44 protein-coding genes and 2 pseudogenes (1 of these 46 running past the window's edge) are annotated in these 57,671 nt (G+C 33.9%); 6 read left to right on the forward strand and 40 right to left on the reverse strand.

Annotated elements, in window-relative coordinates:
* Positions 1–214 precede the first annotated feature (214 nt).
* The 22 genes from ABD935_RS01605 to ABD935_RS01710 form a co-directional block, all read right to left on the reverse strand.
* Positions 215–1,858, reverse strand: coding sequence for a sulfatase-like hydrolase/transferase (locus ABD935_RS01605; RefSeq protein ID WP_345189780.1), 1,644 nt, complete (start codon positions 1,856–1,858; stop codon positions 215–217).
* A gap of 66 nt (positions 1,859–1,924) precedes the next feature.
* The gene (locus ABD935_RS01610) at positions 1,925–2,641 is read right to left on the reverse strand and encodes a 3-ketoacyl-ACP reductase (RefSeq protein ID WP_345189781.1); all 717 of its coding nucleotides are present in this window, start codon (positions 2,639–2,641) and stop codon (positions 1,925–1,927) included.
* 13 nt (positions 2,642–2,654) lie between these two features.
* Positions 2,655–4,181 carry a Dabb family protein gene (locus ABD935_RS01615; RefSeq protein ID WP_345189782.1) on the reverse strand — a complete coding sequence of 509 codons (1,527 nt, stop codon included), beginning with the start codon at positions 4,179–4,181 and terminating at the stop codon, positions 2,655–2,657.
* Between the two features lie 17 nt (positions 4,182–4,198).
* Positions 4,199–4,684, reverse strand: a complete 486-nt coding sequence (locus tag ABD935_RS01620) for a GlcG/HbpS family heme-binding protein (protein WP_345189783.1) — start codon at positions 4,682–4,684, stop codon at positions 4,199–4,201.
* Between the two features lie 67 nt (positions 4,685–4,751).
* Positions 4,752–5,333 (reverse strand): Crp/Fnr family transcriptional regulator, encoded by a 582-nt coding sequence (locus tag ABD935_RS01625; RefSeq protein WP_345189784.1) that lies wholly within the window; start codon positions 5,331–5,333, stop codon positions 4,752–4,754.
* A gap of 42 nt (positions 5,334–5,375) precedes the next feature.
* Complete coding sequence (locus ABD935_RS01630) at positions 5,376–7,199, reverse strand: arylsulfatase (protein WP_345189785.1); 1,824 nt, start codon at positions 7,197–7,199, stop codon at positions 5,376–5,378.
* A gap of 324 nt (positions 7,200–7,523) precedes the next feature.
* A complete protein-coding gene (locus tag ABD935_RS01635) occupies positions 7,524–8,393 on the reverse strand; it encodes a hypothetical protein (RefSeq protein ID WP_345189786.1) in 870 nt (289 codons plus the stop codon).
* Positions 8,394–8,424: 31 nt separating this feature from the next.
* Entirely contained in the window at positions 8,425–9,123 is a 699-nt protein-coding gene (locus ABD935_RS01640; protein ID WP_345189787.1) for a hypothetical protein, read from the reverse strand.
* A gap of 63 nt (positions 9,124–9,186) precedes the next feature.
* Positions 9,187–10,584: a glycoside hydrolase family 30 protein gene (locus tag ABD935_RS01645; protein WP_345189788.1), complete on the reverse strand. Its 1,398-nt coding sequence runs from the start codon at positions 10,582–10,584 to the stop codon at positions 9,187–9,189.
* The gene (locus ABD935_RS01650; protein WP_345189789.1) at positions 10,584–13,460 is read right to left on the reverse strand and encodes a glycoside hydrolase family 2 protein; all 2,877 of its coding nucleotides are present in this window, start codon (positions 13,458–13,460) and stop codon (positions 10,584–10,586) included. The genes ABD935_RS01645 and ABD935_RS01650 overlap by 1 nt, the downstream gene beginning before the upstream one ends.
* Positions 13,461–13,609: 149 nt before the next feature.
* A complete protein-coding gene (locus ABD935_RS01655; RefSeq protein WP_425550187.1) occupies positions 13,610–15,136 on the reverse strand; it encodes a sulfatase-like hydrolase/transferase in 1,527 nt (508 codons plus the stop codon).
* Between the two features lie 57 nt (positions 15,137–15,193).
* On the reverse strand, positions 15,194–16,588 hold the full coding sequence (locus ABD935_RS01660) for a sulfatase-like hydrolase/transferase (RefSeq protein WP_345189791.1): 1,395 nt from the start codon (positions 16,586–16,588) through the stop codon (positions 15,194–15,196).
* A gap of 35 nt (positions 16,589–16,623) precedes the next feature.
* The gene (locus ABD935_RS01665) at positions 16,624–16,971 is read right to left on the reverse strand and encodes an L-rhamnose mutarotase (RefSeq protein ID WP_345189792.1); all 348 of its coding nucleotides are present in this window, start codon (positions 16,969–16,971) and stop codon (positions 16,624–16,626) included.
* An 8-nt stretch (positions 16,972–16,979) separates the two neighbouring features.
* Entirely contained in the window at positions 16,980–18,299 is a 1,320-nt protein-coding gene (fucP, locus tag ABD935_RS01670) for an L-fucose:H+ symporter permease (protein ID WP_345189793.1), read from the reverse strand.
* Between the two features lie 77 nt (positions 18,300–18,376).
* On the reverse strand, positions 18,377–18,766 hold the full coding sequence (locus ABD935_RS01675; RefSeq protein ID WP_345189794.1) for an SDR family NAD(P)-dependent oxidoreductase: 390 nt from the start codon (positions 18,764–18,766) through the stop codon (positions 18,377–18,379).
* A gap of 1 nt (position 18,767) precedes the next feature.
* Entirely contained in the window at positions 18,768–19,595 is an 828-nt protein-coding gene (locus ABD935_RS01680) for an amidohydrolase family protein (protein WP_345189795.1), read from the reverse strand.
* A 3-nt stretch (positions 19,596–19,598) separates the two neighbouring features.
* Positions 19,599–21,035, reverse strand: a complete 1,437-nt coding sequence (locus ABD935_RS01685; protein WP_345189796.1) for a tagaturonate reductase — start codon at positions 21,033–21,035, stop codon at positions 19,599–19,601.
* Between the two features lie 110 nt (positions 21,036–21,145).
* Positions 21,146–22,798, reverse strand: a complete 1,653-nt coding sequence (locus ABD935_RS01690; protein ID WP_345189797.1) for a UxaA family hydrolase — start codon at positions 22,796–22,798, stop codon at positions 21,146–21,148.
* An 8-nt stretch (positions 22,799–22,806) separates the two neighbouring features.
* Positions 22,807–23,817, reverse strand: a complete 1,011-nt coding sequence (locus ABD935_RS01695) for a zinc-binding alcohol dehydrogenase family protein (RefSeq protein ID WP_345189798.1) — start codon at positions 23,815–23,817, stop codon at positions 22,807–22,809.
* A 185-nt stretch (positions 23,818–24,002) separates the two neighbouring features.
* Positions 24,003–25,535 (reverse strand): alpha-L-fucosidase, encoded by a 1,533-nt coding sequence (locus tag ABD935_RS01700; RefSeq protein WP_345189799.1) that lies wholly within the window; start codon positions 25,533–25,535, stop codon positions 24,003–24,005.
* Positions 25,536–25,690: 155 nt separating this feature from the next.
* Positions 25,691–27,511 carry a beta-agarase gene (locus ABD935_RS01705; protein WP_345189800.1) on the reverse strand — a complete coding sequence of 607 codons (1,821 nt, stop codon included), beginning with the start codon at positions 27,509–27,511 and terminating at the stop codon, positions 25,691–25,693.
* 4 nt (positions 27,512–27,515) lie between these two features.
* Positions 27,516–28,481, reverse strand: a complete 966-nt coding sequence (locus tag ABD935_RS01710) for a hypothetical protein (protein ID WP_345189801.1) — start codon at positions 28,479–28,481, stop codon at positions 27,516–27,518.
* Positions 28,482–28,769: 288 nt separating this feature from the next.
* On the opposite strand from ABD935_RS01710, the gene ABD935_RS01715 reads away from it, so the two are divergent.
* From ABD935_RS01715 to ABD935_RS01740, 6 genes are all read left to right on the forward strand, one after another.
* Entirely contained in the window at positions 28,770–30,650 is a 1,881-nt protein-coding gene (locus ABD935_RS01715; RefSeq protein ID WP_345189802.1) for a T9SS type A sorting domain-containing protein, read from the forward strand.
* 79 nt (positions 30,651–30,729) lie between these two features.
* Positions 30,730–31,602 carry a family 16 glycosylhydrolase gene (locus tag ABD935_RS01720; RefSeq protein WP_345189803.1) on the forward strand — a complete coding sequence of 291 codons (873 nt, stop codon included), beginning with the start codon at positions 30,730–30,732 and terminating at the stop codon, positions 31,600–31,602.
* Between the two features lie 130 nt (positions 31,603–31,732).
* Positions 31,733–33,574, forward strand: a complete 1,842-nt coding sequence (locus ABD935_RS01725; RefSeq protein WP_345189804.1) for a sulfatase family protein — start codon at positions 31,733–31,735, stop codon at positions 33,572–33,574.
* Between the two features lie 27 nt (positions 33,575–33,601).
* Positions 33,602–34,492 (forward strand): family 16 glycosylhydrolase, encoded by an 891-nt coding sequence (locus ABD935_RS01730; RefSeq protein ID WP_345189805.1) that lies wholly within the window; start codon positions 33,602–33,604, stop codon positions 34,490–34,492.
* A 16-nt stretch (positions 34,493–34,508) separates the two neighbouring features.
* A complete protein-coding gene (locus ABD935_RS01735; protein WP_345189806.1) occupies positions 34,509–36,092 on the forward strand; it encodes an alpha-L-fucosidase in 1,584 nt (527 codons plus the stop codon).
* Positions 36,093–36,280: 188 nt separating this feature from the next.
* Complete coding sequence (locus ABD935_RS01740; protein WP_345189807.1) at positions 36,281–37,531, forward strand: glycoside hydrolase family 117 protein; 1,251 nt, start codon at positions 36,281–36,283, stop codon at positions 37,529–37,531.
* Between the two features lie 10 nt (positions 37,532–37,541).
* On the opposite strand, the gene ABD935_RS01745 is transcribed toward ABD935_RS01740, so the two are convergent.
* From ABD935_RS01745 to ABD935_RS01830, 18 genes and pseudogenes are all read right to left on the reverse strand, one after another.
* Positions 37,542–37,847: a family 16 glycosylhydrolase gene (locus ABD935_RS01745; RefSeq protein WP_345189808.1), complete on the reverse strand. Its 306-nt coding sequence runs from the start codon at positions 37,845–37,847 to the stop codon at positions 37,542–37,544.
* A gap of 150 nt (positions 37,848–37,997) precedes the next feature.
* Positions 37,998–38,135: a hypothetical protein gene (locus ABD935_RS01750; protein WP_345189809.1), complete on the reverse strand. Its 138-nt coding sequence runs from the start codon at positions 38,133–38,135 to the stop codon at positions 37,998–38,000.
* Positions 38,136–38,537: 402 nt separating this feature from the next.
* Positions 38,538–39,725 carry an HYR domain-containing protein gene (locus ABD935_RS01755; protein WP_345189810.1) on the reverse strand — a complete coding sequence of 396 codons (1,188 nt, stop codon included), beginning with the start codon at positions 39,723–39,725 and terminating at the stop codon, positions 38,538–38,540.
* 224 nt (positions 39,726–39,949) lie between these two features.
* Positions 39,950–41,158 (reverse strand): glycoside hydrolase family 117 protein, encoded by a 1,209-nt coding sequence (locus ABD935_RS01760; RefSeq protein WP_345189811.1) that lies wholly within the window; start codon positions 41,156–41,158, stop codon positions 39,950–39,952.
* A gap of 17 nt (positions 41,159–41,175) precedes the next feature.
* Positions 41,176–42,189, reverse strand: a complete 1,014-nt coding sequence (locus ABD935_RS01765; protein ID WP_345189812.1) for an L-rhamnose/proton symporter RhaT — start codon at positions 42,187–42,189, stop codon at positions 41,176–41,178.
* 30 nt (positions 42,190–42,219) lie between these two features.
* Positions 42,220–43,266, reverse strand: a complete 1,047-nt coding sequence (locus tag ABD935_RS01770; protein WP_345189813.1) for an aldose epimerase family protein — start codon at positions 43,264–43,266, stop codon at positions 42,220–42,222.
* A gap of 7 nt (positions 43,267–43,273) precedes the next feature.
* Positions 43,274–44,530, reverse strand: coding sequence for an Ig-like domain-containing protein (locus ABD935_RS01775; protein WP_345189814.1), 1,257 nt, complete (start codon positions 44,528–44,530; stop codon positions 43,274–43,276).
* A 25-nt stretch (positions 44,531–44,555) separates the two neighbouring features.
* Positions 44,556–45,647, reverse strand: coding sequence for a mandelate racemase/muconate lactonizing enzyme family protein (locus tag ABD935_RS01780; RefSeq protein WP_345189815.1), 1,092 nt, complete (start codon positions 45,645–45,647; stop codon positions 44,556–44,558).
* The gene (gene aldA / locus ABD935_RS01785) at positions 45,647–47,107 is read right to left on the reverse strand and encodes an aldehyde dehydrogenase (RefSeq protein ID WP_345189816.1); all 1,461 of its coding nucleotides are present in this window, start codon (positions 47,105–47,107) and stop codon (positions 45,647–45,649) included. Before aldA ends, ABD935_RS01780 begins: the two co-directional genes overlap by 1 nt.
* A gap of 196 nt (positions 47,108–47,303) precedes the next feature.
* Positions 47,304–47,756 carry a PH domain-containing protein gene (locus tag ABD935_RS01790; protein WP_345189817.1) on the reverse strand — a complete coding sequence of 151 codons (453 nt, stop codon included), beginning with the start codon at positions 47,754–47,756 and terminating at the stop codon, positions 47,304–47,306.
* A pseudogene (locus tag ABD935_RS01795) lies at positions 47,743–48,055 on the reverse strand (SDR family oxidoreductase); the annotation flags it as partial. The pseudogene ABD935_RS01795 and the gene ABD935_RS01790, both read right to left, overlap by 14 nt.
* A gap of 36 nt (positions 48,056–48,091) precedes the next feature.
* Positions 48,092–48,262 (reverse strand): annotated as a pseudogene (locus ABD935_RS01800) (alcohol dehydrogenase catalytic domain-containing protein); the annotation flags it as partial.
* Positions 48,263–48,288: 26 nt separating this feature from the next.
* Complete coding sequence (locus ABD935_RS01805) at positions 48,289–49,239, reverse strand: LamG domain-containing protein (protein WP_345189818.1); 951 nt, start codon at positions 49,237–49,239, stop codon at positions 48,289–48,291.
* 2 nt (positions 49,240–49,241) lie between these two features.
* Positions 49,242–51,785: a glycoside hydrolase family 2 TIM barrel-domain containing protein gene (locus ABD935_RS01810; protein WP_345189819.1), complete on the reverse strand. Its 2,544-nt coding sequence runs from the start codon at positions 51,783–51,785 to the stop codon at positions 49,242–49,244.
* A gap of 307 nt (positions 51,786–52,092) precedes the next feature.
* The gene (locus ABD935_RS01815; RefSeq protein WP_345189820.1) at positions 52,093–53,382 is read right to left on the reverse strand and encodes a right-handed parallel beta-helix repeat-containing protein; all 1,290 of its coding nucleotides are present in this window, start codon (positions 53,380–53,382) and stop codon (positions 52,093–52,095) included.
* Positions 53,383–53,423: 41 nt separating this feature from the next.
* On the reverse strand, positions 53,424–55,616 hold the full coding sequence (locus tag ABD935_RS01820; protein WP_345189821.1) for a glycoside hydrolase family 3 C-terminal domain-containing protein: 2,193 nt from the start codon (positions 55,614–55,616) through the stop codon (positions 53,424–53,426).
* A gap of 88 nt (positions 55,617–55,704) precedes the next feature.
* Positions 55,705–57,222, reverse strand: a complete 1,518-nt coding sequence (locus tag ABD935_RS01825) for a sulfatase family protein (RefSeq protein ID WP_345189822.1) — start codon at positions 57,220–57,222, stop codon at positions 55,705–55,707.
* Positions 57,223–57,250: 28 nt separating this feature from the next.
* Positions 57,251–57,671, reverse strand: partial view of a DUF5060 domain-containing protein gene (locus ABD935_RS01830; RefSeq protein WP_345189823.1) — the 3' end only. The gene runs 1,205 nt beyond the window's last position; 421 of the gene's 1,626 nt are visible here — the last part of the coding sequence; its start codon lies off the right edge, out of view; the stop codon is at positions 57,251–57,253.

Below are 57,671 nucleotides of genomic sequence, written 5' to 3' on the forward strand. Positions count from 1 at the left end.
GGTTTGTTTATTCTAATTTACGAATTATATCGCTGATTTACAAGTATTTGTGTGTATCTGAAAGTGCCTATTTTAAGGAATAATTTTAATACAGATAATATTATCATCTTCAACATGAACTTACTTATGTTGAAGATGCTGTTGGTAAACAATGTGCTCTCCTTGAAAGTTTAGAAAAAATTACTTGAACCATTAATCAATTCAGTACAATTATTTAATGACTCCCTTTCGGATATAAATCATTTGTGTATCTAAAAACCTCAGCTTTTCCAGTCCCTCTAGCTTGTGTTATTTCAATTTTCCATTGAGCTCTTAGTGTTTTTAAAACCTCGGTATACTCTTGGTTATTTACTAAATTATGAAGCTCTGCAGGATCATTTTTTAAATGATATAATTCTTCATAAACAGGTTGTTCATTATTTAAAGGCGCTTCAATATAATCACGATAAACAGCAATGTCTGGGTCATGCATATTGTAAAGCATCTCGTTTATAGGGATCCCTAATTCCTTGGCATATTTAATTTCTTTGGTAGCCGAGAAATTATTGTTTTTATAATATCTGATGTATTTCCATTCTTTATTTTGAACAGATTCGCAACGTGGGTTTCCAAAATGTGTAGACCATAAATTTTCAGTAAACACATAGTCTCTAACTTCTTTTTTATCGCCATTTGCCAAGTTAGATATATCTTTTCCTTGAAAACTATCAGGTTTTTTAATGCCTGCCATCTCTAACATTGTCGGTGCAATATCAATGGTTTGAACTAGCGCTTCACTTTTTTTACCTCTATTTTTCTTAGGTGTGTTTGGATTGAAAATAATAATAGGTACGTGCGTTGTTTGTTCATAACACAAAGCTTTACCACCTAAGCCTTGTTGCCCGCCAAATAAACCATGATCTGAAGTGAAAATAATGATTGTGTTTTTGTCTAGTTTTAATGCTTTTAGTTTTTCCGTAAGGTTACCAACCAATCTGTCAATACCCGTCATGGCTTGTAATTCTAGAATGTAACGCTCTTTAAGATCTTTAGGAATATCTACATAATTATAGATTGCTTGTCTGTCTTCGGCGTGTAAAAGATCTTTAGGCAGTTTGGGTATTTTTATATCTGCTTTTGCAATATAATTTTTGTGTAAAGGAATTTCTAAATCTCTATATAACGTTTTATAGATAGCATCATCAGAATCTTTTTGCTTCATGGTACGCGTACTGGCACCATGAGGTAAATTTAAATTAATGGATAGCATAAAAGGTTTATCCGATGGTCTTTCTTCTAAAAAATGCAACGCACCTTTTAGTTTTCGAGCATTTAGATCTAAAAATTCATCTACACCTTCATTTATAATTTCGGGTTGTGTAAACGCAATAGCATCGTTAAAAATGTCATGATTATCTTTTGGATAAAACCCTAAATGGCCATGACCTGCATACCAATAATCGAAACTTTTTTCCATAAGTCCACTGTTATAACCGCCTTTACCAATTGGTGCGTGGTTTTTTCCAATCCAACCTGTATAATAGCCATTATTGCGCATAACTACTGGGTACGAATTTTTCCAGGCCGTATCTGAAACACTTGTTCCTGAATTAAAATTAACACCGTGTTTACGTTCATGTTGACTTAATAGAATGGATATTCTACTTGGCGTACAAATAGCGCTAGTAACGTGAGCATTGGTAAATAAAGTTCCGTTATTGGCTAATTTATCGATATTAGGTGTTTGCACTATGGGGTTTCCTGTGCATCCTAATAAATCGTAAGATTGATCATCGGTTAAAATGAAAATGATATTTGGCCTTTGCTGAGCTTGTAAAATTCCTGAGAATATTAGAAATATTAGGGTTGTTTTTTTCATTTGTTACGTACTAAATATTTTATGGTTATTTCGAAAATCAGTCTATAAGTCTTGGTTATATCCATGTTATGGATTTGTAGACCATAGCGCGGCACTTTTAAGCATGGCCCGTCTAGGTAATTTTAAACCAGCAACTATTAATTCGGCAAAATCTTCTGGTTGTAGTACATTTTCAGAACCTTTATTTAGCATTCGTAATTCAACGGTCATATCAGTTTCTATAGTGCTTGGTGTTAAAGTGTTTACACGAATATTGTTTTTACGAACTTCTTTCATTAGTGATTCAGACATGCCAATAACAGCAAACTTTGATGCGCAATAGGCCGATATGTTTGGGTTTCCATTTAATCCTGCCGTAGAAGACACATTAATAATATCGCCTTCATTTTTATTTATTAAGTGCGGTAAAACTTCTTTGGTGACATAATACATGCCCATAACGTTGGTTTGAATAATTTCGCTCCATTGCTCAACAGGCATTTCATTGAAAGAACCAATAGCGGCAATACCTGCGTTATTCACTAGAATATCTACACCGCCTAAATTGCTAATAATATGTTTAATATTAGCCTTTACGTCTTCATAATTACCAACATTAAAAACGGCATATGTTGCTTTAACTCCAAGTGCCTCAATTTCAGAAACAGTTTCTTTTAAAACGCTTTCCGTTCTCCCAGTAATGGCTACATTAATGCCTTGTTTAGCAAAAGCAATTGCCGTAGCTTTTCCTAAACCTCTTCCACCTCCGGTTATTATGGCATTTTTGTTTTTTAAATTTTCCATTTCTTTAAAAATATTAATTGTTTTTTGTCCAATAGTCCATTACAAAAACATCGCCTATAATGGGGCTTACTTTATTAACTAATTCTAAATGCGCTTTATGAAAGAGGTAAATTTCTCTGTCGTGTTCATTATTAAACGTTATTGTAAAAGTGTGTGTAAAACCTTTGCTAGCACCTTCGGTACTATCATTTTCTCCCCATTCTATATTAGCTATTTCAGGAATTTCAATTTTTAAATCTAAAAATGCTTTAACAGCCTTATCAATTTGTGCTTTGGTGGCATCTTTTTTATATTTTAAGTTTACTATATGTTTTAAAACTTTGCCTTCTCTATTAATTTTTGGAGCTATTTTATAACTGGCTATTTTACCTAAATCGAACCTGAACGAACCTGCAATTAAGAAATTGTTATCTTCGATTTTATGAGACTTTAAACCGTAGTAGATTGAAAATCCAGTTTCTAAATAATTAATAGGAGTAAGGATACCTTCTTTATTTAACTTTAATAATTGAATGCTAGCATCGTCTCTTGTACCAATAGCTAGAATAGCTTCAGTATTATTTGTTGAGACAATTTCAATTCTTGTCTGTCCTTGTAGTTTTGTGGTTTCATCATCTATTAGAACAAAATGCGGAACCAAAGCTCCATTTTTATTCACCTTAAAAACACTAACACCATCACCATGATACACAAAGTCTGTTTTTTTAATAAAACCGCCTCGCTTATAATATTTGTGATGTCTATGTCCTACAATTACAAATTTATTATCTCCTAAAGTTACTCCTGTTACTGGGTATGCACCCGTTAAATACCTATCTGTAGTGTTATCACTTATGTTATTAATGTTTTTAAACGTACCATTTTCATAAACTCTAAAACTACTTATACCATTGTCTTGAAAACCACCGGTATATAAATACGTTTTTCCTTTTATTTTATGCACATACATACCTATAATACCATCTGTATGAATAGTTTCATCGTCTTTTATAGACTGCACATGAGTTAGCTTTCCATCGTTTTGTATTTTAAAACAACTTAATCCGGGAGTTTCCTCTAAACCACCAATAAAAAGGTATGATGCTTTTTTCATGTGGACTACCTGTAGTGTGATAGCTGTTCCTAAATGTGTTTCATCGGTGTCTTCAACTAATGCAACACGTTCTAAAGAGCCGCTGTTTAAAATTTTAAACGTTTCAATAACATTACCGTGTTTGTTAGCCACAAAAAGAAAACCTGTACCATTAATATTGTCTGCAACCATACCTCTGGCAGGTCCCTTTTTCATGTAAAGTTCATGATTGCTTAAAGGGGTAAGTATACCTTCTTTATCTAAACTGTACACATCTATATTCCCAACACCTCCAGCAAATATATAATGTGATCCATTTTTTTCATAACTTGTTACAGAAACTGTATTTTTTCCTGATATACTTTCGAAATCTTTTCTGTAAAGCATGACATCATCAGAAATCTGCGAGAAGCTTATTTGTGATAAAACTAAAAGGCCAAGAAGTAGTATGTTTTTTATAAAATTCATGTTTTTAGTTTTTTAAATTATTGTAAAATGGCATTTGTTCCAACAGTAGCAATATCATGATCTTCTTCTATAGTACCACCACTAACACCAATAGCTCCAATAATGGTTCCGTTTTCATCTTTTATTGGTACTCCTCCAGGGAATGTTATTAGGCCTCCATTAGAAAGTTCAATATTATAAACTATTCCTCCTGGTTGGCTTATCTTTCCTAAATCACCTGAAGCCATATTGAAGTAGCGTGCTGTTTTTGCCTTTTTTATAGCGATGTCTATACTACCTATAAAAGAACCGTCCATACGAATAAAAGCTTTTAAGTTTGCACCGGCATCTATGACAGCTATATTTTCTAAGACACCCAATTTTTCGGCTTTTTTTTCAGTTAAAAGCACTTTTAAAGCTTCTTCATGTGAAATATCATTTGATATTTGAGCATGTACTGTATTTGATAGTAATGTTAGTAAAAGTGCAAAAGCACAAATTTTAAAATGTTTTATTGAGTTCATTATTTTTAATAACAAAAATGGTAAACTCGTTTGATAAAACAGTTGAACAAGTTCAACTCTAAAAAAATTACTCAATTTGAAACTGTTTTTTTATTTTACTTAAAAATTCGTGTCGAATACCGAGATAACCTGCTATTTGTTTATCTGTTAGTTTTGATACGATACCTGGGTACTTTTCAATAAAATGGCTATATCTCTCTTTAGCCGTAAAGGAATGGTTATTTATTAAGCGCTTTTGCCATGAAACCAAAGCCTTTTGAGACATAATTCTGAAAAGTTTTTCAACCTTTGGCATCGTATTATATAATGCCATTTTATCTTGTTTGTCGATTAATAATACCGTACTATCCTCTAAAGCTTGAATGTTTAAATTGGAAGGTATTTGGTTCATAAAACTATCTATATCCATAAGCCACCAATCTTTAGCAGCAAAATACAAAGTGTTTTCATTCCCTTTTTTATCTATAGTAAAAATTCTAAAACAACCTTCCAATACAAATCCTTCAACCTTACATATTTCACCTTGAGTTAATAGAAATTCTTTTTTTTTAATTGATTTTGGATAAAATGATTTGCAGAATTGATCTATTTCTGTTTTGGAGAAATTTGTGTTTTTAGTTATATTTTTTATTAATAAATCGTTTATCATTAAAAGCTTAGTTCTAAAGTTTTATATTACTATGTATTCATTTTATATTTTTTTGATGTACGCATAATATACCGTGTTGTTTTGGTCTGCTTTATCTAAAAAGTTGGCTGTAAACTTAGTTTTTCCTGCTTTTAGCGAAACCGTAAATGTGGTAGATATATCAGTTTCATTTACATCCTTTTCTAATTTAAGTTGATTCTCAAACTCAATAGAAGCTTTTACAAAATTCAAGTTTTTTCCTTCCGGAATATCGTTTTCCAAACCAGGTAGTTCTTCTTTTGTAATAGCGGGCGTTGTTGCATTTATTGCTAAATTAGACTCTATTGGATATCGTCTTAAAGACACCTCGTAATTGCCGCTTTTTAGAATATCTACACTCCAGTAACCATTACCAATAACACCTTCTCTAATATAAATTTGGTTCCAAGGATAAGCTCCCAATTCTGTATGAATATCATGCGCAGTAAGTGTTATTGGATTCTCATATTCTGAGCCTAGTTTAAAGTAAACTTCCTTATCAAAATCTTTAGAAACTTGCATCCACCAGTTTTCATAAAAGGCTTTCATTTCATTTACTTTTTCAGGATGCTCTGCTGCAATATTGTTTTGCTGTCCTTGATCTGTAGAAATGTTATATAGTTCTTTTCCGTTTATCAATCTCCAATTTTCTTGCATCACGGCAGAGTTTTTCCATTTTTTAGGATGTTGAACACGTTGCGAATCTGTTACTAGCATTCTGTTTTTCAAGGTGTCTTTTCCTCTTAAAAGTGGCACTAAACTTTGTCCGTCTAACGGTTGATGTTTTTTTGGTAAAATAATGCCGCAAAGCTCTGCCAACGTGGGCATAATATCTATCTGTGCTGTTAGGGCATTAATATCTTTGGCTGTACTTATTTTTCCGTCTTTCCAATACATGAAAAACGGAACTCTATGGCCACCTTCATATTCGCTTCCTTTGGTGCCACGCATACCAGCATTAAACCCTGTAATCTTTCCTTTTTTATTATAGTAACCCGCAGAAGTACCATTATCGCTCATGAATATTAAAATGGTATTATCGGCTATTTTTAGTTCTTTAAGTTTCGCCCTTAATTTCCCGAAATTGTCATCGATATTTGTAATCATTCCATAAAAGCGTTTTTGTGTGTCTGCTAATATGGTGTCGTCTAAATCTTTGTATATTTCATAATATTCTGTGGGTACGTTGTATGGACCATGTGGTGCATTGGGCGCTAGATAGCAGAAAAAAGGTTCGTCTTTATTGGTCTGTATAAATTTTATAGCTTCATTAAAAAAGACATCTGTACAATACCCTTCGTATTTCTCTGGTTTTCCATTATGAAAATAGGTGTCGTTGAAATAGGTATTGTTCCAGAAATCTGGTGTTTGTTGTACGCCGCCACCGCCATGCATAACTGTTTCTTGAAAGCCTCTGTTTTCTGGTCTAAACGGGTAATTATCTCCCAAATGCCATTTGCCATAACCACCTGTTTTATAACCAGCTTCAGCAAACATATTGGCCATGGTTTTTTCATTCTCTCTTAATAAAGACCACCCGCCTACAGTATGCCAAACGCCAGTATTATTAGCATATCTACCAGTCATTAATCCAGATCGAGTAGGGGCACAGGTAGGTCCCACATGGAAATTGGTTAAATGGTAACTTTCTTTGTGAAATTCATCAATATTAGGTGTTTTTATGATGGTGTTTCCTAGTGCGCCAATATCACCATAGCCTTGATCGTCGGTAATTACTAAAATTACATTTGGTTTTGGAAAAACCTCAGTAATTGTTTCAGTTTGTTTTGGAGAATTGCAGCCAATTATTAAAATGTAACTTAAAAATAAATAGAGTTTAGTCTTCATAAAATTCATTTAACTACTTTTTAAAATATTCCTTTTTCATTGATGCTTTTAAGTTTTAGAGTAACAGTATTTGTAACATTCAATTTTAAAGTAGATTTCGGTTAGATTGGTTCACTTTCAGTACTATTACGACTATTGTTCTAACAATAATTTACAATATCGTTATAAGAGTTTTATATAAAACTTCCATCTACAACTACTTAACTAATATTGTCTCTCTCGCTAGCTGAAAGTATTGGGTAACTTTTTATGAAAAAATTATTGCAATTTGAATTTACTTTAGTACAGCTATAACAACTTTTGAGTGATATCTAAAAATTATAATTAGATTTTATTTCCTAAAAAAGTTTGAAATTTAGAAGGATTTCCATCTTCATCACCAGTTATTAAATAGTAAATCATTCCAGCGTCAGATATGTCTGCTCTTTTTTCATTGTGTTTTTTCATGCATTTCCAAATCCAAGCAATATCTTGGTTTTTATGATTTTTTAACCAATCCCAGACACTCCAATCATGCAAAGAACTCCAGCCTTCATTAGGATTGTTTTTGTTGTTTTGGTCTTTTATTCTTTTAAACTTTAAACGATTCCCACTAAGTTCAATAACCTGATCTATAGTATGGTGATTTGGTCTCCTCAAATGATTATCGTTATAATTACTGTGCGATACAATATATACATGAGATAATACTTCTCCATTACCTTCATTTATTACCAACTTAACAGCCTGATAAAGAAATTCTGATGGTCCCATATTTATAAAATACAAGGGGTCTTCCTCAGTAGATTTTACTAATTCATTTTTAAGATGTTTAATGGCTTCGCTTTTATGCGTTCCTACATCAAAGAAAAGGTCTTTATTAAAATCCCATCTTTTTATAGAGCCATCAACACCCTCTTTCATATAATTTCTAACTGTTGTGTGCGGAGGCGATGGCATAAAATTGTTATAAGAATAATGGACTAATTTATCCTGAAGTTTCAATTTTGCCAATATAGCTAGGGTGGCGGGTGTAGCACCCCAATCATCTGGATCAGCATAATTCCATCTACCAGTGTAGTCCAAATCTGGTTGTGCATTCCCATCTGCGCTACAGGCAATTCTATTGTTGTTATAATCTAAGGCTTGGGCTGAGGAAAAGTTAGGTGCTAAAAATAGAAAACCTATAATTAATTTAATTGTGTTTATTCTCATTTGAATACTTAACTAATAGGGCTTATTACGCTTATTCGCAAACAATTGTTTCGGTTTTGGCTTTGGATTGTTCTTTTGCCTCGTTATCTGTTATGCCAGATGATAAAACAAGTTTGTCTAATTGAAAATGCTGCGATCTTCCACATATTTTTAAAGTATACTCTCCTGCTTCAGGAAATCTTGCAGTCATCCAAGAACTTGACTTAGGATTATGCATATCTAGCTGCCCCCCATAAGTAAAATCTATTTTTCCTCTACTAACAAACTTTTCATAATGTTTTAAAAAATAAACTTCATTGTTTATCCAAGCCGACCCAACATCTTCGGGGAAATAAATCCAAACATCGTTAGATTTGTCATCTTCTACTGTTTCTGGTTGCCTCATGTACCATCTAACACGGTAATTTCCTGAAGCGGTAACTTTAAACTTAACCGTGATTTCATTAGCTAAATTTTGAGTTTGGTAATGGTTTGCGCCAAAATATTCTATATACTTTCCATTTGATGCTTTGTCATCTTCTACAATTCTCCAATTTCCTTTTAACTCAAAACTTTCTGCTTCTATAATAATTAGTCCATCTTTATTTGTTATAGTGCATACTTCTTCATTTACATTTTCCTCATTTACATTTTCCTCATCTGGTAAAACAATTTCAGAATTATTATCGCTATCACTGCACGAAAAAAATAGAGTCAATACTATTAATGGTAAAAAATAAAATTTTTTCATAATTGGTTTTTTAGTAATGTTTAGTTAAAAAATGTTTTAGAGATTATTTGATAGAGTATTTCTTTAGTTATTTAATTTTAGCGTTAAACTACACAATGCATCTTCAGGTAATTCTACATTTATTTCCTCTTCACCAATTATTAACCTTACAAACTGATTTGTTGATTTATTGTTTTGAATTAATACTTTAATCTCATTATTTCTATTTTTAGTTGTCACAATTCTATGTTTTGAAATGTGAGCAATTCTTTTATCGCCTTTAACTACGGAATTACTTGCTAAATACATAGCGTTGTAATCTGGTGTATATTGAATAGCTCCATTTTGGCGATTAATAACCATTAACGAATTTTGTTTCCAACCCCAAGCGCTATTTGATGTTTCATTTAAAATTAAATTCCAATAGCAATAATTGGTGCTGCCTGCATTTATATAGTTGGCAATTTCAGACAATCTTTCTTTGGCTTGTTCTGTAGAATTATCACCATTATAACACTTTGTTTCCGTATTCATGATTTTCATATTAGGCGCCAGTAATGAGACTTCCCTAATAAAAGCCTCATTGGCATATTGAAAACCAATACCGTCAAAATTTTCAAAGGTTTTGGAGTTTAATAGTTTATAATGGTCTCCTCTGTTAATAGTTCTAAACGTTCCGGCCCAAATACCCGTGTCTAAGTCTTCATTTTTAAATGCCGGAATTACGTAGTTGACACTTAAATCTTGCAATTGTTCCATGGTCATATTACAACCTGGAAATGGGGCATAGGTATCTGGTTCATTTTGTATACAAAAGCGATCTATTTCTACTCCTTCATTTTTATAAGCTTTAATGTATTTTATCAAATAGGTAGTATATGCCTCATAAATTTCTGGTGATTCTATTAACCTACTTTTTTCTTTATCTAAATTATTTTTATCCATGGCATTACTATATTTCATCCATGCAGGTGGACTCCAAGGAGATGCTTGTAGTATCATTGAATTATTTTCCTTTAAAGCTTCTTTTATAAAAGGTAATAAATGTTTTTTATCTCTTTTAATGGAGAAATACTTCATGTCATAATCTTCAGGTACCATGCTATAACTGTATGCATCTAAAGAAAAGTCACTAGCTCCAATAGGCGTTCTATTAAAAACAAGATTTGCATTATTGGTGTTAAATAAATTTTTTAAAACTTCGCGTTGTTTTGTTTTAGGTAAGCTGAATAAAGCTTCACCGCCATTTTCATTAAAAGCACCTCCAATGCCTTCAATAGTTTGGAATTCCACCTCAGGAACTAAAACAATAAAATCATTTTGATGTACTTTAATGTTAGGGTCAATTTTTGTTTCGTGTTTTTTAATTGGAGAAGCTTCTCCTTTTTTTAATGTAACATACGAAACTTCTACATTATAATTTTGTGCACTTAATGCTGATGTAAACAATATGGCAGCAATTAATATTTTATTAAATTTCATTATTCTATTTGTTTTAATGTTAAACCATTTAGCCAAAAAGAACCTTTTGGATTAATACTTTTAAATTTTAATATAACCGCATTAGTACCATCTGAGTTAAAGGTTGATTTAATTGAAATGGGTTTACGTTCACCACTACTATCATTATTATAGTAATTTACAATATGGTCGTCAGCGGTTCTTGTAAAACGACCATCAACATCTTCAACGGTAACTTCTATTTCATTTGTTAATTTTACATCCAACTTTCTTGCATGATGAAAGGTTTCTATAGCATATTTCCCCGTTTTTAAGTTTGTTAATTTTAAAGATAATTCTCCATTTTCTATATAAACACCATCTGTGCCTACAAAACTTAAATCACCAAGCATACTTGTTCCATTTCCTAACCAATTTATTTTTTTGTTAGTGTTTATTTCAACTTGTGCATTTGTTTCATCTAGTTTGTGTTTTAAATCGCTGTTAGAATTTCCTGTCCATTCTTGCCATTCAAATTGTACCAATTGTTTGTCTCCACCAATATCTACACGATCTATAGGATAATCGTAAATTGGTCTGGCATGGTTCGTAATTTCGTTGGTATTAAAGCTTACCGTATTTATTGTGGCTTTTCCGGATTTTAAGCCTTTTGCCTTTGCATTAATGGTTATTGTTCCTGTTTGATTGGTTCCTTTTACATAAATAGCGGCTACACCATTATAAACTAGAGCAGGATTGGCGTAAATTTTGCCATTATTAATTATTTCACCAACGCCAGAAACCGAAAACGTAATTTCATTTTTAGTGTTAGTAACCACTTCACCATTTTCATCTAAAATATAGGCATATACTAATCTAATATCCGATCCGCCTGCATAAAATGGTTGATCTGTGATGTTATATTCAACTTTTATATGATGAGGTTTGCCTTCTTTTTGTCTTGTGAATTCTGTTACTTTTTCACCGTTAGAATATCCAATAGCTTTTAATATGCCACTTTTCCAATGGTGTTTAAAAGTAAATGAAGGATGATTTAAATTGGCTTTAGTAATATCATTATCTGGTAATTGTCTTGCAATTAGTTTTCCGTCTTGATATAATTCTACTTCTTGACAATTACTAAATACTCTAACTTTTCCCTCCTTAGAAGCTGTTTCATCTGCGATATGCACTATTGGTTTTTTTACGAGTTCTGATTGATACCAATAATAAACGGGCTTAGGTACTCTATAAGGCGACAATACACCATAGGTAGTCATGAAATCTCTAGACCATTGATCGTCAACAATATCTGGTTGTAAATGATTATAATCCGCCCCTAACCAAGTAATGGCTGCAAAATTATTTTTGTTGCCTTTATATCTTGAAATGTGAAATTGATTGACTTCTGAATTTGGAGAACTACCATGTTCCATAACCATAGTATAGGCACTCTCTGGAAATTCTGTTCTTCGATAATCCATTGTTGCATGCACATCTGTAATTCCTTCGTTTTTTGGTCCATCCCATGGGGCAGAAGCAGAGGCCGTTAATCTAAAAGGGTCTTCTTCTTTGGCCACAGTTTGCATTCTAGGTACAGGACCTCTATGGTTAATTCCTGCGCCCCAAACAATAATTGAAGGATGATTTCTATGATTACGAATCATAGTTCTAGTTGCTTTTTCTAAGTTTTCAAACCAAGTATCATCTCCCCATTCAATCCATGTTGAAGGTTCTTCATAAATAAAAATTCCTAATTCGTCGCAAGCATTAATAAAAGCATCATCTTGCGTATAATGAGATAACCTAATGATGTTCATGCCAGCTTTTTTATACTGTAGCGCTTCGTTATAATGAAAGGAATTTGGCACCGCATCTCCAATGTTAGGATAACTTTGATGGCGATTTGCGCCCACTAAAAAAAGCGGTTCTCCATTTAATACAAATCCTTTACCTTTTTCTAAAGAAAATTTTCTGAAACCAAATTTGTTTTCCACAAAATCAACAGGTGCTTCGTCATCATAAATCACCGAATTTACGCGATATAAATAGGGCGTGTCTGGAGACCATAAATGGTATTCTTCTTCAATTGTAGCAGATTGTCTAAATGTATGGGTAGAATTAGCTGAAATTTTAATTTCTGATATTAATTTCTTAATAACAAAACCATCTTTATTAATAATATTTGTAATTATTTTACTCTTTTTTGCTGTAGAATTTTCATTTTTAACAGTTGTTTTAATAGTAACAGTACCATTGTTTTTGTTAACAGTAGGTGTAGTTATGTGCACACCAGCATCAAAGTCTTCCCAATTGAAATTGACATGAAGCTTGTTAGTGGTTACTAAGTAAACATCTCTGTAAAGTCCTCCAAATTTTACATAATCTGTTCTATGGGGATCTGGAGCTATGGTTTGGTTATAAGTGTTATCTGCTTTTACAACAATGGTATTTTCCTTACCGAATTTTACAAAATTGGTAATATCAAAATGAAAAGGAGTATAGCCATTTACAGCGTAATTACCTACTTTTTCTCCATTAACCCATAACTCTGTTGCGTTATGTACGGCTTCAAACTCTAAAAATACTTTTTGCGATGTGTCTGCTTCAATTTTTAGTTTTTTTCTATACCAACTAACATCACGAAGGTATTTTTCTTGAACCCAAGTTTCTTTAATACTATCCAATTCATAAGAAACTAATTGAGGGTTGTGAGGAACTGAAACATTCTTCCAAGAACTATCATCAAAATTTATGCTTGTTGGTTTAGTTTTAAGGTCTCCTAAATGGAATTTCCAACCTAAGTTTAAGTTAGTTTTTGTTCTGTTTCCAGCTTCAAAACCACTAGGTAAGTTATTGTTCTGTGCAAAATTTAGTTGACAGATTATTAGTCCAAGAATTAATAATTTGATTTTCATTTTTATGTATAGTTTATCTATACCAAAAATATTTATTCTTATTGCTTAATTTAATTAGATATGTATTGAATATTATAACATATGGTTTAAAATTAAAAAAAGGCTTTGAATTTTCATCCAAAGCCTTTTTTTTGAAATATTTTTTTAATCTATTTTAACTCTAGTTCTTTAATTTCTACTTCTGTTTCACCTCTTAATTTTTTATAAGAAGCAATCATTTCAGCCAATTTATCTTTATTGCTATTAGCTAAATTATTTTCCTGAGCTCTATCTTCTTTTAAATTATATAATTGATATTCGCTTGAAAGCCCTAATTCTATATTTACTTGCTTGTTAATAGGATTTCCTTTATAAGGAGGGATTAACACCCAATTTCCACTACGTAATGCTGTTTTTTGACCAGCTTCCAGAATTAAATTTTTTCTGCCTTGGTTTGATTTTCCTAAAAAGGCATTTAGTAGTTGTTCACTATCATTAGTTTTTGCAGTACTACCTGTTAAATGAGCCAAAGAGCTAAATAAGTCTAACTGGCATACTATAGCATTAGAAACAGTTGGCTCTATGGTTCCTTTCCAATATGTAATAAAAGGTACATGTGTACCTGCATCAAACAAACTATATTTACCACCACGTAAACCTCCAAAAGGTGTATGCTTACCTAATTTTTCTACAGCATCATCATAATATCCATCATTTAATACTGGGCCATTATCACTAGATAAAACAATCAAAGTATTTTCTAAAATACCTTCTTCATTAAGAGTTTTAATGAATTCACCAATAACCCAATCGGCCTCTAAAATAACATCGCCACGTGGCCCCATTCCAGATTTTCCAACAAAACGTGGGTGTGGTGTACGTGGTACATGTGGTTGTTGTAAGGCATAGTATAAAAAGAATGGGTTTTCCTTATGTTTCTTCACATAGGTTTGTGCTTCTTTTAAAAAGTGGTCCGCCATGTCTACATCGTTCCATTTTGCAGCTTCGCCACCTTTCATGTATCCAATTCTAGGTATTCCATTTACAATACTGTTATTATGACCGTGGTGCCATTTCATAGATAAAAGTTCTGGATTATCTTTCCCTGTAGGTTGGCCTTCAAAATTTGTTTTGTAACTAATTTCAATGGGATCGTTAGGATCTAAACCATCAACATGACCGTTTCTTATGTAAACTGTTGGCACTCTATCTTGAGTTGCAGCCATAATATAAGATTCTTCAAAGCCAACCTCATTTGGCCCAGGGGATACGCGTTCATTCCAATTTACATTTCCTCTACCTAAACCTAGGTGCCATTTACCAACAATACCAGTTTGATACCCTTGTTGCTTTAACATTTTTGGAACCGTTTTTTGTTCTGTACTAATAATTAGAGGCGCGGTGCCTGGTAAAATAGCGGCATCTTTATTTCTCCAAGGGTAAACACCTGTTAAAATCCCATAACGGCTTGGAGTACAAGTTGCCGAAGTAGCATAACCATTAGTGAAACGTACACCTCCATTAGCTAATTGATCAATGTTAGGAGTTGAAATTTCTGTAGCACCATTTGCACTAATATCGCCGTAGCCCAAATCATCCAAATAAATAAAAACAATATTTGGTTTGGTTTCGGTTTTTTGAGGTTCATCTTGTTTATTTTCATTTTTACAACTTACCGATAAAGCAAGTATAATCATTAAAATAGAGCATTTTAAAAATGCAGATTTAGTGATTTGAATCATAATAATTTAGCTTTAGTTTGAATTTGTTGATTTTTTTCTGCTCTGTTCCCACTTTTTTTCTTCTTTGATTACATTTTTTGCATGTGGATCAAACCAGTTAGGATCAATATTTTTAGCATCCCATTTTTTATAAGCAGCTTCTAGATTGGCTATAATTTTTGAATTACCATCCGAAATATCATAACGTTCTAAACTGTCCTTTTTTAAATTAAACAGTAGTGTTTTGTTTTTGTAAGCGCTCTTGTATAGTTTGTAATCACCTTTTCTTACTGCATATTCAAAATTTCCAGAAGACCTCCAAAAAAGTTCATCGTGTGGTACCGAATTTACTTTGTTTGTAATGTATGGTAATAAATCTACACCATCTAGTTGTTTTTCTTTTTTGGCCTTAGCTCCAGCCGCATTTAAGAATGTAGGAAATAAATCTAAAGATGATACAATATTTTGATAATGTTGATTTTCTTTAATTTTCTTTGGCCAAGTCATGAAAAATGGCACTTTTATACCGCCTTCAAATAACATGCCTTTATGACCTCTATATGGTCTGTTATCGGCATGTTCAATTCTACCGCCATTATCGCTTAGAAATACAATAATAGTATTGTCTTTTATGTTATTGGCTACCAAAGTAGAATCTATTCTACCTACATTAGTATCAACAGCATTTACCATGGCAGCATATATACTTCTACCAGCGTATTCTATATGTTTTGTTTTTTCTAAATATTCTTTAGTTGCATGATCTGGCGCATGAGGTGCATTATAGGCTAAATACATAAAAAAGGGTTTGTCTTCTTTTTTAGAAATAAACCTAATGGCTTCATCTGTAAAATTATCAGTTAAATAATTTAATTCATTTTCAGGTACAACTTTACCATTTCTGTATATGGTTTGAATATCATTTTTAGCTTTTCCCCAATAGTTCATACCGCCTCCAGGAAAACCAAACCAATGATCGAAACCTTGAGCAAGTGGGTATAAATCTGGATGATCACCAACATGCCATTTTCCAATAGCACTCGTTCTATAACCTTGCTCTTTTAAAGCTTCAGAAATCATTTTTTCTGATAGAGGTGTTCCAACTGTAGCATCATTTTCACCATCATAAGGCATATTGCAATCATGCCCAAAACGAGCTTGGTAACGACCCGTTAATAAACCAGCCCTTGACGGACTGCAATAGGGGTGAGATACATACCCGTTAGAAAATATAACACCTTCACCTGCCAGTCTGTCTAAATTTGGAGTAGGAATATCTGTAGCGCCATTAAAACCAACGTCTGCCCAGCCTTGATCGTCAGTTAGAATAACAATAATGTTTGGTTTTTCTTGAGAAAACGCTTTATTTACAACTATAAATAATAGTACAGCGAGTAAAAGTTGTACTGTTTTTATTCTGAAACCCATCCTTATTTTGTGTTTACTGTTATTTGTTTTTAAGTTTATCTTTCTAATTTAAAAACCTGTTCTAAAGCCATCCATTTTTCGCCATTTTTAGCCCAGGGAAGTTCTTGTTGGTATTTCCACATGAGGTTTTCCCATTCTTGTACTTTTGGGTTGTTGGCATCCATTTTAGCTTTTTTGACTGGATCAAAAGTCTCATCAACTTCCATAATCATAAACATACGATTGCCGACAAGGTAAATTTCCATGTCCACAATACCTGCATCTTTAATGCTTTTGGTTATTTCTGGCCATGCATTACCAGCAGCGTGGTATGCTTTATATTCCTTTATTAATTTAGAATCGTCTTTTAAGTCGCATGAAAAACAATGTCTTTTTGTACTCATAATTTCTGTTATTTTGAAGTTTTATAAGTAGCATAGCCATAATGAGCAACTACTGCTAAACAAATTAATGGAAGAATGAATGAAAATTTTACTTCAGGAATAAACCCTAAAATGGCAACATCTGAAAAACCAGAACCTCCCATATCCAAAATACTACCTTGAAGTACTGGCATTAAAGCGCCACCTACAATAGCCATAACTAATCCTGCTGACCCAATTTTGGCTTCGTCCCCCATATCTTTAAGTGCAATACCATAAATGGTCGGGAACATGATAGACATAAATACTGAAATACCAACCAAAGAAATTAAACCAGCCATTCCAGGTAAAAGAATAGCGCCAACACTACAAATAACACCACCAATTCCAAAAAGCATTAATATTTTGGATGGGTTTATTGATTTCATCAATGCGGTTCCTATCCATCTGCCAACAAGAAACAAAACCATTGCAGCAACATTATAGTATGTAGCAGTTAGTTCCCAGCCAAAAGTCGCATTCAAATTATCTACATATTGAAAAATATAGGTCCAACACATAATTTGAGCACCAACATAAAAAGCTTGAGCAATCACACCATGTTTGTAATTTTTGTTAGAGAACAATTTTTTGAACGATTCCGACAGTCCCATTTTATCTTCTGCTGCAGTTTTTGGAATCTTGGTAAAAATTATAATAGACATAATTATTAATACTAAAACACCTAAAGCAATGTAGGGAATACTGATAATGCTTAAATCGTTTTCTCTTATGGCTCCTAATTCTTCTGAAGTTAAGGCGTTATAAGCTTCAGTAGTATAATCGTCAGAACGTAAGGCACCAATAATAAATACTTGAGCTATTATCATACCAGTTAAAGAGCCGATTGGGTTAAAAGCTTGAGCTAAATTTAAACGTTGGGTTGCCGTTTCCTTGTCTCCTAAGGATAAAATCAAAGGATTAGAAGTGGTTTCTAAAAATGCCAAACCACAAGTAATAATCCATAATGAAATCAAAAAGTAATTGAATTCTTGGTTCGCTGCTGCTGGAAAAAACAAAAATGCTCCAATAGCGTACAAAGACAATCCTAATAGAATCCCAGATTTATAACTATATTTTCTAATGAACAATGCTGCAGGTAATGCCATGAAAAAGTACCCAAAATAGAAAGCAAATTGTACTAAAGATGCTTGAACATTTGAAAGCTCCGGCATTACTTTTTTAAAAGCTGAAACCATAGGGTTGGTTAAATCGTTAGCAATACCCCATAAAGCGAATAAGGAAGTAATGATTATGAAAGGAAGTAAAAGTTCTTTTCTAACTATTGGAATTTTTTTTGTAGTATTCATATTTTAATTTATGGTTTAGTAGTTATAATATATTTAATCTTCAGTAATCACAATGGTGTTTACTTGCATGTCTTTAATTAAATCAAATACCTATTTTCTTGTAGGCTAAATAGACCTCTTTTAGAGGACGCATATCCAGAAGCATTACCTTGACCTGTTTGAGCCGCTTTAGAAACTATATTTAAAATATTACTATTAGCTTTTTTAATCATTGGCAAGCAATATTTTAAAATTGTAAAAAAACATACCATATTTAATTTAAGAGAATACACTAAATTGTCTATGCAGGTATTTAAACCTATGCCATCAATAATACTTACATTATTAATTAATGCATCAACACGACCGTATTTTTCTTTTATGGTTTTTACTGCAGTTTCAATTTGTCTGATTACAAATAAAGCGTTAATCTCTGCCGCACCAACAACAGTAACTTTTTCTTTTAACCCTAAATTTATTAGCCTCAATCTATAACTTATAAAATTTTATAGCATTTTGGCCCATAATATCAGCTTGTTCGGCGGCACTTAGGTTTGCTATAAAATCTGTTACTAAATCTTTTACTTGTTTATAGTTTCCAGCAACCAAACATACTGGCCAGTCAGAACCGAACATCACTTTTTTGTTTCCAAATGCATTTAAAACCACATTCATATAAGGTTCAATTTGCGATGGTGTCCATGTTTTGAAATCTGCTTCTGTAATCATACCAGATATTTTGCAATGTACATTTTCATGTTTTGCTATTTCACTCATTAGGACTTTCCATCCATCAAAAAAACCATCCTTTATATATGGTTTTGCTATATGGTCGATGATGAATTTCTGTTTAGGAAATTGTTTTACAAACTCTAAAGCAGCACCTAATTGATGTGGAAAGATAAGAATGTCGTATGTGAAATCATGTTTTTTTAACGCTGAAATCCCTCGTAGAAAATTAGGTCTCAATAAAAAATTATGGTCAGGTTCGCCTTGTACTACATGTCGAAACCCTTTTACTTTTTTAAAGGCACTATATTTTTCTAAATCAGCTTCAACGTTTTTATTCCTTAAATCAACCCAACCAACGATGCCTTTAATAAAATCATTTTCATTAGATAGCTGAATTAAAAAATCGGTTTCAGCCAAAGTCTGGTCTGCTTGAACTGCCACACAGCCATCAATATCGTTTTCATCATAAACCTTTTTCAAATCAGAGGGAGTAAAATCACGCCTTATAACCGACATGTTATCGTCAATCCAATCATGTTTTACGGGTTCATAATTCCAAAAGTGCTGATGTGAATCTATTATCATATATTAGTTAGATAATGTATTTATAGCTGTTTTCATACCATTATTTATGATGGATTCTAAATATTTGGCCACTTCGTTTTCCAAACCGTCAAATGTTGTTAAGTCTGTTCCCCAAAAATCAGTATTAGATAAAGTTGCTTTTGCTACACTCGATACGTCATTGGTTTTCCATTGGTTTTCAAAAAACTCTAAAACGGTAGCGTCATCTTTTAAATTAATTTTATTACCGTTTCTATCACCTTTATAAAATGCCATCAATGCTGCTAATGAAAACAATAAATGAGATGGCAATGTGTTTTTTCTTTTGATGAATTCCAATACAGAAGGCAGTACTCGTGTTTTATATTTAGATACCGAGTTTAATGAAATACTCATGAGTTCATGCTCCAAATATGGATTTCTGAAACGATCTAAAACATCATTCGAAAACTGGCTTAGTTCATCATCTGGTAAATCCAAAGTTGGACAGATATTCTTGAACAGGGCATCTTTTAAAAATGATCCAACAATAGGGTCTTCTAAAGATTCACGAACACGATCAATGCCATATAAATAGCCCACAGGTACTAAGGCTGTGTGTGCACCATTTAAGATACGGACTTTTCGAGTTCTGTAAGGTTCCATATTATCGGTAAAAACCACATTTAACCCACAGGCTTCTGAAGGGAATTCGTCTTTAACAGACTTAGGGCCTTCAATGACCCATAAATGAAATTGTTCGCCCTCAACAACCAAATTATCTTTATACCCCAGTTCTTTAGTAATGGCCTCCATTTTATCTTTTGGGTATCCGGGAACAATTCTATCTACCAATGTATTGCAGAAAATGTTATCATCATTTATCCATGTTTTAAAATCGTCTCCTAAATTCCAATCAGATGCATACTGAAGGATAATACGTTTAAGATTATCACCATTTCTGTCAATTAGTTCACATGGGATAACAATCAGCCCTTTATCTGAAGCACCCCCAAACGTTTGAAACCTTTTGTGTAATAAAGCGGTTAATTTAGCTGGAAAACTCTGAGGTGGCGTATCGTCCAACCTGTCATTTTCATTATAAGAAATACCAGCTTCTGTGGTGTTTGAAATAACAAACCTTAAATCGGGGTTTTCAGCATTGGCTAAATAGTCATTATAGTTTTCATAAGGATTGATACTTCTTTGAATACAATCAATAATTTCATGCTCACTGATGGCTTTTCCGTTCTTGATACCGTTAAGGTAAAGTGTATATAGACCATCTTGGTCGTTTAGCATTTTTACTAAGCCTTGATTTATGGGTTGTACTACAACAACGCCACTATCAAAATTGGCTTTTTTGTTCATTTCATGAATCATCCAATTGGCAAATGCTCTTAAAAAGTTGCCTTCTCCAAATTGTATAATTCTTTCGGTATAAGTGTTAACCGATGCTGTTTTTCTATTTAATTCTTGCATTAACTTGGTTTTGTTCCTATAAGGTTCTTAGAACCTTGTAGGTTTGTTATTGGTTATATTATGAATAAGACCTGTAAGGTTTCAAAAAACCTTGCAGATAAGATGATAAATTACAATGAAACCCCTCTTTTCCAAGGAATAAAGTCGTTATTTCCGTGTAATACGGCTTTCGATGGTGTTTCACCGCTAGCAACTCTTATGATATGATCCAAGATTTTTTCTCCCATTGATTCAATAGTGTCCTCGCCAGTTATAACAGTACCTGCATTAATATCGATGATATCGTTCATACGTTCATACAAATTGGTATTGCTGGACATTTTAAGTACTGGAGCTACCGGATTCCCTGTTGGTGTGCCCAAGCCTGTTGTAAATACAACCACGTTGCAACCAGAACCCACTAAACCTGTTGTTGATTCTACGTCGTTTCCTGGTGTACACAATAAATTTAAACCAGGTTTTGTTACTTGTTCGGTATAATCCAAAACTTCTACAACAGGGGATGTGCCTCCTTTTTTTGCTGCTCCTGCAGATTTCATGGCATCGGTAATCAAGCCATCTTTGATATTTCCAGGAGAGGGATTGTTTTCAAACCCAGAACCAACGGCTACAGCTGCTGCTGAATAGGCGCGCATTAAATCGTAGAATTTTTTTGAATCCTCTGCTGTTTCACATCTGTTGATAATTTCCTGTTCCACACCATTTAATTCTGGGAATTCAGACAATACAGGACTGCCTCCTAAGGCTACAAGTAAATCTGAGGCATAACCCAAAGCAGGGTTTGCCGAAATTCCTGAAAACCCATCGGATCCACCACATTCCAATCCTAAAACCAGTTTGTTTAATGGGGCAGGTTGTCTGGTTACTTTATTGGCTTCCATTAGCCCTAAAAAGGTGTATTTAACAGCTTCCTCAATTAGTTTTCGTTCGCTTTCGCTACGTTGTTGTTCTAAATAATGCACCGGTTTTTTGCAGTCTGGATCGATAGCTTCAATAGCGTTTTGCAACATTTCTATTTGTGCGTTTTGGCATCCTAAACTAAATACAGTAGCTCCAGCAACATTAGGGTTTGTAATGTAGCCTGCTAATAATTTGCACAAGGTTTCAGAATCTTGACGGATACCACCGCAACCGCCATCATGTTTTAAAAACTTAATGCCATCAACGTTTGGAAAGACTCTGTTTTTTTCTATTTCTTCCTTAGTTGTTATAATAGGCGTATTCAAGATGTCTGCTTCCGTAACACCCGCTTTAAACTGGCGGATCAAAGCATCTGTATCTACAGCAAAATCCTTTTTGGTTTGGTAGCCCAATTTTTCAGAAAGCGCACCTTCCAAAACATCTATATTTCTATTTTCGCAAAAGGTTAAAGGAATTACTAGCCAATAGTTTGCAGTTCCTACTTTACCATCTTTTCTATGGTACCCATTAAAGGTACGCCCCTCAAAATTAGAAGCATCAGGAGCAGACCATGTGAATTTTTCTTTAGAATCGTTAAATTCAGCGGAAGCGTGCTTCACGTTTTCTATAGTAATAGCAGTTCCTCTTTGAATGGGAAGTACTGCTTTTCCAATTAAAACGCCATACATGAAAATCTCGTCGCCCACATTAAAATCGTATAGAGCGAATTTATGTTTTTGCTTGATGTCTCCTTGCAATGAAAAGGTTTCGCCAGCAACATCTATAAAGGTGTTTTTAGGCAAAGGGGTTATGGCTACAATAATGTTATCCTTTGGATCTATTTGGACGTAATTTTTAGACATTGTTTTTTCTAATTAAAATTTACAGTTGCTTTTATAACGCCTGTTTCTGGTTTTAGCCAGCTATCAAAATGGTTTATCATTTCGGTAAAAGGCACATTGTGCGTTATGAACGATTCTGTTGGGAATTGATCCAATACGCTGATAACGTGTTCAAAATCTTCGGTCGTAGCATTTCTGCTGCACATTAATGTCATTTCTTTGGCATGTACTTTGGGGTGCGTATAGGTTAATTCGCCTTTTGAGAGTCCCACCAAAACAAAACGCCCACCGTGCGCCATGTAGTCTGGACAAGCTTCTAAAGCAAATTTATTTCCCGAAGCATCAAAAACAGCAGTTGCCATATCACCATTGGTAATGTCTTCTATTTGTTTCACGGGGTCATTACCTACATTTACGGTATAATCAACACCAATGCTTTCTTTTGCATATTTAAGTCGATCTTCGTTCATGTCCAAAGCAATAACTTTTGCACCTTCAATTTGAGCGAGTTTCATAATACCAATACCAATAGGGCCACAACCTACAACCACAACGATTTCTCCAGGTTTAATATCGGCACGTCTCACGGCATGTGCTCCAATAGCTAGAGGTTCTACAATGGCCATTTGATCGTCTGTTAAATTATTGGCAGGCAATAAAATATCGACAGGAACGGTTATTTGCTCCTGCATCCCTCCATCGGCATGGACACCCAAAACTTTAATATTGGTGCAGCAGTTGGTTTTTCCATTTCTACATGCAATACATTCTCCACAACTAACATAGGGCATTACTACCACATTGTCCCCCGCTTTAATGCCTTTTGCATTCTCACCAATTTCTAATACTACTGAAGCCAATTCGTGTCCCAGTATTCTAGGATAGGTAAAGAAGGCTTGATTGCCACCGTAGGCATGCAGATCGGTGCCGCAAATACCAACTTTGTTTATTTGTAATAAGGCTTCGTTTTCTTTTCTGATAGGTGCTTCTTTTTCTTTTAATAGAAACTCTCCCGGTTTTTCGCAGACTATGTATTTCATGAGATAATATTTATTATTTTTTTATTGGTCACATGTAACTTTCCGTATAATCATTTTCTTGGGAATCAAGAATTCGTTATGGAAGTTTCATGATATATTAAGATTATTTAAAACTTATAAGAGTACATCTGTGAAAGATGCACTCTTATTACTAATAACAAATTAAAAAAAACTAACTTAAACTATTATAATGTTAACTCCAAAACAAAAGCAAAGTCTCCAGGTTTTTGAGTAGGCATCTCAACAGTCAAACCATTATCGTCTTGAGACCATTTTAGAGTCTCATCACTACCTAGCATTCTTACATTAGATACTTTATCTTCTGAGGATTTAACAGATTTAACAACAACACTATTGTTTTCTGGCCACGCCATCATAATAGCATATACTTTGTTCCCTTTTTGTGTGAAACGAATATCCTGTCCTGTAAATTCTTTATTGCCTCCTTCTGAATGGTGACCAGTACCAACTTCTGTAGGACCTTCACCAAAGGTTTTCCAATATTTTGTATCGTAAATAGCTTCACCATTTATATCCAACCAACTACCAATTTGTAATAAGATTTCTTTTTGGTCTTCTGGCATGGTGCCATCTGCTTTAGGACCCACGTTTAAAAGCAAGTTTCCATTTTTAGAAACAATATCAATTAAATCATCAATTAAAGAATTCGCAGTTTTAGATTTCCAATTAGTAACATGAGACCATGAGTTTTTACCAATAGAAGTATCTGTTTGCCAAGGTAATTTCCTAATACCTGGTAATTTCCCTCTCTCTAAATCGTAAATCACGGTTCCTTCAGGAAATGCTTGCTCATAGAAATTTTTATCTTGCAATACTACTTCTTTGCCCCATTCTATACCTTTATTATAGTAATAAGCTGCTAATTTTGGACGGTATTCTCTCCATTCTGGAGTATCTAACATAAAATCGAACCATAAAATATCTGGTTGATAATTGTCAATTAAATCTACAGTTCTTTTCCACCATAATTCTTTGAATTCTTCTGAAACGGGCTCGTTTAAATTTTTTCCTTTTGCAGAATATAAATCTGCATATTGAGGGTCTGTAGTATCAAAATGGTCTTTTTTATTGTAAAATGACCAGTTAAAAGCGTAATGGGAAGAAGCTCCCATAATCATTCCTTTGGCACGACCTTCTTTCATTAACTCGCCTAAGATGTCTTTTTTAGGCCCCATGTTTACTGAGTTCCAACGTGTTGTGTTAGAATTATACATGGCAAAACCATCATGATGGTCTGCAACAGGAACTACATATTTAGCACCTGCTTTTTTGAACAAATCTATCCATTCTGCTGCATTGAATTTTTCACCTTTAAACATTGGGATAAAATCTTTATATCCAAAGTCTTTAAGATTTCCCCAATTTTTTACATGATGTTTGTTTTCGTTAGAAGGTCCTGTTCTTTGCGGCTTTAATTCCGCAGTAAATTGAGCTGAATCCATATACATGTTTCTTGGGTACCATTCTGAACCATAAGCAGGAACAGTATATGCACCCCAGTGAATAAAGATGCCAAATTTTTGTTGGTTAAACCATTCTGGGTCTTTGTAGTGTTTTTTTATAGACTCCCAATTTGGTTCAAAAATTTGGGTGTTTTCAGATTTGTTTTCTGCTACTTTTTTATCGTTTTTAGAACCACATGCCAACATTAAAAAGGAAAGGGTTAATAAAATATAGGTTTGTTTTCTTAAAAGCATGTTCAAAATTTTTGGTTAATTGTGATTTTGGTTAATTGTGATTAAAGTAAATTTACTAATGTGTTGGCTAAATTCCTGTTTTTACTTAAAAGCTGAAATATCGAATGTTTAAAACTCTACAACATATGGTTATTTTTCAGATTTTTTGATTAATCTTAACCTCTCGACTCAACATTTATAATAACTGAACTAACATGACCACCTGAATCAGGAAAGGTGATTTCTACTTTATTTTCACCATCAACCAGATGTTTGATTTCAATCGGAATACCAATAACGCCGAAGAAACGCTCCCTTGCCAATTGGTCATAACCCGCCCAATTATTTGGCACTTCTATGGTTTTGCCATTAAGCGTTATAGTTGGTTTTTTACTCATATCATGAGACCTGCCAACCCCCATTTTGATATATGCTCTACCATTTTTAATAGCTTCAATATTCTTAAAGTTAAATGTGATGGCTTTGTTTTTCTCTATTGGTTGCAGATAGGTGTCTGTATAATAATTGTTTTCTTTTAAAGTATTATTAAATTCAATAGGAGTAACATCACATTCTGCTATGATTGTTTCACCAGGTTTTAGTTTAACTGAATCTATAGATGATTCGTTTGTAAAGTAAATTAATCTTGGAAATCCTGTAGCAGTGGTGTAAAGTCGTCTTAACGTGATGTTTTTTATATAATTTGTGCTGTTGTTTAAAAAGTTTAATGCCACATCTTGATTCTCATCACTTAAATTATTTATAGCAATAAAAACTTTTCCCTCCTTTGAAAACCCATGTATCTGGATGTCGGGATTGTTTGATGCAACTTCTATGCGTTTTCCTTCAACACCTTTCCAAAGTTCATAAAATTTCTTCAGGTGTGTAAAAGTATATGAACCATCTTCCTCTTTCTTTTTAATAACCCAAGGATAAGGATAGCCATTAGGGTTTCCTTCTTTATTATCATAGAACCAAGTGGCTTTAGAAGTTATAAATGGAATGGCTTTAAGTAAACGGTCAGGTTTATCCAATAACTGCATTAAAATCTTATTATAAGCTATTAAGCAAGTGCCATTTAATTCTGGGGAATATGGTTTGCCAACAAGTCCTTGCGCCGTATAGCCATATTCTGAAATGACATGAGGTTTCACAACACCCCACTTTTTAAAACTGTAGGCTTCAATTAAATCTAAAATACCTTCGGAATTACTTCCTGAACGGTAACTAAAATCACCTTCTACATTTCGTCCGTCATAAATATGTGTTGCAAAAAACTTCATACTTTCTCCTGCTACATCCATAAAGGTTTTCATGCGCGTATCCCAGTAGCCGAAATCGTCTTTTTCAACTTCAGGATAGGCAGATGCATACCCGCCAACCATCATGTCAGGAATTTCACTATGTACTTTATCTGCAACAGTTTTATATAATTTAGACATTTCTATTATGACGGCAGGTGTTTCATCCCAAGTTTCTACGTAGTCTTTGGCATGTACAAAAGGTTCATTCATAACCTCATAGTACTTTGGAATTACGGGATACGCATTTTTTAAGTAAGTAGCATCGTATTCTGCCACTTTATTATAATCTTGGTTTAATTGAAAGGCCTCACTAGGATGGTCTGTAATCACAAAATCTGTAGTAGCAAATTCATCAAAGAGTGGACTCTTTTTTATACCTTCAGCAGCTCTATCAGTCATTGCTTTTGCTTCGGCTAAAGATGGGATTTCTGTTTTCGATTTTCTAAAGGGGGCAGGGCCACCAAAAGTACGACCATGATGAATTCCTAGTTTTTTAAATAAATAATCGGCATCAGAAGCTAAATCCCAATTAGAGTAAGAATCGTGCATTGCAAAGTATTTTTGCCTATTTAATTCACTTTCATTACCTATAAATTTTTGAGTAGTAAAATCGATAGTTACTTCGTTTTCTTGAGCAACAACGCTGTATAGTGATACTATGCTTATTGTAAGTGTTATAAATAATTTATTCATTATCTTAAAGTTTAACAAATTTGTAATAATCATCTTTGCTTGTAATGGCATAATATGCGCCTTTATCCAAATCTGAAACGGTTATGGAATTTGTGTTTGTTTCTTCTTTTACAACCTCTCCATTAGTCGATATAATTCTAATAAATTCATAGGATGGGTTGCCTGGTAAGGTTAAACTATTCGAGTTTTTATTAAGTGAAAGTGTAATATGCTGCTCGTTCAAATCATCAAGAGTAAGTACTTTTATGGCTTTAGTGATTTCAATTCCAGAGAGTTCTTTACTTACAATATTTTCGTTAGGAAAGCCTTCCCCAGAGCCATAATACAATACAAAACGATATTTGTTGCCTTCCTTTGGTTGTCCTGCATTTAAAGTTACCTTTATCGAACCTTCCCCAGTATTAATGCTTCTGTTTTGACTTGCAGCAATCCATTGTTGGCCATTCCATAACGCTACTTGAAGCAATCTTGGTGCGCTGGCTTTGTATTTAATATCAAACTCAAAAACTTCCCTACTAGAAAGTGAAGTGGGGGTTAATAAAGAAAAGGATGCATCGTCTAAAATGGGAGCGTCGTTTTTGGTTATTTCTACATTTCTTATGATGGACGAAGCGCGTTCTGATTTCCAATCGCCACCTCTATCTCGTACAGAAACCAAAATACGATAACCTTTGCCAACTCGTGGTTTATCTTTTGGACTGATTTGAAATTGAAATACACCTTTCCCTTTGTCTACAGGAATGGTTTTTCCGGCCCAAAATTTGCCTGGACCGCCAGAAATATCTAAAGCTAAATCGGAATCTTTTGAAACTTCATATCCAACAAAAAAGCTATACGAAGATGCACTTTTAAGTTTTACTGGCACATCTTTTACGAATATTACTTTGTCGTTTTGGGCTTGATTTTTAAAGGATATGAACCCGAAAAAGAGTAGGGCAATGAATTTGATTGTTATTATGCAATGTTTCATAATATTGGTTTTATTTATTTTGGTTTTAACCTTTTGCTCCTGTCTCACTGCGAGTGTTTGAAATTAATAATGCTAGAACCTATTCAAATCTAAGTAATAAATAAAGCATCATAAATAATACATGGTTATAATTTGATAACATATGTCCATTAAAAGCGATTTAGAGTGCTCTAAGTCCTTACCTTAAGACCATATGAAGTTCTAAAAAGTCTGTTTTTATCCTTTGTTGTAACTGTTAACATGTAATTTTATTAACATCAAATTCATTGAATGAAATAAAAAATTTTCATGAAAAAACCTTTGCTTTTATTGTTGTTTATTGCTTTTTCAACACTTGTAAATGCTCAGCCGCCAGAGCCTCCAACGGGTTTTCGATGGGTGTTATATGAGCAATATTCAGACGAGTTTAATGGGGTTTTGTTAGATGTAACCAAGTGGAAAAATAGCTTTACTAATTGGCAAGGACGCGTTCCGGCAAAATTTGAACCAACCGCTGTAAGTGTTCAAAGAGGTAACATGCAAATAAAAAGTGGTAAATATGGTACACCACAAGGGGCTTACACCATGTATGGTGGTGCTGTAACCTCTATAAAAGAAACCGCTTATTATGGGTATTATGAGTGTCGATTCAAGAGTTCAAAAATAGCCATGTCCACAACGTTCTGGTTGTCAAATAGCAAACAGGATTACACACCAACAGGATGTACAACGGATAAATATAGTCAAGAGTTGGATATTGTTGAAGCTGCCGGTGATACCAGAAACACGTTTCCGTCTTTTAGACAAAAAATGAAATCAAATACCCATCACCGTTACATTCCCTGTGGAGCATCTAGTGAAACATTTTATTCTAAAGGCACGGATTCGGCATTGTTAGGCAGTGAGGTTTGGGAAGATTATCATACTTATGGTGTACAGTGGCATGATGCAAAATCAGCCACCTTTTATTCGGATGGAAGATTAGGGGAAAATATATTATTTAACACAACTATAGATGCCAACCCTTTTGATAGACCCATGTTTATGGCTATGGTTACCGAAACATATAATTGGTTAACGCCATATCCAACCGATGCAGAATTAAACAATAATGCCATCAATACGGCTTATTATGATTGGGTTAGAAGTTATCGTTTAGTGCCTATTTTTGATCCTGAACCCGTAAATGCAGCAGATGGTTTGGAGAATGCCGATTTTGAATATGGAGATTTAACCAACTGGACGGGTTGGGGAGGTACTATAAGAACCGTAAGCACAACAGATCCTTATCAAGGGTCGTATGCCGCACATATTAAAGGAGCAGGTGCACACGAACGTATTGTAACCTTAAAACCCAATACTACCTATTTGTTAAAGTCCTATATTAAAGTTTTAGGAGGGAAAATGATTTTAGGAGTTAAAGAAAATAATATGGCTGAAACTATTTTGGGAGTTATCAATAATATCTCTAATGCAACTTATCAGCAAACCACTGTAGAGTTTACAACAGGAGCGGAAACAAGTGTTAAATTTTACTTTTATGCACAAACAACTTCTGATGAAGCATATGGGGATAATTTTGAAATTGTAGAAAAAAATCCACCAGCAAAAGCACCGGTTTTTACAGAGGATATTAATTTTAATTCAGAGCCAACCTTATCAAATGCTACCCAAACTTTAACAGTATCATATAATTATAAAGCAAATTTAAACAGAGATATTAAATTTCATGTATTTGATTCAGGAAATAATGAAGTTTATACGACCACTATTAATGGTTTGGAAGGTTATGGAAATCATAATGTATCACTTTCCCTAGGAAGCACTTTGTCAAGTGGTGATTATACTGTAGTAGCAGATATTAGACCAGAAGGAGGTAGTGATGCTCAAATTATAGATACAATTACTAGTTCTCAACTTACGCTTTCATCTACGGATTTTAAGAAAAATGTTTTTAGTATTGAATTATACCCAAATCCCGCAAGTGATTTGGTTCAAATAAAAACGGAAGGCCTAAAAGGAAAAACTGAAGTTGAAATATTTAATATTTTGGGTCGCCTTGTTATGAAAACCGAATTTGAAAACAACCAATTGGATTTAGATTTAAATTCACTTTCAAGTAGTAGTATGTATTTTTTGATTTTAAGAAATAATGAAAAAACAGCAACTAATAAATTAGTGATTAAATAGCGAAAAACTCCAATGAGATTTGATTTTTCATTGGGGTTTTTAATTAATAATAATAGTTGACAATAAAAATTGTTAAATAATGAATAAAAAACGTTTACAAAATTTATGTTTTGTACTCCTTTTTTCTGGAGTAACATGGGCGCAAGAATTAACCATTCCTCCAAAAAAGTATGTTGATTCTGTTCAAATTGAGCGTGCCGTAAATAGAAATAATGATGATTTTCCGTTATCAGACCAGCAGAACTTAAAACACTGGAAGCTATTAAAAGAGGTTTCTGATGAATTTAAAGGCAGTAAGCTGAATGAAACCATTTGGTTTCCAAACAACCCTAAATGGAAGGGGAGACCTCCAACTTTTTTTCATGGTTCTAATGTAAAAATTGAAAATGATGAACTTGTAATTAGGGTCAACCAACATGGCGATGCTACCTTGCCAGATCAATTTACACACTCTACAGGCTTTATTAAAAGTAAAAACAAATTCTTGTATGGCTATTTTGAAGCAGAATGCAAACTCATGGACACGCCGTGGGTTTCGGGTTTCTGGATGACTAATGTTGATACAGATTGGTGGACCGAGATAGATATCTGTGAGAATGCTCCAGGGGTAGATTATAACCGTCACGATCTGAATTCAAATATACATGTTTTTAAATCTCCCAAAGACAAAGGCGATGTAAAAGCCCATTTTTCGCGAACCAAAAAGTATTATTTTCCTAAAGAATTACAAACCGATTACCATGTTTGGGGATTGGAATGGACGGAAAAATACATTCGATTTTATATTGACGGTATTTTATTTCGTGAGGCAGTGAATACGCATTGGCACCAACCTTTAGAAGTCAATTTTAATTGTGAATCCAATAAATGGTTTGGTGCATTACCAGATGATAATCGGTTGGATGGTGAATTCCATGTGAAGTATTTTAGGGCTTGGGAACTAAAAAAATAGAAGACGAATGCTATTATTTTCTTTTCATATTTTAATAAATAATATTTGAACACTTTTATTCTTCAAGAAGTTTAAAATCAATTATACTAGTAAGCTGTAGCATGCATATCTAATAAAAATAAAAATAAAAATGAAAATTAATTCTTTCCTTACTCTTTTATTCATTTTTGGTGTTTCCTCTTTAAGAGCCCAACAACCTAATATAGTTTGGATTACTTCTGAAGATAATTCAATCCATTATATGAAATTGTTCGACTCTAATGGTGTTGAAACACCTAATATTGAAAGATTAGCACAACATGGTGTAAAATTCAATAGAACTTTCTCAAATACCAGCGTTTGTAGTGCGGCTCGATCTACATTGATAACTGGTGTTTATGGGCCAAAATTAGCTACACACTATCATAGAGCAGAGCAAAAAATAACCTTGCCTGAAAACATAAAAATGTTTCCTGAATACCTACGCAATGCAGGATATTACACAACCAATAACCTAAAAGAAGATTATAATATTTATAAAGGTGTAGATGTTTGGGATGACTCTTCAAAAGATGCAAATTGGAAAAACAGAAAAAACGGACAGCCCTTTTTTCATGTTTATAATATAGGGACAACCCATGAAGGGATTGTACATTTTTCTGAGGAAAAAATGAAATCTTCATCAACAATAACAGCAATTGACTCTGTTTTTATACAACCCAATCACCCTAATACCCAAAACTTTAAATACACTAACGCATTTTACAGAGACCAAATTCAGAAAATGGATACTGAAGTTGGGCAAGTAATTAAAGCGTTGGAAGAAGAAGGTCTTTTAAAAAATACTATAATTTTTTATTATGCCGATCATGGTGGTGTTTTGCCTAATAGTAAAGGCTATTTAAAAGAAACCGGTCTACATGTTCCATTAGTGGTTTATTTACCAGAAAAGTATAAAAACCTATCACCATTTAGCATAGGGTCTTCAACGAATGCATTTGTTAGTTTTGTTGATTTTGGAGCTACAGTTTTGAATCTTGCTGGTATTGAAATTCCTAAAACTATAGACGGAAAACCCTTTTTGGGAAAAAACATAAAGGCTAAGAAACTCGTGAAGCAGGACGAAGCATTTGGATATGCAGATAGATTTGATGAAAAATATGATATGGTAAGAAGCCTTAGAAAAGGCAATTTAAAATATATTAGAAATTTTCAGCCTTTTAATATTGATGGCTTAATGAATAATTATCGATATAAACAACTTGCCTATAGTGAATGGAAAAGTTTATTTGATAATGGGCAACTTAGACCCATACAATCCAGTTTTTTTGAACCTAAAACTTCAGAGGAGCTTTATGACGTTGAAAATGATCCTTTTGAAACTATAAATCTAGCCAATAATCCAGCATATACAAAAGAGCGCTCTCAATTAAGAAACATCTTAAATTCTTGGATCAAAAAAATGCCGGATTTATCATTTTATCCTGAATACTATCTAATTAAAGATGCTTTTAAGAACCCTATTGCATTTGGTAAAGCACATAGAAAAAACATTAATCGTTATCTGAAAATTGCGAACTTACAGCTAACGTCTTTTGAAAAAGCAAAACCCAAACTGTTAAAATATTTAAAATCTTCTGATGAACTAGAACGCCTTTGGGCATTAACTGTTTGTTCTAGTTTTGGTGAAAAAGCAAAAGAATTTTCATTGGAAATTGAAAAAATAATGAGCTCCGATACACTTTTGCTAAACAGGATGAGGGCTACAGAATTTTTTGCCATTACAGGAATAAAAGATACTTCTTACGAAATGATTAATATTCTATATCAATCTAAAAATGAAACAGAAGCGCTCTTAATCTTAAACGCCATTGTATTGCAACGTGATTTCTACCAAAAACTTGATTTCATGATTGATATTACTAAAATCGATAATAGAGTTAGAGAAAACAAATTAATCGTAGAAAGACTAAAATATTTAGAATTAAAATAATAAAAAATGAATGGAAAACATCAAAATATGAATTTAATAATGAAACTATCGAAACAAGTATTAACTGTGATTCTACTATTCGTAGCAACAACTATTTTTGCGCAAAAGTCACCAACCTTCATTAATGGTGAAGACCCAAGACCAACCGATACGAAATGGGAATTGATTAAAAATATGTCCGATGAGTTTAACGGTAAAAAAGTAGATGAAGAAAAGTGGCAAATATCCGGTCAAGGATGGATTGGTAGACCACCGGGCTTATTTCTTGCCGAAAATGTTAAAGTTAACAATGGTAGTTTGCAAATAACTACAACAATGTTACCAAAATCTGTTAGTATAGACAATGAAGAGTTTACGCATGGAGGTGGGTATGTTGGATCCAGAAACGGTATGACTTATGGGTATTATGAATGTGAAATGAAAGCTAATAAAACATTCATGTCATCTACGTTTTGGTTGATAAATAAGGGTGAAGATTTAAAAGGTTGTGATAATAGAACCACAGAATTAGATATACAAGAATGTGTTGGACAAATTACAAATGATGAGGAATGGATGAATAATTTTGATCAATCCATGAATTCGAATACACATAGTAGAAATATTCCAGAGGACTGCGACTATATTAAAGGCTCAGAAAAAGCAAGTGCAATTATAGGAGGAAAAGTATATGATGATTTTCATGTTTACGGGGTTTGGTGGAAGTCTAAAAATGAAATCTTATTCTTTTTAGATGGTAAAATGAAATCGAAAGTGAAACCATCAGCTGATTTTGATATTGAAATGTATTTAAGAATGGTTGTTGAAACTTACGACTGGAATCCCGTTCCTGCTGATGGTGGCATGACGGGTTCTTTAGAAGATAGAACAACCACTTATAATTGGGTAAGATCTTGGAAACTGGAAGATAATAAATAATAATAAAAAAATAATTATGAGAATTATTAAAGCTTTAATCCTCTTTTTATGTGTTGTGTTTTTAAATTGTAAGGAGAAACCAACCAATCAAAAGAAAAATAGTTTAAACATTGAATCTTCAATTTCTTTTGAAGAAAATTGGGAGTCGCTTGAAAAAGTGAATCCAGAACCAAATTGGTTTAAAGACGCCAAGTTTGGTATCTATACACATTGGGGACCAGCATCTGAAGCTTTTAAAGGTGCTGATCCTAATAAATGGTATGGAGGCTGGCATGGCATGTTAATGTATAAAGATGGTGTTAAAATTGAAACAGAAAACGGAAAACCATCAAGCAATTTCACACATCATAAAGAAAAATATGGAGATCCCGCTGAATTTGGGTATAAGCATATTATTGAACAATTTAATCCTTCTAAATTCAATGCTAAAGAATGGGCAGAATTGTTTGAAAAATCAGGAGCTAAGTTTGCAGGGCCTGTAGCCATGCATCATGACAATTTTGCAATGTGGAATAGTAAAGCGACACGGTGGAATTCGATGAATTATGGAGGCATAGATCCTTCACTAGAACTTAAAAAAGAAATTGAAAGTAGAGGCATGAAATTTATGGGATCATTTCATCATGCATTCACTTGGAAATATTATGCTCCAGCTCATAAATATGGTGGAGTAGATCCTAAAGATTATGATTTATACACAAACCCCCACAGTATAGATTCTGATATTCCTGATGATGATTTTTATAAGCAATGGTGGGCAACACTAAAAGAGTTTATTGACGTTTATCAACCAGATTTAATTTGGTTTGATTGGTGGTTAGAAAATATGACAGAAGAATCACGTCAAAAATTTTTAGCGTATTATTATAATAAAGGGTTAGAATGGGGAAAAGAAGTTGTTGTATGTTATAAAGAAACTACATTTCCTGAAAATGTAGCCATTAGAGATTATGAAAGAGGCAGACCAAACCAACCTAAAGCACAAACTTGGTTAACAGATACGTCTCCAGGAGCATGGTTTTACAGACCCAATGCAAAGTTTAAAACATCTAATGAGCTTATAGATATTTTAGTTGATATTGTGTCTAAAAATGGATCTATGTTATTGAATGTTCCGCCAAATCCTGATGGTTCAATTCCTCAAGACATGAAAGATTTGTTAATTAATATGGGCACTTGGTTAGAAGTAAATGGAGAAGCTATTTATGAAACAAGACCATGGACAATTTTCGGTGAAGGCCCAACAAGATTGCCTGAAGGCGGGCATAAGGTTGAAAAACATAAAATTGAATATACTAATAAGGATATTCGATTTACAAAAAAATCAAACACAGAGTTTTTTGCTATTGTTTTAGATAAACCTGAAAATGAAATTGTGATTAAATCACTTAGTACTGGATTAGGGGTTTTAAATTCTAAAATTGAAAACATTAATCTTTTAGGTAGCGATGAAGAAATTCAATGGACAAGAAATGATAGAGGATTAGTTATAAAAGTACCTAAAGAACTTAAAGAAAGTGAAGCCTACGCATTTAAAATAAATATGGAAGGATATAAAGAGAATGACATAGGAGGGGACATTGAAGCACATATTGACTGATACTATGTTAATAACTACAAAGAGAACAATCATTTATAATTGGGTTAGATTGTGGAAATTGGTTGATAGTAAAAAATAATAATAAAAAAAAAATTAAATTTATGAAATGTCATAACCAAGATTTGGATAACAAAGAAAATGGTAATTATGCCATTCCATCACACCATTAAAAAAATAAGTATTAACAGATGAAAACATTAAACTCACTTTTTCTATTACCAATATTAGTAGGATTTCTTTTAATATCCTGTAAATCACAATCTCAAACTTTTCCTTTTATATTACCAAAAGAGAAACCAAACCAGCCATTAAGCACCTCAATGCAACGTAATTATGATAATTATATGGCGCCAAGACCAGAAGACAACGAGCTTTATACGCAGTTTAAATATACCCAATTAAAAGGTTTGGATTACAGTAATCATGATGGTACGATAACGCGCCGTGACCCTTCCAAAGTCATTTTTGAAAATGGAAAATACTATGTTTGGTACACCCATAGACAAACGCCCACGCCACCTAAGGGAGCAAAAATGGCCAACGATACCATTCCTTCTGCTGATTGGGATTTATCAGAAATTTGGTACGCTACCAGTACCGATGGTTTTACTTGGAAAGAACAAGGAGTGGCTATTCCTAGACCGCCAAAACCAAATTTAGGGCATCGTTCTGTGGCTACTGCCGATATCTTAAAATGGAAAGGAAAATTCTATATGTATTATCAAGGGTTTAGTGAAGCCAGTGGAACCCGAGGCGATGATTGTCCGGTTTTGGCTTCTTATGCCGATTCACCTGATGGTCCATGGACAGCAGTCAATAAAATAATTATTCCCAACGGACCAAAAGACACTTGGGACCAATATTCCATTCACGACCCTTATCCATTAGTTTATAAAGATAAAATCTATTTGTACTATAAATCTGATTTTGATGGGAATCCTGATTTAATTCGCATGCAAGGTTTAGCTACTGCTGACAATCCACTTGGCCCTTTTACAAAAAACCCACTTAATCCTGTTTTAACTTCAGGACATGAAACCACGTTATTTCCGTTTGAAGAAGGTATTGCCGCACTAACCATTAAAGATGGCAACGAACATAAGACAATTCAGTTTGCCAAAGACGGGATCAACTTTGAAATCGCTTCCATCGTTGAACTTATGCCCACTGCAGCTGGTCCGTACATCCCTGATGCGTTTACAAATACAAAAGACGGTAGAGGTATTACTTGGGGTATTTCACATTTTATCAACTACACCACTTGGTCTGAAAATCACGCCATTCTAGTACGTTTTGATTGTGATTTAAGTTTGGATATTGATGACCCTGAAATGAAAAAGCATCATGTGTATCATCGTCCTGATGTATATCTTTCGCAAGGTTTAAGCGAAAAACAAAGAGAACGTATTTTAAAGGAAAATAATAAAGCGAAAAACTAAAAGTCAATACCTATTGTTTCAACTTCCAAACCCTTACGAAATCAATGTCATAGGTTTTATTTAAGCGGTCATCATCAGGAAAAGCCTGTAGCCATTTATTGGATTCACTGTTGAAATTTATATAGAGGTCTTGATACCAATAGGTATTTGGTGATTCCCTAAAAAGAACGCCATCCAAATACCATTTTAGGGAATCTTTGTTCCATTCCAAACCCCAAACATGAAATTCTTTTTGAAGCTCGAAAGGGATGAGGTGTTTTTTGCCAAAGGATTTTAGTTTATCGACGTTTCCTTTATCGAGAGGGGTTGAGAACACATGGAGGTTGGAAGTTAAATCATGACGGTTTGATTGGGCTCCAGAATTATTTTGCAGATATCAATCTCGGTTTTCCAATTGTCCTTAAACCACCAATTATAAAGCCAAAAACAAATTACCCAGGGCGCATCCATTAATTTAGCCCGCATTTCAAAATAGCCTTAGGTTATGTTTTTTACTAATAACCCAACCAACGCTATGGGTGTAGCCATTAATAGGCTCATTTAACTTATCTACACGTAATACTAAATGACCGTTCTTTACAACTACATTTTTTGTATTTGCCATGGATGGTTTTCTACCCGGCCAAGTGGGGTTGGTGCCATGTCATTTTGTGGCATCTAATTCATTCCCATAAAACTCATCGGAAAATTCTTTTTGAAATATCCATAAATTATCCTTTTGATGGGATAGGGGAAGAGTGCTGTTGATGCGAATTGGTGCCTTATCGAAGTTTAGAGAGTCCGTAGGGTAATTAGCTGGTTTTGTTGAATCTTGCGCGTGCAATGCTATTCCGAATACAAAAAGAAAGATTGAAAATAAAAACCTCACGAACAACTTTTTAGTTTTAATCAAATTCAAAGTATCTAAATATACTGTTGCTTTTTTTAATTGATTTAATGGTTTTTTTAACCCAATAAAAAAGAATTACCACTTTACCTTTAACAAGCAAAGTGGTAATATTTCATATTAGATGTTATCTAATTTCCAAGTTCTGATCCAATCGTACTTAGTGGTTAAATCATCAAATGAGCCTGTTGCAAAAATACTGCCTGCTTCATCTACAGGATTCCAATCATACGTTTCAATTGCCATTGTAATATGGCCTTCCAGATCAAAATCTGTTGGAGGCGTAATAGAATGCGTGTATTCTCCATCTAAATAGAATAAAATTTCAGTAGGGGATTTCCACCAACAGCCATATACAAAAAACCTAGAATTATTTTTTTCTGTCATTACCGTTTTAGCTGGTGATTGCATGGATTCATTTACCTCAGTATCACAATCTCTTTGATGCCTCCATGCATTTGAATGGTATGAGTTAGCCCAATCTGCAGCCCAGTTTGCGGTACCATCATGAACACGCCCCACACATTCTTGAATATCTAACTCTAATTTTCTAACTGGCCCAGTATTGCAATTTTGCTTAAAGGCAATCCAAAACGTAGAAGACATAATGGTTTTATTGGCTTTCATTCTACATTCATAATATTGTCCATATTTTGCAACTTCTTTTGAGCGTACAATGGCACCTCCATGGGTGAATTCTATATTATTTACCGTTTTTGGTGCGGCAAACTTTTCAACGGTTATATTTAAATTGCCATCGCTAACGGTAACATTATCCGATTCAAATAGTCCTGGTGCTCTCCCAATCCAGTTAAACCCATCTGTAGAAGGGTTTCTGTGCCACTTATTATCATCAAAAGCAGTACCATCAAAATCATCGGACATATTATCGATTTTAGTCCATTTTTTGCCCGTTGGTGTTGGATCATTTCCAACAAAATAGGGGTTGTTACTCGATGGCGCATCTCTTGTTACAATCACATCAAAGCTACAAGTAGCAGTATTGCCGGCAGCATCTTTTGCTTGAAACGTGTTTGTTGTGGTTCCAATAGAATACATTGCTCCAGAGGGTAACCCACTGGTTTGTACAACGGATGCACTAATATTATCTTGAGCAACAGGCGTGGTATAATCTACTTTGGCTTCATTCTCTGTAGCAGAAATAGAAACATTGATGCTTGCTTGACAATTAATAGTTGGGTTTTCTGTGTCGATAATTGGGTCATCTCCACCGCCATCACTACTACATGACGCCACTAAAAGCATTAATAATAAACTTGATGCGTAAACTAAATTCTTTTTTATCATAATTATTTTTTCTGTATGTTGAATAAGCTTGTTATTACAAATCAAAAGTATGTTTTAAACGCATGACTGTAGGAAACAGAAAATCTAAAATGTAAAACAAATGGCTTTTTTTCTCTTTGAACAAAAACATTTATCAACAAAAGCTGTTCCTTCTTATAGAAATATTGTAAAAGTGATTGAATTTTGCCTATATCAATTAGTTTTTCAACAATAAGAATTTTAATTTATTCTACACCTTTCGCTTTATGTTGTCGCATTCTCCACGTTTTAAAACCTCTAATATATTGGTAGTCAGAATTTTTATATTGATGAGTTAAACCCCAACGTAAAATTTCTGTAGGTTCTTTTTCATTGTCTGCGGTTCGGTCTAAACCAATAGCGTGAGGTGCCCCTTTTATAACTGATTTTATTTCGAAATTAATGCCGTCTGGCGACCATTGGACTGTGTTTTTTTCAGGGCCATCTGTTGTGATCAGAGCCGCTATTCCTCCATCGTATGGCCAAACACAGATTTCGTGTCCACTATTTGAAATCGGGTTATATTCAGATTTTACATAAGGACCTTTTGGGTTGTCTGCAATGGCAACACCATGACGTATTTGACGGCCACCAAATGTGATAGCTTCTCCCATTTGTTCTCCTTTATAATACAAATAGAACTTCCCGTTAAAAGGAACGATACAAGGATCGTGTACTTTATGACTATCAAAATCACCTTTCTTTTCTACTGCGAAACGATCTTGTTTTTCGCCTTTCCAAATGCCATTATCTGCTGGACTTAAAATAGGTTCTTTGCTTTTTGTCCAAGGGCCATTTGGCGAGTTGGACCATACTAAGCCTACTTGATTTTTTACTCTTACATTATAAGGATTTTTTACTGTTTGATAACATAAGTAATATATACCTTCATGTTCCATAATTTCTACTGTAAATACAGATCTATCATCATATTCGCCAGCTTTTCCTCTAGCAACAGCTAACCCTTCTTCTTTCCAAGTTAAACCATCTTCAGAAGTTGCGTACCAAATATCACATCTATCCCACGGAAATACTTTGTCTTTAACAACATCTCCACCAAAACCTTGTGATGGTCCAACACTTCTACTATACCAAACGTAGTATTTACCATCATGTTTAATTAAAGCACTTGGATCCCGTCGCACAACACCTTCTTCATAGGCTAAATCCCCTTTTAAATCGTGCATTGAGTATTCAAAAAACCATTCATTTCCTAAATTAGGACCCCATTTTAAGGCACGTTTGGAAGCAGCACTTAATTTATTTTTATTAGTAATTCCTAGAAAATCTTGTTGATCATCTGTTATTTCAATGTCTTGAGTTGTTTCTTTGATATTTTCTTTATTGGTTTCTGTTTTACAAGCTAAAAAGCTTACTAATAGAAATATACTTAATATATAAAATTTTGTTTTCATCTCTTTTTTTTATTGTTTTATGAGATTCCGTTACCAACTGCTATTATTATAATTCCAATGATCATACATGCTAAACTTAAATATAAATAGTTTTTAGCTTTTGAAGACGCGTTAATCCATTCTTTGGTTACAATACCGCTCACAATGGCTGTAGCAACACAAGATGTGTTAAAAATGGCATAACCAACAGTGTTTCCAATTTCACCTAATTTGAATGCGGCAAATGCGAATAGGGCAGAGGCGGCATAGTGAAAAATAGCCATAATCAAAATTAGGGTAAAATTTTTACCAAAACTTGGTGTTTTAAATTCTGCCCAAGCATTTTTAGCTGATAATTGCCATGCAAAATAAAGTGCCATTACAATACCTCCACTTATAAATATGGGGAACATAACACCAACGGCTGTAACCCATTCTGCATTTCCGGCTGCTTGACAAGCTTCATGGATAGAAGGTCTGCCCACAGCATTGGCATAACTAAAACCAGTAGCTAATAGACCGCCAACAACGGCAATGGTGATACCTTTAACCATAGCACCTTTTTCTTTTTTGCTTTGGCCAGATTCTAATTCATCCAGTTCTCTGGTAATTCCAGCCTGACCGTTAAAAAGCACACCTAATAATACAACAAAAATACCTGCGAGAACGGTTAGAAAAACATTTTTTGGAGGTAAACCTTCTACAACAAATGGCAATATTGAGCCGACTAAAATAACGGTTCCAATAAATATAGAAAAACCTAATGATAGTCCGATATGATTGATGGCTTTGCCCCACATCATTACACCTACACCCCACAAGACGCTTGCGGCAGCCATTTTGAATAAAATATCTGTTGGTACAGCGGCAAATACGTTGCTAAAATCTTTGATTAGAGTTAATGATGCTACTATAGGTACTAAAAACATAGTCAACATGAAGAATAACCCCCAAGTATTTTCGAATTTAAAATCTTTAGTAAACTTTTCTGGTAAGGCATATAAGCCCAACATAAGACCTGCTCCTACCGCTAATACAATTCCTTCAATCATAATTATTTAGTTTTTAGTTAGTATAAATGTTTACCAGTTAAATTTAAACTGTGTAGTACTTTTAAATGTTTCACCCGTCTTGGTTATTGACTTTGGTGAGTTTTCAATGTTTGGTCCGTTTGGGTAACGGTGTGTTTCGCAACAAAACCCTCTATATTTTCCATATTGCTGACCGTTTTCACGTTTAATAGCATCAGATGTATATTTTCCTGTGTATAACAACATACAGGGTTCAGTTGTTGAAACTGTTAAAGATCTTCCAGAATCTGGACAATTAACTTTTGCTGATTCTATGAAGTCCGCGCTTTCATTATCTAAAATATAGAAATTTTCAAAGCCATCACCCATACCCTCATGAGCATCACCAATTCGTTTTGGTTGACGCATATCATCAGCAGCTCCTTCAACATTAACAACTTCCCCAGTAGCGGCTCCAGTATCATCACAATCTAACTTTTTATTCGCATTAACTTGTGCTAAATGACATTCTACATTTGAATGAAATGCATTTAAGTTGAAATACGTATGATTTGTTAATGATAGTGGAGTATCCGCATCCGGCGTTGCTACATAATCAATATTTAATTCATTATTATCAGTTAAAGTAAATGTTACTTCAACATCAACATTACCTGGAAAACCTTCTTCTAAGTCTTTACTCCTTAAAGACATTTTTACTGCAGAACCTTTTTCATTCTCAAAAGTTTCAGCACTCCAAATCTTTTTATCAAATCCAACGGCTCCGCCATGTAAGTTGTTAGGTCCACAGTTATCTGCTAATTGATAGTCTTTTCCATTTAATGAAAACTTAGCATCTTTTATTTGAGAACAATATCTACCTACTGTACCTCCAAAATAAGGTGCATTTTCAACATAATCCTCCCCAAAATATCCATCAAGAGTATCAAATCCACAAGCTATATTTTCAATATTGCCTTTACTATCTGGAACTTTTATTGTAGTAATAGTAGCTCCGTAGTTAGTAATTTCAACTTCAATACCATTAACGTTTTTCAAAGTATACGCTTTGATTTGAACTTCATTATAAACTCCAAAATCTTTTATTTCTATTTGCATATCTGTCTTATTTATTTTCCAGTTTCCATGTTCTTACCCAATCTATACGCATGGTATTGATGGTGTTATCTCCCAAATCAGACTTTGGAGGAAGTCCTCCCAACCAATCTGCCTGATTAGTCCATAAATCAAAAATGATCTCTAAATCTCTGGTAAATTCTCTATCATACGTTTTATCATCCCAATGTTCTCCTACTACAATACTCCCCGCTGGTTCTCCATCAAGGTAAAACTGAACATTCTTAGAATCTTTCCACCAAGCTCCGTAAATATGATAATCTTCATTCCACCCTTTATTCTTTAACGGATTTGTCGATGATAAATCTGCTCTATAGAAATCTCCTCCATGTCTAATCCAGTTTGGAGTTTCATTTTCATCTACCTGATGATAATGAGATTTCATTTTACTCGGAAAATCATCGGCAGAACAATTTGTGCAAGTTGGTTTAGAATTATTCTCTATAATATCTATTTCATCTCTGTTATCAGCATTTCCATTATTTAACCAATACGTATTGAAAGCAGAAATATGAGCTGTTTTTATACGCGCTTCCGTATAGATTGGATATTTAACTTTCTTCACAGAATGAATTCTTGCCGTTTGAAACCATCTATCATCAGCATTGTTCTCGTTTAAAGTTGCTTTAATCCATAAGTTACCATCAGCAACTCCAGAATTGGCACTATTATGTGTCATAAAAACTGGTGGGTCATAGTTCCATGTTGATTTATACCATTTCCCAGGATTCCATGCATCAAACTCATCAGAATGATCTTCAGACTTCACCCATTGTTTATCTGAAGGTGTTGTATTCTCAATGGAAACAAATGAGGGGAAGTTAGGATCCATATTTTGAAAAGCTGAACTTGTTGGCAAAAATTTGTTTATAGTAATTGTTACCGTTGCCGTGGCTTTATCTCCATCTGAATCAGATAGTTCATATTTAAAACTATCATCTCCAAAATAATCTGCATTCGGAACATACTCAAAAATACCGTCGCTTATCTCGGTTACCAAACCATTTTCTGGGTTTGTCGATATTTTATAATTATCCGAGTCTCCTCCATCATCACCTAACGAATCGTTTGTAGAAACATCTATTTGATTATCAGTTCCTGACGCACTATTTTCTTCTACCACTAAGGTGTCGTTAATTGCTGTTGGCTTATGATCTACAACTTCATCGGACGAAGAAGAACTACTACAAGAAACAAAGGCTATTAAACTTAATAAAACACCTACTTTTTTAAAATAACTATACATACTTACTAACTTTATTAAAATTATATTAATGCTGAAATGGTTTTAATTTTTCCCAGTTGAATATAACCCCAACACCTGGATAATCAGGAGCGACTGCCCTATGGTTTTCAACCACCAAAGGTCTTGTCGTGTATTCGTCAATTGGGAAACTGTGTACTTCTAACCATCCTGAATTTGGTTGGGAGGATACTAAACTAACGTGCAATTCCTGCATGCCATGAGAACAGGCAGGGATACCATGTTTATCGGCTAATCGGGCCGCAGCCAACCACCCTGTTACACCGCCACAGTTGGATGCATCTGGTTGTACAAAAGACAGTTTTGCTTGGTCAAACGCATACTCAAATTCATGAATAGTATGTAGGTTTTCACCCATTGCTAAAGGAAAACCTGTAGCATCAGCTATTTCTCCAAACCCTTTATAATTATCTGGAATAATAGGTTCTTCAAACCAAGTAATATCATATTGTTTAAAACCTTCTATAGCTTTAATCGCTTTTTCAACTGTCATAGAATAATTGGCATCCACCATAAAGGTTACATCTGGACCAATATATTCTCGAACAGCTTTTATTCGCTCTAAATCTTCTTCAAGATTCTCACGACCTATTTTAATTTTTACTGCATTGAAACCTCTTGCTAAGTATCCTTTCATATTATCCAATAATTTTTCAATTGGAAACATTAAATCAATACCACCACAATAGGCTTTACAAGTATTACCGTGTCCACCAGCCATTTTCCATAAAGGTTGGTTCGCCTTTTTACAACGAATATCCCATAAAGCAATATCAACTGCAGAAATAGCAAAAGAAGCAATACCTCCACGACCTACATAATGTACATGCCATTCTAGAAAGTCATAAATACCTTCAACATCAGTACCATCTTTTCCAATTAAAGCATCAGCAAAATCATGCTCAACCATAGCTTTAATTGCAAAACCACCTTTTCCACCGGTATAAGTGTAACCAGTACCCTCGCTACCATCTTCAAGGATTATGGTTACTGTAACTAACTCAAAATGGTAGTGATCTCCATGTTTAGCATCAGACATTACTTCTGGTAATGGCACTGTAAAAAGGCGCGTTTTTACACTTGAGATTTTTGTACTCATTACTTTTTAGGATTATGTCTTACGTAAAATGTTTTCTTCTCTAAATATTGTTCGAAACCATATTTTCCATCTTCACCTCCCGAACCTGATAATTTATAGCCATTATGAAACCCTTGATGTTGCTCTCCATGACCTCTATTTACATAGATTTCTCCGTATTCAAGTTCATCATTGCATTTCATGATTGTATTCATGTCGTTTGTAAATACCATGGCGGCCAAACCATATTCACAATCATTGGCATAACCAATAACTTCATCAAATGTTTTGAATTTTAGGACGGGTAAAATTGGTCCAAATGATTCTTCATGAACAATGGTCATATCTTGGGTTACATTGGTTAAAACAGTAGGTTCAAACCAATAGCCTTTTTCAAATTGAGTTCCAGTTGGTTTCTTTCCTCCCGTGGCAACTGTGGCGCCTTCCTTAATACTTACCGCTACTAAATGTTCCATTTGCTTTAATTCGTTGGCATTTACTTTTGGTCCCATATCTGTATCTTCCAACATGGGGTCTCCAACTTTTAGCTTCTCAACTTTAGCTATGAATTCCTCCATAAAAACATCATAAATATCTTCATGGATATACATGCGCTCGTTACAGGTACAAACTTGTCCACAGTTATCAAAACGAGAATGCAAGGCAGCATCTACGGCAGCATCAATATCAGCATCTTCAAAAACAATAAAAGGGGCTTTGCCTCCTAATTCAAGTTGGACGTGTGTTAAATTTTGAGCTGCATTTCTAGCTATTTGTTGACCAACAGGTGTAGAGCCTGTCATAGTTACCATTTTGGTAATCGGACTTTCAACAAGGGCATTGCCCATAGCACGACCTGGCCCAGTTAAAATATTAATTACTCCAGCTGGAATCCCCACTTTATTTGCGAGATTTCCTAATTCAAGAGTTGTTAAAGGTGTTTCGGAAGTTGGTTTGATTACAATAGTATTTCCTGCAATTAAAGCGGGACCTAATTTACGGGCTGCAAGCGCTAATGGGAAATTCCAAGCTGTAATGGCTACTACAACACCTCTGGGGATTTTTTGAATCCAGATTTGTTCGTTTGGGTTGTCGGAAGGGATAATATCACCTTCAATTCTACGGGCGCCTTCACATGCATATTCAATAAAGGACGATGCCACAGCAACTTCGAATCGTGCTACTTTTAATAATTTCCCTTGCTCTTTAACCAGTAACTGTGCTAAATTTTCAGCATTTGCCTTTATCTCGTTGGAAAACTTATACAATAGATTGGCTCTTTCCCGAGCAGGTAGTTTTTTCCACTTTTTTTGCGCTTTGTCAGCAGCTTCTAAAGCTTCAATAGCTTCTTCGGGCGTTCCGTTTTGCACTTTTGCTACCACTTCTTCTGTAGATGGACTAATAATATCAATAGTTTCACCAGAAGAAGATGTTTTCCATTTTCCGTTTATAAATAATTGGTATTCTTTTATTTCTGACATGGTACTGTGTTTTAAAATTGTTAATGATTATCTACCCATCCAACCACCGTCAACAAGTACCGTAGTGCTATTCATATAACGGTCTAGTATAACATAACCGTCAGTTACGGGTTAAATATGCGTTAATTTTCGGTTTAGAACTGGCGTTAGCAATTCCGAGTGGATTCGGACGTAGTCGAATCCGCCGTAATTACGGTTATACATTGTTGTGGTGCGTTTTTATTTCCGTCAGTTTATTTTCTATTTTAGGGTTTATTTTTGTCAAATCGTTAGCAAATTCCATTTTGTCTTTTGGGGAAATTATTATTAGGTCAAATTTTCCATAAGTCAATTCAATTCTGTCTAAAGAAGGTGCTGGTGATGAAATCAGATTGTTCGACTTTGTAATGGATTTTATTTTATTTATGTCAAATGATTTATTGTAAACAAAGCCGCATTTGACTTTTAAAATTCCATTTTCCGTAATCGCGTATTCAGTCGAAAAATTTAGATATAGACAAAATCCGTAGACCAATAAATGAATTCCTGCGACCGATAGAATCGCTTCTAAGCGTTCATTTTTGTAAACCATATATCCAAGAATAGGTAAGAACAACAAAGTCAGAAATCCCATTACTCCATATCCGAATTTTGATTTATATATTTTCATCGTTATTTGTTTCTATCGTTTGGTCAAATGCACCACAACTTGCCGCTTCTGATGTTAAAAACACGGTTGGTCCAGCAAAATCTTCAGGATTTCCCCATCTGCTAGCTGGAATACGCTCTAATATGGATTTGTTTCTATCTGGGTTGTTTCTTAATGCCTCTGTATTATCTGTTGCTATATATCCAGGAGCTATTGCATTTACGTTAACACCTTTTCCTGCCCATTCATTCATTAGCAAAAGTCATGGTCATTTGTCCAATAGCTCCTTTACTTGCTGCATATCCAGGAACTCCTTCACCAACTGCATCAATTACTCCAGACATTTCGTGACCAATTGTTTCTGGTATTTTAACACGTTTATCCATCATTCCATGATAAATGTGAACATCAGTTCCACAAACACCTACATAAGCAACTTTTATTCTTACTTCGTCGTTTTTTGGTTTTACAATGTCTTTATCTATAACATTGAAAGTTTGATTCCCTTGATATTGAGTAGCTTTCATTTCTAATTATCTTTTTATTCTCTTATTTAATTCTTGTTAATAGGTCTAAATGTTCTCACATAATCAATGAAATACTTATTTTTAGATTCGTCTTTAAGTTCTTCATCTGTTGGTGTAATAGGTGGGTTTTTTCTTGACCTCCAATCGTGATCTTCTAAATCAATAATTAGAAACATTTTTCTATTCAGTCCTACGTTTTCAGGATCATTAATGCTTTCTTTTCTTATTTTATTTACTAATTTTCCATCATAATAAATGTCTATTGTAAATGCATCTTTCCAATAAGCACCGTATGTATGAAAGTCATTTCTCCAAGGAGAACCATCTTCAGTTTTATGTTTTACAGATTTATTAATGTCTTTAATAATTGAATTATCACTGTCATTTCTTAAGAAAACATGTGTGTTTGAAGCTGCATTCGCAGCAAACCATTTTTCACTATCTCTATCTCCACCATAACATTCTATGATATCTAATTCGCGTTTATCATCTTTGCTTAAAAACCAGAAATTTGAAGACAAAACTTGATTCGCAATTTTTGCTCTTACTTCTGTGTAAATAGGATATTTTACTTCTTTTTTTGATGTAATTACACCACAATAAACTCTGTTTGTATTCGGTTTTCTTGAGGCACTTATAATTAAATTTCCATTTTTAACATCAGAATTATTAGAAGTCCATTCTGTTAAACCTGGACCTCTCCAGCCATTAAAATAGGTATCATTCCAATTCTTTTCGAATTCAGAATTTTTTCCTTCGTAATTAAATTCATCAGAAAATACTGCTTCAATTTGCCAAGTTTGATTTAATTCTGGGTAGTTTTTAGCTATTGATTTTGCAATAACTCCGTTGTTAAATTTAATTACTAAATCTTGATTTTCGTTTGTGCCACTCTGTGATGTTGTGTCTTGAGATGCAGAACAAGAGAAAAATAGTATTCCAATTGCGACTAAAAATAGTGTGTTTATAGACTTCATATTTATTGAATATTAATATTGATTATTTGTGATGGCAGGTCTTCTGAAGTTGCCGTAATTTTTACTAATCCTTTTTTATCTTTTGCTTGAATAATCAATAATGTTCTTCCATTGTGAGTTGTTCCAGAATTAGATTGAAATTTCTCAACACTCTTTTTCCAACCATTATCAATACCTAAAAGTTTTGCATGCCCCTCTAAGTTGAAAGTGATTAGTCTATCATCTGTTTTTACAGGGTTTCCATTATCATCAGTAAGTTGAAGTATAATGTGTGATACATCGGAATGATTTGATTTTATTGTTGTTTCTTCAGAAAAAAACTGAATTTGTGTCGCTTTTCTAGCAGTAATGATTTCAGAGGTAACTTCTTGACCATTCTTAATACCTTTTGCTGTTAGCTTGCCGTCTGTAAAAGACACGCCCCATTTATAGATATGGTCTTCAAAATCAGATAATTTCTTTTTACCCAATGATTTGTCGTTTAAAAATAATTCAATGCTTTCACAGTTTGAATAGATTTCAACAGAAATCATGTCGTTTTTATTATAATTCCAATGCTCGTTAACATCCTGCCATTCCCAAAGGGCATGTTTCCACTTTTCAGAGTCTTTAGCAACTATATTACCATTGTTGTCAATTTTATTGAGTGATTTTTCTATGTTTTGAGTTGCGATATGAATATGAGGTTCATCGTTCCATAACGTTTTCATCATATGGTAAGAGCCTTTTTTAAACCCAGCAGAATTCAATAATCCAGAAGGCTGAACACGAACAGGCCATGGGTCTCTAATTTCACCCATATAATCAATACCTGTCCAAAGAAAAGTGCCAGAGATATGTGGACGTTCCATAATAGATTTCCACTCGTGGTATTGGGCTAGATTTTCGGTACCCATAATGGGTTTGTCTGGATGGTTTTCATGACCATAATCATATAAAACCCTTCTGTAACTGTAACCAACAACATCTAAAGCATCTGCAAAGCCAGATAAATGACTTGCTGAAGGCAGAATTAAATTAGCGGTAACTGGTCTTGAGCTGTCCAATTCTTTTACCCATTTCGATAATTTTTGTGCTGTTTCACCAATATCATACTTCCCTTTTGGTAGGGTTTCTAATTGGTGTTTAATTTCTTCAGTGGTATGTGGTGGTTCTGACCAGAAATAGTTGCCATCCCAATCCATATTATTAAAAAAACCAGTAGCAGCAGCATTTCTAGGATACGTCCATTCAATTTCGTTACCAATGCTCCATTGAAAAATAGAGGGGTGGTTTCGGTGGCTTAACATGACATTATTGATATCTTTTTGAGCCCACTCTTGAAAATGTTCGCCATAGCCTCTAGTAATATAATCGGTACTTTTTGATTCGTTTTGATTGAAACGTTTATCTTTTGGATTGTCCCATTCGTCAAACAATTCATCTTGAACTAAAAAACCCATTTCATCACATAAATCTAAAAATTCTGTTGATGCCGGATTGTGTGAAATTCTTATGGCATTGCAACCACCATCTTTTAAAATTTGAAGCTTGCGTTTCCATACGCCTTTTGGGACTGCTGTTCCAACTAATCCACCATCATGATGTAAGCAGACCCCTTTTATTTTCATATTAACACTATTTAAATAGAAGCCCGTATTAGCATCAAATTTTATGGTTCTAGCTCCAAAGTTTGTTGTGTAATCCCCTATATTTTCATCATTTTTTAATATGGAAGTAATGGCTGTATATAGATGTGGCGTTTCAATAGACCATAGTTTTGGGTTATTGATTTCTATATTTTGAATGATTTCATCAGAGGTGTTAGCTTGAACTTTTGCTTCGTTTTCAACAGTAGCAACTTCATTACCATTTTGGTCTGAAATTTTGGTAACCAATGTGATGTTTTCTTCTGAATCAAAATCATTTTGTAATTTAATATTTAGTTTTACAGTGGCTTTTTCATCTGAAACATCAGGAGTCGTGATAAAAGTTCCCCAAACAGGAATGTGTAACTTGTTGGTGGTAATCAATTTTACATTTCTGTAAATTCCAGCACCTGTGTACCAACGGCTGTCAGCATAACGCGTGTGATCTATCTTTACAGCAATAGTATTGTCTTTCCCGTTTTTGTTTAAGTGCGGTGTTAAATCATAGTAAAAAGGCGAATATCCGTATGGGTGAAATCCCAATTTTGTGCCATTTATATAGACTTCGGAATTATTGTAAACCCCATCAAAAAGGATATAGGTAACTTCATCTTCATTAAAAACCTTATCAAATTCTTTTTTGTAATATCCATAACCTTTACTTGGTAGGTAGCCTGTAGCGTAAGCATCTTTAACTAATGTGGAATCAAAGGCTTGTTCAACAGCCCAATCGTGAGGCAAGTTTAAGCTTTTATATTTTTCATCATCTACGTCGTTAATATTTTCATTTTCCTGTGATAAATAGAATTTCCAATTTAGATTAAAATCGGTGTTTTGAGCACTATTTGTTTTTGCTTTAGGTTGATTGCAGCTCAGGCATAATATGAATGCAAAAAATATAAGATGGAAGTTTTTCATGTGCTGATATTAGGTGTGTTTAGTGCTATTAAAATCTATTATTCAATAAATCATGCCTTTTTGAAAGCAATGAATGATTAACATGGACTGGAACAAATTTAATTGATAACTATTTATTCGTAAAAATAGAAGCTAGACAAAAACTAGACACTTCAACAAATTTGTAGTTATTTATAGTTTAATAATTCTATCTTAAATCAAGAGATGAAAGTTTTTTAAATAACATCTCATCAAACTTATAAACTATCAAACCATGTGGTTATAGAATTAAAACCAAAATTATGATAGATTAATTCTTATTGTGACCCTATTGGTTGGTTTCTGTTTTTTTATCTTTTAAAACCCAACCATTTTCTGTTATTTCAATATTTGGTTGTACGTACGCGTTATGGCTAATGATTGTATTTGAATTACCACCATAATCTAAAACACCTGCTTTACTTGAACTATGATACATGGCATTTTGTGAAATAACACAACCTTCAAGGTCTTTAATGATAATGCCATAGTAAGGATAAGGAGCGCTAAATTTAGCTTCTTTTCTGCCAAACCAGCCCCAGAGACTGTTTCCTGTAATAGAAGTTCCTTTGCAGTTTTTCAATATGATTTGGCTACACATATCACCATCATCTTCACGCTCTACACCATTACTTCTAAATACATTTCCAGTAATTGTGTTTGCTGTTGAATTCTTTAATTCGATGCCAGGGCCAAAATTATGATCGATAGAACAACCTGTAATTTGCATTGAATTTGAACCAGAAAGTACAATGCCTCCAGTTTTATTCCATTCAACTCTGTTTGCTGTAACCATTATAGAAGCAGTTCCAAAGAATCTTAAAGCATTTTTTTCTTCTTGAGGCATATCTTCAGGAGCAGAGCCTCTTGCAAAAAGGCCATTGCCTTCATTGGCTGTTAATTGACAATCAATAATCCAACCATCATAACCACTTGTAGCATCAATTCCATGTTCGCCATTAAACATAATCAAGCATTTACGTACAGAAAAAACCCAACAACGTTCTAATCTAATTCCAGAACCCGTAAAGTGATTAATACGACAGTCTTCAATACAGATATATTGCTCGCAACCTGCGTTTCTAGCATAAACACCATGCATAGATTTACCTAAATTTTTACCATCTAGAGTAAGCCCAAGAATTCGAGTGCCACGGGAGTCTCCTAAATCCAATAGAGCTCTTGCATTTCCAGAAAGCGCTGAAATAGTTGTTTTGCCTTCAAAATCTTTATCTTTTTTGTCTTTGTTTTCATAGGACCAGGCAGAATAACCTAAAAGTGTAACATGAGAAGGGACTTTTATAGGGTGGATAGCATAATTTCCATGAGGAAAGTAAATTGTGCCTTCTGTTTTTTCTGCTTTTTTTATAGCAGCTAAAAGTGCTTTTGTATCATCTGTTTTTCCATCGCCAACAGCTCCAAAATCTTTGATATTTAGAAAAATATCTGTATTTTCATTTAGAATATCTTGGTTTGAGGTTTGATAATATTTTTCACCAAATGAGGTAGCATTCGATTTTGTGTTTATACTTATAAAGCTTAAAATAGTAAAAAGAGAAAGGAGTTGAAAACGATTCATGTTGTATGTTTTTAAATTATTAATTATGATAATTTTTAAAATTAGTTGACATTAATTTGTTTTGAAATAGAAGCTGAGGCACCTAAATCCAAACTACGTTGAGATGGCAATGCTCCACCAATATATACTGTATAACTGCCATCTCGTAAAATGGGTTCTCCATTTTCATTCACTTGATTAAACGTGCTTTTATTCATATTAAAATGAATCTTCTTAGTTTCGCCAGATTCAAGTTTTACACGTTGGAATGCTTTTAAATCGTAAATAGGGTCTTTTACTCCGGCAAGTGGTGAACTGATGTAAAGTTGAATAACTTCCTCTGAAGCTGTTTTTCCAGTGTTCTTAACTTCAACAGAAACGGAATAATTAGTGTCAATAGTTAATTTTTTATATTGAAATGTAGTATATGACAAGCCAAATCCAAATGGATATAAGGGTTCTTCAGTCATATATTTATACGTTCTGCCAGTCATGTTATAATCTTCGTATGGCGGTAATTGGCTTTCAGATTTTGGAAATGTAATGGGTAATCTTCCAGAAGGGGAAACATCGCCAAATAAAACGTCAGCCACAGCATTTCCACCTTCTTCACCAGGATACCAAACAAATAGAATAGCATCAGCTATATCATGAAGTTCTGGGATAGCAATTGGGCTACCACCTGTTAAAACAAGTACTAGTGGTTTATCACTTTTCTGTTTTATCGTTTTTATAAAATTGATTTGATTTTCAGGAAGTTTTAAAGTGGTTCTGTCTCCTTTATCGCTAGACGCTAAGGCTTCTCCTTCTTCGCCTTCCAACAACGCGGAAATTCCCATAACGGCAACACAAACATCCGATTGCCCTGCTTCGCCAGTTGTCCAATCTATTGGATTTACATTCTTTCTATATGGTAATACTCCCGATTTATAATTAATACTGGTTCCTGCGCTTACTTTTGCTACTATACCGTCCAATATGGTTTGAGTGCTACTGGTTAATCCGTAATAATTACCTAATAAAACTTCTTCGCTTGCAGCATTTGGTCCTACCACATAAAGTGTGCGAATGTCTTTTTTAAGCGGTAAGAGGTTGTTTTTGTTTTTTAACAACACTATCGATTTTTGTGCTGCCTCTTTAGCTAATTTTCTATGTGCATCAGAATCTATCACATCAGCAGTAATAGCATCATACGGATTAGTTCCTAATATATCAAATAATCCCAGTTTGAAGCGCGTTCGCAAATTTTCTTTTAAACGCGTATCGAGCAATGTTTCTGTAATCAATCCTTGTTTTAAAGCGTTGCCTAACACTTCATATACATTCCCACAATTAATATTGGTGCCGTTTATTAGGGCTAGTGCAGCAGATTCTTCAGGTGTTTTAGTCACTTTATGGAACCTATGGAAATCACTAATAGCACCACAATCGGAAACGATATAGCCCTTAAAGCCCCAATCATTTCGTAATATATCTTGCAAAAGATAAGGACTTCCACAACAGGGTTGCCCTAAAGTTCTATTGTATGCACCCATAACACCTTCAACATTAGCTTCTTGAACAAGGGCTTTAAATGCTGGTAAATAGGTTTCAAATAAATCTTTTTTAGAAACCACAGCATCAAATTCATGCCTAAATTCTTCAGGACCAGAATGTACTGCATAATGCTTTGCGCAAGCTGCGGCTTTTATATAATTAGGATTGTTCCCTTGTAAACCTTTAACAAAAGAGACTCCTATTTTACTTGTTAAATAAGGGTCTTCGCCATAGGTTTCTTGACCTCTTCCCCAGCGTGGATCTCTGAAAATATTAACATTAGGCGACCAAAATGTTAAACCCGCATAACGGCTTCTGTTGTTTATTTTTATGGCTTCGTTGTATTTGGCTCTAGCTTCGTCTGAAATAGCTGTGGCTATGCGTTCGACTAAAGTGTCGTCGAAAGTTGCTCCTAAACCAATGGCTTGTGGAAAAACAGTGGCTCTTCCATTTCTAGCCACTCCATGAAGTGCTTCATTCCACCAATTATACAAGGGCATGTTTAACCGTTCAATAGGTGGGCAAACATCTAACATTTGAGAGATTTTCTCATCTAATGTCATTTCATTTACTAATGCATCTACGCGCTCATCAATAGTTAACGTGTGGTTTTCCCAAGAGAATTGAAATTCATTTTCTAAAGAAGGAATATCAGTTTGTTTTTCATTGTTTTTGCAACCAGTTAACAATAATAGTACAATGACTATTGGTAGTTTCAATGAAAAAATATTTTGTGTTTGATTGTTTTTAATCATTATAATGTGCATCAATTATTTTTCGAAGATGAGGGCGTTTGTATTATCATCTTCATTTAACCCCTGTATTTACTTTACTTGACCTTGTTTTGTTATATAGGTTTAATAAATGAATTACTTTGTCTTGATAATTTGGATAGTTTATTAGATTCTGTTCTTCAATTTCTGAAGGGTTTTCATTTAAATTGAAAAGTGCGATACGTTTTTGATTTTTTTCAAAGTTATCTTCATTTGCAATTTTTATTATCAATTTCCAACCATTTTCAGTAATCATAGCTTCTTTTCCTGTACCCGATTGATTGATTAGAAATGGATGAGGTTCAATATCTTTTCCTTCTACGATTATTGGTAACAAGTTTGATGAATCCATGGCTTGATTGTTTGCTATATCTTGATTTGTTATAGCGGCAAGTGTAGCTATTATATCTATGCCCAAAATGGGTTTGCTTGATATTGAATTCGATTTGATTCTATTTGGCCAATGCGCAATAAATGGCACTCTATGTCCGCCTTCATAGGCTTGGTTTTTGCCACCTCGATAGGTGTCATTAGAACTGTGACCAGATTTAATCGTTTCAGATATAAGTAATCCACCATTATCGGATGTGAATATAAAAAGTGTATTTTCATAAACTCCTTTTTCCTTAAGTGCATTAACTATCATGTCCATTTGAACATCTAATTCTTTAACCATATCTAAATGGTTTGAAGGTGTAGTTCCTGCTATTTTGGTTCCGTTTAGTTTTTTTGAAGGTGTATGCGGTTTATGTACAGCTTGCGAGCAATAATACATAAAAAACGGTTCTTTAGATTCGCTACTTTTTTCAATAAAATCAACAGCTTTGTTAACTAAAAGTCTTCCAGCATTATAAGGGTTCCAATAACTATCGCCTAAACCTTCCATTTTATCAAGCTTAAACCCAATTTTGTCCATGTTTTTTTGTGTAATTTGAACAATTTCAGAATTTTTATTTAAAGGCACCATAACGCCATTCTCGTAAACTGCATAAGGAACGTCTTGAATACCAGCAGGATACATAAAACTATAGTCAAACCCATTTTGTTGAGGGCCTCTATCCATAACTTTTGTAATGTCAACATCTAATTCCGGTTTATTCCTGGGGCCTCTGTAAATTATATTTGGGTCATCTTTTCTAGCGAAATCCATTCCAAATCCCCATTTTCCAAAGAAGGATGTATTGTAGCCTGCTTGCTTCATTAAGTGCCCTAAAGTAAGTTGGCCTGGCTCTATGGGCGAGGGTTGATAACTACCCCAAACACCTCTTGGCGCATAACTTCTATAGCAATGGTTCCCCGTCATAATGGCATAGCGTGTAGGTGCACATAAAGCAGCAGGCGAGTGGGCATCTGTAAACATAATGCCCTCTTTTGCTAATTTGTCCAGTGTAGGTGTTTCCACAATAATATTTTTAGAGTGTAATCTTCTATATTGTGAAATATCTCCAACACCAATATCATCTGCTAAAACAACTATTATATTTGGTGTTTCTTGAGAAAAAACAATGGTTCCTATAATAATTAAAACTATTGATAAAATGTTTTTTTTCATTCTTGAAATTTATGTTCTAAATCGTTTTTTAGTTAATTAGCCTAGATATGAGTATAGCATCTGCTTCTTCACGCCATGGAGAAATAAATTTACGGGGTTTTGTGTTTTCTGTTTCAATTTTCGTGAATTCCCCTGTTAAAGTATTAAACCATTGCAATGTTCTATTTTCATCTTTCTTTTTTAGGAAAGCGGCATCTATACCATAGTTTTCTTTATGAATATATAATAAAACGGTTTTATTATCATCGGTTAAATTATAGGCACTTCCGTTTTGCCATGGTGACGGTGTCATTGTACTAAAATCAAACAGGGTAAATAGCTTTTCCATGTGATTGAAGTATTCAAATTTTGGTTTGATAAAATCATCAGATTGTTCAAACGGGTTATAAATAATGACATTCCATGAAGCACCTTGCCAATAATAGGTTGTGTAAACACCGGCAAATAGG

The organism is Algibacter agarivorans, from assembly GCF_039543245.1.
GTDB classification, from domain to species: Bacteria; Bacteroidota; Bacteroidia; order Flavobacteriales; family Flavobacteriaceae; genus Algibacter_G; species Algibacter_G agarivorans.

Excerpts from the sequence above, each read along its gene's own strand:
- ABD935_RS01660 (WP_345189791.1), bottom strand. The coding sequence starts at position 16,588 with ATGGGTTTCAGAATAAAAACAGTACAACTTTTACTCGCTGTACTATTA.
- ABD935_RS01750 (WP_345189809.1), bottom strand. The coding sequence starts at position 38,135 with ATGGCAAATACAAAAAATGTAGTTGTAAAGAACGGTCATTTAGTATTA.
- ABD935_RS01630 (WP_345189785.1), bottom strand. The coding sequence starts at position 7,199 with ATGAAGACTAAACTCTATTTATTTTTAAGTTACATTTTAATAATTGGC.
- ABD935_RS01715 (WP_345189802.1), top strand. The coding sequence starts at position 28,770 with ATGAAAAAACCTTTGCTTTTATTGTTGTTTATTGCTTTTTCAACACTT.
- ABD935_RS01730 (WP_345189805.1), top strand. The coding sequence starts at position 33,602 with ATGAATTTAATAATGAAACTATCGAAACAAGTATTAACTGTGATTCTA.
- ABD935_RS01605 (WP_345189780.1), bottom strand. The coding sequence starts at position 1,858 with ATGAAAAAAACAACCCTAATATTTCTAATATTCTCAGGAATTTTACAA.
- ABD935_RS01780 (WP_345189815.1), bottom strand. The coding sequence starts at position 45,647 with ATGAGTACAAAAATCTCAAGTGTAAAAACGCGCCTTTTTACAGTGCCA.
- ABD935_RS01755 (WP_345189810.1), bottom strand. The coding sequence starts at position 39,725 with ATGATAAAAAAGAATTTAGTTTACGCATCAAGTTTATTATTAATGCTT.
- ABD935_RS01775 (WP_345189814.1), bottom strand. The coding sequence starts at position 44,530 with ATGTATAGTTATTTTAAAAAAGTAGGTGTTTTATTAAGTTTAATAGCC.
- ABD935_RS01725 (WP_345189804.1), top strand. The coding sequence starts at position 31,733 with ATGAAAATTAATTCTTTCCTTACTCTTTTATTCATTTTTGGTGTTTCC.
- ABD935_RS01810 (WP_345189819.1), bottom strand. The coding sequence starts at position 51,785 with ATGAAAAACTTCCATCTTATATTTTTTGCATTCATATTATGCCTGAGC.
- ABD935_RS01615 (WP_345189782.1), bottom strand. The coding sequence starts at position 4,181 with ATGAATTTTATAAAAAACATACTACTTCTTGGCCTTTTAGTTTTATCA.
- ABD935_RS01700 (WP_345189799.1), bottom strand. The coding sequence starts at position 25,535 with ATGCTTTTAAGAAAACAAACCTATATTTTATTAACCCTTTCCTTTTTA.
- ABD935_RS01710 (WP_345189801.1), bottom strand. The coding sequence starts at position 28,481 with ATGAAACATTGCATAATAACAATCAAATTCATTGCCCTACTCTTTTTC.
- ABD935_RS01655 (WP_425550187.1), bottom strand. The coding sequence starts at position 15,136 with ATGATTATACTTGCTTTATCGGTAAGTTGTAAAAATGAAAATAAACAA.
- ABD935_RS01635 (WP_345189786.1), bottom strand. The coding sequence starts at position 8,393 with ATGAGAATAAACACAATTAAATTAATTATAGGTTTTCTATTTTTAGCA.
- ABD935_RS01650 (WP_345189789.1), bottom strand. The coding sequence starts at position 13,460 with ATGAAAATCAAATTATTAATTCTTGGACTAATAATCTGTCAACTAAAT.
- ABD935_RS01765 (WP_345189812.1), bottom strand. The coding sequence starts at position 42,189 with ATGATTGAAGGAATTGTATTAGCGGTAGGAGCAGGTCTTATGTTGGGC.
- ABD935_RS01625 (WP_345189784.1), bottom strand. The coding sequence starts at position 5,333 with ATGATAAACGATTTATTAATAAAAAATATAACTAAAAACACAAATTTC.
- ABD935_RS01760 (WP_345189811.1), bottom strand. The coding sequence starts at position 41,158 with ATGAAAACAAAATTTTATATATTAAGTATATTTCTATTAGTAAGCTTT.
- ABD935_RS01815 (WP_345189820.1), bottom strand. The coding sequence starts at position 53,382 with ATGAATCGTTTTCAACTCCTTTCTCTTTTTACTATTTTAAGCTTTATA.
- ABD935_RS01770 (WP_345189813.1), bottom strand. The coding sequence starts at position 43,266 with ATGCAAATAGAAATAAAAGATTTTGGAGTTTATAATGAAGTTCAAATC.
- ABD935_RS01685 (WP_345189796.1), bottom strand. The coding sequence starts at position 21,035 with ATGCAAGAATTAAATAGAAAAACAGCATCGGTTAACACTTATACCGAA.
- ABD935_RS01665 (WP_345189792.1), bottom strand. The coding sequence starts at position 16,971 with ATGAGTACAAAAAGACATTGTTTTTCATGCGACTTAAAAGACGATTCT.
- ABD935_RS01620 (WP_345189783.1), bottom strand. The coding sequence starts at position 4,684 with ATGAACTCAATAAAACATTTTAAAATTTGTGCTTTTGCACTTTTACTA.
- ABD935_RS01640 (WP_345189787.1), bottom strand. The coding sequence starts at position 9,123 with ATGAAAAAATTTTATTTTTTACCATTAATAGTATTGACTCTATTTTTT.
- ABD935_RS01790 (WP_345189817.1), bottom strand. The coding sequence starts at position 47,756 with ATGAAAATATATAAATCAAAATTCGGATATGGAGTAATGGGATTTCTG.
- ABD935_RS01825 (WP_345189822.1), bottom strand. The coding sequence starts at position 57,222 with ATGAAAAAAAACATTTTATCAATAGTTTTAATTATTATAGGAACCATT.
- ABD935_RS01740 (WP_345189807.1), top strand. The coding sequence starts at position 36,281 with ATGAAAACATTAAACTCACTTTTTCTATTACCAATATTAGTAGGATTT.
- fucP (WP_345189793.1), bottom strand. The coding sequence starts at position 18,299 with ATGAATACTACAAAAAAAATTCCAATAGTTAGAAAAGAACTTTTACTT.
- ABD935_RS01690 (WP_345189797.1), bottom strand. The coding sequence starts at position 22,798 with ATGTCTAAAAATTACGTCCAAATAGATCCAAAGGATAACATTATTGTA.
- ABD935_RS01735 (WP_345189806.1), top strand. The coding sequence starts at position 34,509 with ATGAGAATTATTAAAGCTTTAATCCTCTTTTTATGTGTTGTGTTTTTA.
- ABD935_RS01645 (WP_345189788.1), bottom strand. The coding sequence starts at position 10,584 with ATGAAATTTAATAAAATATTAATTGCTGCCATATTGTTTACATCAGCA.
- ABD935_RS01680 (WP_345189795.1), bottom strand. The coding sequence starts at position 19,595 with ATGATAATAGATTCACATCAGCACTTTTGGAATTATGAACCCGTAAAA.
- ABD935_RS01695 (WP_345189798.1), bottom strand. The coding sequence starts at position 23,817 with ATGAAATACATAGTCTGCGAAAAACCGGGAGAGTTTCTATTAAAAGAA.
- ABD935_RS01610 (WP_345189781.1), bottom strand. The coding sequence starts at position 2,641 with ATGGAAAATTTAAAAAACAAAAATGCCATAATAACCGGAGGTGGAAGA.
- ABD935_RS01720 (WP_345189803.1), top strand. The coding sequence starts at position 30,730 with ATGAATAAAAAACGTTTACAAAATTTATGTTTTGTACTCCTTTTTTCT.
- ABD935_RS01705 (WP_345189800.1), bottom strand. The coding sequence starts at position 27,511 with ATGAATAAATTATTTATAACACTTACAATAAGCATAGTATCACTATAC.
- aldA (WP_345189816.1), bottom strand. The coding sequence starts at position 47,107 with ATGTCAGAAATAAAAGAATACCAATTATTTATAAACGGAAAATGGAAA.
- ABD935_RS01805 (WP_345189818.1), bottom strand. The coding sequence starts at position 49,239 with ATGAAGTCTATAAACACACTATTTTTAGTCGCAATTGGAATACTATTT.